Source organism: Micromonospora sp. SL4-19, from assembly GCF_047921475.1.
GTDB lineage: Bacteria > Actinomycetota > Actinomycetes > Mycobacteriales > Micromonosporaceae > Micromonospora.
The window spans coordinates 1-50,268 of the sequence record NZ_JBLROB010000038.1; the positions used below are offsets into that span (position 1 = coordinate 1).

The 50,268-nt window shown below is 73.8% G+C and carries 50 protein-coding genes; 19 read left to right on the forward strand and 31 right to left on the reverse strand.

What is annotated here, in order from left to right; genetic code table 11:
• Nucleotides 1-285 precede the first annotated feature (285 nt).
• The gene (locus tag ACNAVT_RS28430; protein ID WP_416300639.1) at nt 286-1,122 is read right to left on the reverse strand and encodes an undecaprenyl-diphosphate phosphatase; all 837 of its coding nucleotides are present in this window, start codon (nt 1,120-1,122) and stop codon (nt 286-288) included.
• A complete protein-coding gene (locus ACNAVT_RS28435) occupies nt 1,119-2,171 on the reverse strand; it encodes an LLM class F420-dependent oxidoreductase (protein WP_416300640.1) in 1,053 nt (350 codons plus the stop codon). Before ACNAVT_RS28435 ends, ACNAVT_RS28430 begins: the two co-directional genes overlap by 4 nt.
• Nucleotides 2,172-2,337: 166 nt before the next feature.
• On the opposite strand from ACNAVT_RS28435, the gene ACNAVT_RS28440 reads away from it, so the two are divergent.
• Both ACNAVT_RS28440 and ACNAVT_RS28445 read left to right on the forward strand, forming a co-directional pair.
• A complete protein-coding gene (locus ACNAVT_RS28440) occupies nt 2,338-3,309 on the forward strand; it encodes an aldo/keto reductase (RefSeq protein WP_416300641.1) in 972 nt (323 codons plus the stop codon).
• Nucleotides 3,310-3,398: 89 nt separating this feature from the next.
• Nucleotides 3,399-3,590, forward strand: a complete 192-nt coding sequence (locus tag ACNAVT_RS28445) for a DUF5703 family protein (protein ID WP_120682271.1) — start codon at nt 3,399-3,401, stop codon at nt 3,588-3,590.
• Nucleotides 3,591-3,668: 78 nt separating this feature from the next.
• Here ACNAVT_RS28445 and ACNAVT_RS28450 read toward each other — a convergent pair whose 3' ends face one another.
• Complete coding sequence (locus tag ACNAVT_RS28450) at nt 3,669-4,319, reverse strand: hypothetical protein (RefSeq protein WP_416300643.1); 651 nt, start codon at nt 4,317-4,319, stop codon at nt 3,669-3,671.
• Nucleotides 4,320-4,380: 61 nt separating this feature from the next.
• On the reverse strand, nt 4,381-5,709 hold the full coding sequence (locus ACNAVT_RS28455; protein WP_416300644.1) for a M20/M25/M40 family metallo-hydrolase: 1,329 nt from the start codon (nt 5,707-5,709) through the stop codon (nt 4,381-4,383).
• A 148-nt stretch (nt 5,710-5,857) separates the two neighbouring features.
• On the opposite strand from ACNAVT_RS28455, the gene ACNAVT_RS28460 reads away from it, so the two are divergent.
• From ACNAVT_RS28460 to ACNAVT_RS28470, 3 genes are read left to right on the forward strand one after another with little or no spacing between them, the layout of a single operon-like run.
• Nucleotides 5,858-6,475, forward strand: a complete 618-nt coding sequence (locus ACNAVT_RS28460; protein ID WP_416300645.1) for a hemerythrin domain-containing protein — start codon at nt 5,858-5,860, stop codon at nt 6,473-6,475.
• 46 nt (nt 6,476-6,521) lie between these two features.
• Entirely contained in the window at nt 6,522-7,508 is a 987-nt protein-coding gene (locus tag ACNAVT_RS28465; RefSeq protein WP_416300646.1) for a LysR family transcriptional regulator, read from the forward strand.
• A 19-nt stretch (nt 7,509-7,527) separates the two neighbouring features.
• Entirely contained in the window at nt 7,528-7,764 is a 237-nt protein-coding gene (locus ACNAVT_RS28470; protein ID WP_416300647.1) for a hypothetical protein, read from the forward strand.
• Between the two features lie 50 nt (nt 7,765-7,814).
• Here the strand turns inward: ACNAVT_RS28470 and ACNAVT_RS28475 are convergent, their stop codons facing one another.
• From ACNAVT_RS28475 to ACNAVT_RS28485, 3 genes are read right to left on the reverse strand one after another with little or no spacing between them, the layout of a single operon-like run.
• A complete protein-coding gene (locus ACNAVT_RS28475) occupies nt 7,815-8,165 on the reverse strand; it encodes a DUF3140 domain-containing protein (protein WP_416300649.1) in 351 nt (116 codons plus the stop codon).
• Complete coding sequence (locus ACNAVT_RS28480) at nt 8,165-8,338, reverse strand: hypothetical protein (RefSeq protein ID WP_416300651.1); 174 nt, start codon at nt 8,336-8,338, stop codon at nt 8,165-8,167. Before ACNAVT_RS28480 ends, ACNAVT_RS28475 begins: the two co-directional genes overlap by 1 nt.
• 37 nt (nt 8,339-8,375) lie before the next feature.
• Nucleotides 8,376-10,919 (reverse strand): ATP-dependent Clp protease ATP-binding subunit, encoded by a 2,544-nt coding sequence (locus ACNAVT_RS28485; protein WP_416300652.1) that lies wholly within the window; start codon nt 10,917-10,919, stop codon nt 8,376-8,378.
• A 143-nt stretch (nt 10,920-11,062) separates the two neighbouring features.
• Here ACNAVT_RS28485 and ACNAVT_RS28490 point away from each other — a divergent pair, with 143 nt between their 5' ends.
• The 5 genes from ACNAVT_RS28490 to ACNAVT_RS28510 all read left to right on the forward strand — a co-directional run bounded on the left by ACNAVT_RS28490 (nt 11,063) and on the right by ACNAVT_RS28510 (nt 16,142).
• On the forward strand, nt 11,063-11,446 hold the full coding sequence (locus tag ACNAVT_RS28490) for a hypothetical protein (protein WP_416300653.1): 384 nt from the start codon (nt 11,063-11,065) through the stop codon (nt 11,444-11,446).
• 212 nt (nt 11,447-11,658) lie between these two features.
• Complete coding sequence (locus ACNAVT_RS28495; protein ID WP_007076395.1) at nt 11,659-11,919, forward strand: hypothetical protein; 261 nt, start codon at nt 11,659-11,661, stop codon at nt 11,917-11,919.
• Nucleotides 11,920-11,927: 8 nt separating this feature from the next.
• A complete protein-coding gene (locus ACNAVT_RS28500) occupies nt 11,928-12,815 on the forward strand; it encodes a hypothetical protein (protein WP_416300654.1) in 888 nt (295 codons plus the stop codon).
• Nucleotides 12,808-15,480: an FtsK/SpoIIIE domain-containing protein gene (locus tag ACNAVT_RS28505; protein WP_416300656.1), complete on the forward strand. Its 2,673-nt coding sequence runs from the start codon at nt 12,808-12,810 to the stop codon at nt 15,478-15,480. Before ACNAVT_RS28500 ends, ACNAVT_RS28505 begins: the two co-directional genes overlap by 8 nt.
• Nucleotides 15,477-16,142, forward strand: coding sequence for a hypothetical protein (locus ACNAVT_RS28510; RefSeq protein ID WP_416300658.1), 666 nt, complete (start codon nt 15,477-15,479; stop codon nt 16,140-16,142). Before ACNAVT_RS28505 ends, ACNAVT_RS28510 begins: the two co-directional genes overlap by 4 nt.
• A gap of 13 nt (nt 16,143-16,155) precedes the next feature.
• Here the strand turns inward: ACNAVT_RS28510 and ACNAVT_RS28515 are convergent, their stop codons facing one another.
• Together ACNAVT_RS28515 and ACNAVT_RS28520 are read right to left on the reverse strand one after the other, a co-directional pair.
• Complete coding sequence (locus tag ACNAVT_RS28515) at nt 16,156-17,430, reverse strand: cupin domain-containing protein (protein WP_416300660.1); 1,275 nt, start codon at nt 17,428-17,430, stop codon at nt 16,156-16,158.
• A gap of 7 nt (nt 17,431-17,437) precedes the next feature.
• The gene (locus ACNAVT_RS28520; RefSeq protein WP_416300662.1) at nt 17,438-17,728 is read right to left on the reverse strand and encodes a hypothetical protein; all 291 of its coding nucleotides are present in this window, start codon (nt 17,726-17,728) and stop codon (nt 17,438-17,440) included.
• Between the two features lie 222 nt (nt 17,729-17,950).
• On the opposite strand from ACNAVT_RS28520, the gene ACNAVT_RS28525 reads away from it, so the two are divergent.
• The gene (locus ACNAVT_RS28525; RefSeq protein ID WP_416300663.1) at nt 17,951-18,694 is read left to right on the forward strand and encodes a PIG-L deacetylase family protein; all 744 of its coding nucleotides are present in this window, start codon (nt 17,951-17,953) and stop codon (nt 18,692-18,694) included.
• A 68-nt stretch (nt 18,695-18,762) separates the two neighbouring features.
• On the opposite strand, the gene ACNAVT_RS28530 is transcribed toward ACNAVT_RS28525, so the two are convergent.
• The 9 genes from ACNAVT_RS28530 to ACNAVT_RS28570 all read right to left on the reverse strand — a co-directional run bounded on the left by ACNAVT_RS28530 (nt 18,763) and on the right by ACNAVT_RS28570 (nt 24,805).
• The gene (locus ACNAVT_RS28530) at nt 18,763-19,191 is read right to left on the reverse strand and encodes a DUF2267 domain-containing protein (RefSeq protein WP_416300665.1); all 429 of its coding nucleotides are present in this window, start codon (nt 19,189-19,191) and stop codon (nt 18,763-18,765) included.
• 298 nt (nt 19,192-19,489) lie between these two features.
• On the reverse strand, nt 19,490-20,362 hold the full coding sequence (locus ACNAVT_RS28535) for a DUF72 domain-containing protein (RefSeq protein WP_416300666.1): 873 nt from the start codon (nt 20,360-20,362) through the stop codon (nt 19,490-19,492).
• 48 nt (nt 20,363-20,410) lie between these two features.
• Nucleotides 20,411-20,809, reverse strand: coding sequence for a TraR/DksA family transcriptional regulator (locus ACNAVT_RS28540; RefSeq protein ID WP_416300668.1), 399 nt, complete (start codon nt 20,807-20,809; stop codon nt 20,411-20,413).
• Between the two features lie 259 nt (nt 20,810-21,068).
• The gene (locus ACNAVT_RS28545) at nt 21,069-21,698 is read right to left on the reverse strand and encodes a uridine kinase (RefSeq protein ID WP_416300670.1); all 630 of its coding nucleotides are present in this window, start codon (nt 21,696-21,698) and stop codon (nt 21,069-21,071) included.
• 95 nt (nt 21,699-21,793) lie between these two features.
• Nucleotides 21,794-22,402: a winged helix-turn-helix domain-containing protein gene (locus tag ACNAVT_RS28550; RefSeq protein ID WP_416300672.1), complete on the reverse strand. Its 609-nt coding sequence runs from the start codon at nt 22,400-22,402 to the stop codon at nt 21,794-21,796.
• Between the two features lie 300 nt (nt 22,403-22,702).
• The gene (locus ACNAVT_RS28555) at nt 22,703-23,263 is read right to left on the reverse strand and encodes a winged helix-turn-helix domain-containing protein (RefSeq protein WP_416300674.1); all 561 of its coding nucleotides are present in this window, start codon (nt 23,261-23,263) and stop codon (nt 22,703-22,705) included.
• Nucleotides 23,264-23,314: 51 nt separating this feature from the next.
• A complete protein-coding gene (locus ACNAVT_RS28560; protein ID WP_416300675.1) occupies nt 23,315-23,806 on the reverse strand; it encodes a rhodanese-like domain-containing protein in 492 nt (163 codons plus the stop codon).
• 50 nt (nt 23,807-23,856) lie between these two features.
• Complete coding sequence (locus tag ACNAVT_RS28565; protein WP_416300677.1) at nt 23,857-24,309, reverse strand: cysteine dioxygenase; 453 nt, start codon at nt 24,307-24,309, stop codon at nt 23,857-23,859.
• 118 nt (nt 24,310-24,427) lie between these two features.
• Nucleotides 24,428-24,805, reverse strand: a complete 378-nt coding sequence (locus ACNAVT_RS28570) for a signal peptidase I (RefSeq protein ID WP_416300679.1) — start codon at nt 24,803-24,805, stop codon at nt 24,428-24,430.
• Between the two features lie 199 nt (nt 24,806-25,004).
• On the opposite strand from ACNAVT_RS28570, the gene ACNAVT_RS28575 reads away from it, so the two are divergent.
• Nucleotides 25,005-25,928 (forward strand): DUF3500 domain-containing protein, encoded by a 924-nt coding sequence (locus tag ACNAVT_RS28575; protein WP_416300711.1) that lies wholly within the window; start codon nt 25,005-25,007, stop codon nt 25,926-25,928.
• Between the two features lie 54 nt (nt 25,929-25,982).
• Here ACNAVT_RS28575 and ACNAVT_RS28580 read toward each other — a convergent pair whose 3' ends face one another.
• The 7 genes from ACNAVT_RS28580 to ACNAVT_RS28610 all read right to left on the reverse strand — a co-directional run bounded on the left by ACNAVT_RS28580 (nt 25,983) and on the right by ACNAVT_RS28610 (nt 33,821).
• Entirely contained in the window at nt 25,983-26,741 is a 759-nt protein-coding gene (locus tag ACNAVT_RS28580) for a class I SAM-dependent methyltransferase (RefSeq protein WP_416300681.1), read from the reverse strand.
• A gap of 93 nt (nt 26,742-26,834) precedes the next feature.
• A complete protein-coding gene (locus ACNAVT_RS28585; protein WP_416300682.1) occupies nt 26,835-27,659 on the reverse strand; it encodes a glutamine amidotransferase-related protein in 825 nt (274 codons plus the stop codon).
• A gap of 90 nt (nt 27,660-27,749) precedes the next feature.
• Entirely contained in the window at nt 27,750-28,253 is a 504-nt protein-coding gene (locus ACNAVT_RS28590) for a DUF2231 domain-containing protein (protein WP_416300684.1), read from the reverse strand.
• A 76-nt stretch (nt 28,254-28,329) separates the two neighbouring features.
• Nucleotides 28,330-29,070 carry a GAF and ANTAR domain-containing protein gene (locus ACNAVT_RS28595; protein ID WP_416300686.1) on the reverse strand — a complete coding sequence of 247 codons (741 nt, stop codon included), beginning with the start codon at nt 29,068-29,070 and terminating at the stop codon, nt 28,330-28,332.
• 187 nt (nt 29,071-29,257) lie between these two features.
• The gene (gene secA2 / locus ACNAVT_RS28600; RefSeq protein ID WP_416300688.1) at nt 29,258-31,552 is read right to left on the reverse strand and encodes an accessory Sec system translocase SecA2; all 2,295 of its coding nucleotides are present in this window, start codon (nt 31,550-31,552) and stop codon (nt 29,258-29,260) included.
• 141 nt (nt 31,553-31,693) lie between these two features.
• Nucleotides 31,694-32,782, reverse strand: a complete 1,089-nt coding sequence (locus ACNAVT_RS28605; RefSeq protein WP_416300689.1) for a zinc-binding dehydrogenase — start codon at nt 32,780-32,782, stop codon at nt 31,694-31,696.
• Nucleotides 32,775-33,821, reverse strand: a complete 1,047-nt coding sequence (locus ACNAVT_RS28610) for a Gfo/Idh/MocA family protein (protein WP_416300691.1) — start codon at nt 33,819-33,821, stop codon at nt 32,775-32,777. The genes ACNAVT_RS28605 and ACNAVT_RS28610 overlap by 8 nt, the downstream gene beginning before the upstream one ends.
• A 223-nt stretch (nt 33,822-34,044) precedes the next feature.
• Between ACNAVT_RS28610 and ACNAVT_RS28615 the strand changes: the two genes are divergently transcribed.
• The 4 genes from ACNAVT_RS28615 (at nt 34,045) to ctaD (ending at nt 38,950) form a co-directional block, all read left to right on the forward strand.
• Nucleotides 34,045-35,025, forward strand: a complete 981-nt coding sequence (locus ACNAVT_RS28615) for a glucosyl-3-phosphoglycerate synthase (protein WP_416300712.1) — start codon at nt 34,045-34,047, stop codon at nt 35,023-35,025.
• A gap of 25 nt (nt 35,026-35,050) precedes the next feature.
• Nucleotides 35,051-36,205 carry a glycosyltransferase gene (locus tag ACNAVT_RS28620; protein WP_416300693.1) on the forward strand — a complete coding sequence of 385 codons (1,155 nt, stop codon included), beginning with the start codon at nt 35,051-35,053 and terminating at the stop codon, nt 36,203-36,205.
• Nucleotides 36,206-36,313: 108 nt separating this feature from the next.
• Nucleotides 36,314-36,778, forward strand: coding sequence for a DUF4383 domain-containing protein (locus ACNAVT_RS28625; protein WP_416300695.1), 465 nt, complete (start codon nt 36,314-36,316; stop codon nt 36,776-36,778).
• Nucleotides 36,779-36,943: 165 nt separating this feature from the next.
• Nucleotides 36,944-38,950, forward strand: a complete 2,007-nt coding sequence (ctaD, locus tag ACNAVT_RS28630; RefSeq protein WP_416300696.1) for a cytochrome c oxidase subunit I — start codon at nt 36,944-36,946, stop codon at nt 38,948-38,950.
• Between the two features lie 59 nt (nt 38,951-39,009).
• On the opposite strand, the gene ACNAVT_RS28635 is transcribed toward ctaD, so the two are convergent.
• The 4 genes from ACNAVT_RS28635 to ACNAVT_RS28650 form a co-directional block, all read right to left on the reverse strand.
• On the reverse strand, nt 39,010-40,149 hold the full coding sequence (locus ACNAVT_RS28635) for a SigB/SigF/SigG family RNA polymerase sigma factor (RefSeq protein ID WP_416300698.1): 1,140 nt from the start codon (nt 40,147-40,149) through the stop codon (nt 39,010-39,012).
• Between the two features lie 268 nt (nt 40,150-40,417).
• Nucleotides 40,418-41,830 (reverse strand): hypothetical protein, encoded by a 1,413-nt coding sequence (locus ACNAVT_RS28640; protein WP_416300700.1) that lies wholly within the window; start codon nt 41,828-41,830, stop codon nt 40,418-40,420.
• A gap of 343 nt (nt 41,831-42,173) precedes the next feature.
• Entirely contained in the window at nt 42,174-43,934 is a 1,761-nt protein-coding gene (locus ACNAVT_RS28645) for a thiamine pyrophosphate-binding protein (protein WP_416300702.1), read from the reverse strand.
• Complete coding sequence (locus ACNAVT_RS28650; protein WP_416300704.1) at nt 43,927-45,051, reverse strand: Vms1/Ankzf1 family peptidyl-tRNA hydrolase; 1,125 nt, start codon at nt 45,049-45,051, stop codon at nt 43,927-43,929. Before ACNAVT_RS28650 ends, ACNAVT_RS28645 begins: the two co-directional genes overlap by 8 nt.
• Before the next feature lie 141 nt (nt 45,052-45,192).
• Between ACNAVT_RS28650 and ACNAVT_RS28655 the strand changes: the two genes are divergently transcribed.
• Nucleotides 45,193-45,738, forward strand: a complete 546-nt coding sequence (locus ACNAVT_RS28655) for a hypothetical protein (protein WP_416300714.1) — start codon at nt 45,193-45,195, stop codon at nt 45,736-45,738.
• 36 nt (nt 45,739-45,774) lie between these two features.
• On the opposite strand, the gene ACNAVT_RS28660 is transcribed toward ACNAVT_RS28655, so the two are convergent.
• Nucleotides 45,775-46,104, reverse strand: a complete 330-nt coding sequence (locus ACNAVT_RS28660; RefSeq protein WP_416300716.1) for a DUF3817 domain-containing protein — start codon at nt 46,102-46,104, stop codon at nt 45,775-45,777.
• Between the two features lie 193 nt (nt 46,105-46,297).
• Between ACNAVT_RS28660 and ACNAVT_RS28665 the strand changes: the two genes are divergently transcribed.
• On the forward strand, nt 46,298-47,776 hold the full coding sequence (locus ACNAVT_RS28665; RefSeq protein ID WP_416300706.1) for a glutamate--cysteine ligase: 1,479 nt from the start codon (nt 46,298-46,300) through the stop codon (nt 47,774-47,776).
• A gap of 47 nt (nt 47,777-47,823) precedes the next feature.
• Here ACNAVT_RS28665 and treZ read toward each other — a convergent pair whose 3' ends face one another.
• Nucleotides 47,824-49,554 (reverse strand): malto-oligosyltrehalose trehalohydrolase, encoded by a 1,731-nt coding sequence (gene treZ / locus ACNAVT_RS28670; protein WP_416300708.1) that lies wholly within the window; start codon nt 49,552-49,554, stop codon nt 47,824-47,826.
• Nucleotides 49,555-49,950: 396 nt separating this feature from the next.
• On the opposite strand from treZ, the gene ACNAVT_RS28675 reads away from it, so the two are divergent.
• Nucleotides 49,951-50,268, forward strand: a 318-nt coding sequence (locus ACNAVT_RS28675) for a glycogen/starch synthase (protein WP_416300709.1), incomplete at its 3' end; no start/stop codon positions are given.

Consider the following 50,268-nt stretch of genomic DNA (forward strand, 5'->3'; position numbering starts at 1 on the left):
AACAGATCCGAACAGCATGAGCAACGCCGCTGGCCGGCACCCCGCAACGTGGGGTGCCGGCCAGCGGCAATCTGCGGCCCTTGGACAGCTGCCGTCAAGAGTGAACGGAACTGTCCAAGATCCAGGCGTGCCCGGGGGTAGCCGCAAGGCACGCACGGCGGAAGACCACGGCGGGGCTGGGGGCGAGCGTGACCGGCGTAGGGATCAAGCCTGACCGCCCGGAGCCGGGCACGCTCGCCCCCAGCCCCCAAGCGCAACAAAACCCCAAGCGCAACAAAACCCCAACTACGTCGCCTCGATCACGCCGGTGAGGAGCAGGCAGAGGACCAGCGAACCGAGCGCCACCCGGTACAGGACGAAGAGGTACAGGGTGTGGTGGGCGACGTAGCGCAGCAGCCAGGCGATCGCCGCGTAGCCGATGCCGAAGGCGATCACCGTCGCGACGACCATCTGGGCCACGCTCGGCGCTGCGGTCCCCGGCGCGGACGGCTCGAAGACGTCCGGGAGGCTGAACACCCCGGAGATCACCACCGCCGGGATCGCCAGCAGGAACGAGTACCGTGCCGCCGTCTCCCGGGTGAGGTTGAGCAGCAGGCCGGCAGTCAGCGTGCCGCCGGAGCGCGACACGCCGGGGATCAGCGCCATGGCCTGGGCGAAGCCCATGACGACGCCGTCGCGCATCCGGAAGTTCTCCAGCGTGCGGGTCTGTCGCCCCAGGTACTCGGCGAAGGCCAGCACCAACGCGAAGATGATCAGCGTGGCGGAAACCAGGTACAGGTTCCGCCCGGCGGTTCGGATCTGGTCCTTGAACAGCAGCCCGAAGATGCCGATCGGGATCGTGCCGATGATGACGTACCAGCCCATGCGGTAGTCGAGGCTGGACCGGACCGAGCGGTCGACCAGGCCGACCACCCAGGTACGGACGATCCGCCAGATGTCCTTGGCGAAGTAGATGAGCACCGCAGCCTCGGTGCCCAACTGGGTCACCGCGGTGAACGACGCGCCCGCGTCCCGGCCGAAGAAGATCGCCGAGGTGATCCGCAGGTGCCCGGAGGAGGAGACGGGCAGGAATTCCGTGAGGCCCTGGACGATGCCCAGGACGATCGCTTCAACCCAGGTCACTCGCCGACTCCAGACAGCTCAAGGGCCTCGGCGACGGTACGCAGGGTCTGCACGCCGCTCTCCCGGTCCGCCGCGAACAGGGTCACCGACAGGGTGGTCACGCCGGCGGCCGCGTACTCCCGCATCCGATCGGCGATGCGCTCCTTCGGGCCGAGCAGCGAGGTGCGGTCGATGAACTCCATCGGCACCGCGGCGGCGGCGTCGCGCTGCCGCTTGGCCAGATAGAGGTCCTGCACCTCGCGGGCGGCGTCGCCGTAGCCCATCCGGGTGGCCAGTTGGTTGTAGAAGTTCTGCTGCCGGCTGCCCATGCCGCCGACGTAGAGGGCGGCGTACCAGCTGACCAGCTCGGCACAGCCGGCGATGTCGTCGCCGACCACCACCGGGACGGACGGGACGACGTCGAAGCCGGCCATGTCCTTGCCGACCCGGGCCCGGCCGGCCCGCACCGAAGCGAGCTGCTCCTCGGCGAACTCGGGCGCGTAGAAGACGGCGAGCCAGCCGTCGGCGATCTCGCCGGCCAGTTCGAGGTTCTTCGGGCCGACGGCGGCCAGGTAGATCGGGATGTGTTCGCGCGGCGGATGGAAGCCCAGCCGCAGCGCCTTGCCCGGTCCGTCCGGCAACGGCAGCGTGTAGTGCTCCCCGTCGTACGCGACCTCCTTGCGGGCGATCGCCAGCTTCACGATGTCGACGTACTCCCGGGTGCGGGCCAGCGGCTTGGCGAAGCGGACGCCGTGCCAGCCCTCGGAGACCTGCGGGCCGGACACGCCCAGGCCGAGCCGGAACCGCCCGCCGGAGAGCGCGTCGATGGTCGCCGCGGTCATCGCGGTCATGGCCGGGGTACGGGCGGGGATCTGCATCACCGCGCTGCCCACGTCGATCCGCTCGGTCTGGCCGGCCATCCAGGCCAGCATGCTCGGTGAGTCGGAGCCGTAGGCCTCCGCCGCCCACACCACCGAGTAGCCGAGCCGGTCCGCCTCCTGGGCCAGGGCCAGGTGGTCGGCCGGCGCGCTCCACGCCGTCTGGTATCCGAGACTGAGCCCGAGTCGCACTGGTCCTCCCACCATCCGCTCCACAGGTCGCATCAGGTTACGCAATACGGATGGCCGAACCGATCACCGGCTCACCCGAATGCCGCGCACCCGACCGGAAGGTCGGGCGGGAAACTGACTCTGGGCGAGGATATCCGTGACGCGAGGTTCGAAATAAGGTTCACCCATGCAACAGCGACCGCTCGGCCGAAGCGGGCTGGCGGTTTCGCGGCTCGCGCTCGGCACCATGACCTGGGGACGGGACACCGATGCCGACGACGCGGCCGCCCAGCTGAAGAGCTACCTCGACGCGGGCGGCAACCTCGTCGACACGGCCGACGTGTACGCCGACGGCGACGCCGAGTCGGTGATCGGCTCGCTGCTGGGCACCCTGGTCTCCCGGGACGACCTGCTCATCGCCACCAAGGCGGGGCTGCGGCCGGGCAGCGGCCGCCGCCGGGACGGCTCCCGCGGGCACCTGCTGCGGACCCTCGAGGCGTCGCTGCGCCGGCTCGGCACCGACCATGTCGACCTCTGGCAGGTGCACGGTTACGACCCGGACACCCCCCTCGAGGAGACCCTCGGCGCGCTGGACCACGCGGTGTCCAGCGGCAAGGCCCGGTACGTGGGGGTGTCGAACTTCTCCGGCTGGCAGACCGCCCGGGCCGCGGCCTGGCAGGCCGCCTGGCCGGGGCGCGCCCCGGTGGTCGCCGCGCAGGTGGAGTACTCGCTGCTGGAGCGGGGCGTGGAGCGCGAGGTGCTGCCCGCCTGCGAGGCGCTGGGGCTGGGGGTGCTGCCCTGGTCACCGCTGGGCCGCGGGGTGCTCACCGGCAAGTACCGGCATGGCCGCCCGGCGGACTCCCGGGCCGCCTCACCGCACTTCGACCGCTTCGTGGCCACCTACCTGGAGCCGCGCTGCTCGAGCATCGTGGAGGCGGTCGCCACCGCGGCCGGCGGCCTGGGCGTGTCGCCGCTCGAGGTGGCGCTGGCCTGGATCCGGGACCGGCCCGGGGTGACCGCGCCGATTCTCGGCGCCCGCACCGTGGGGCAGCTCCTCGGCGCTCTCCAGGTGGAGCGGATGACCCTGCCCGAGGAGATCGTCACCGCCCTGGACGACGTCTCGGGGGTGCCGGTCGGCTACCCGGAGCGGGACGGCTGAGCCCGACCGGCCGGATGCCGGGCGACCCGTGCCCGACACGGCCCGCCAGGGGGTGGCGGTGGGCCACCGAGCTGGGCAGCATAGACGTCATGGACTACGAATACGCGCCGCTGCGGTTGCCATCGAACGTCGACCGGTTGACCGCCGCGGCGCAGCTGGCGATCCAGGCGGAGTTCTCCGGTTGGGAGTTGGCCCGGGTGCGGCTGTTCCGGGACGGGACGCGGCAGGTGATGCTGCGCCGCCGCCGGGTCAACCAGCCGCAGCCGGGCCTGTCGTACTGAGGCGGCGCGAGCCGTCGCCGGGCGCACGCCTCCCGGGGCCCGTACCGCGCGGTCGGGCCCCGGAGGCGTCACGGCCGGTCAGTGGGCGTGGTCGTGCTCCTCGTCCAGCTCGAGGAACGGGTGCTCGTCGAGCCGGCCCACGAGGCGGTCGTCGGCGGCCGGCTGGAACGGGCCGATCGGGTCGTCGTCGTCGAACGACTCCAGGTCGACCGGGGTGCCGACCTCGCTGACCATGACCACCCCGTCGAGCGGCTCCAGCTCGGGCACGTCCAGCGCGCTGAGTGAGCCGTCACCGCTCTGCAGCAGCTCCAGCACGGCCTCGCCCACCCCCTCGACCGGGGCCGGCTCGTCCTCCTCGGGGGTGCCCTCGCGACGGGCCGCCTCGGCCGCCCGGATCAGGGCGGACACGCTCGGGACCCGATAGTCCCGCCGTTGCCGCACCGAGATGACCCGCGGGTGCGGGTCGGTGGCCTCGATGCCCTCCACGCCGAAGCGCTCGTCGGCCTCGTTCGGGTCGATCGACTCCACGTCCCACGGGGTCACCTCACCGAACGCGTCGAGCAGCTGCTCGTCGTACGCGAACGAGGCGTTGTTCAGGGCGACGTACGCCCGCCAGACGTCGTCGTCGTCGATCCGGCCCTGGGCGGCGCGGACTGCGGCCAGGTGGGCGCGGGCCGCGTCGATCACCCGCTCGAGGGCGGCGTCCAGCTCACCGTGCTGGTCGGTCATGTGTGGCAGTCCCTTCGCGATGGGGGGAAAATCCGCGCCGACGGTGACGCGACGGACACGGTTAGCAGTTGCGGAGAAACCGGTCGAGAACCCGCACGCCGAACTGTAGTCCGTCCACCGGGACCCGCTCGTCGATGCCGTGGAACAGCCCGGAGAAATTGAGGTCGGCGGGGAGCCGCAGCGGTGCGAAGCCGAAGCAACGGATGCCGAGCTGCGAGAACGCCTTGGCGTCGGTGCCGCCGGAGAGCATGTATGGCACCGGGCGGGCGCCGGGGTCCTCGGCCCGCAGCGCGGCGGACATGGCGTCGACCAGGTCGCCGTCGAAGGTGGTCTCCAGGGCGGGCTGGCGCTGGATGTACTCGATGGCGATGTCCGGGCCGACCAGCTCGCGCAGCTGCCGCTCCAGCAGCTCCGACTGACCGGGCAGGCTGCGGCAGTCGATGGTGGCGGTGGCCCGACCGGGAATGACGTTGTCCTTGTAGCCGGCGTCGAGCCGGGTCGGGTTGGCGGTGTTGCGGATGGTCGCGCCGATGATGTTGGCGATCGGGCCGAGCTTGGCGATCGCGGTCTCCGGGTCCTCCGGGTCGATCTCGATGCCGAGGACGTCGGAGATCTCCTCCAGGAACGCCCGTACGGTGTCGGTGACGACCACCGGGAAGCGGTGGCGGCCGATCCGGGCGACAGCCTCGGCGAGCGCGGTGACGGCGTTGTCGTCGTGCACCATCGAGCCGTGGCCGGGGCGACCCTTGGCGTGCAGGCGCAGCCAGTCGATGCCCTTCTCGGCGGTCTCGATCAGATAGAGCCGCTGCTGCTCGTCGACCGAGTACGAGAAGCCGCCGACCTCGCCGATCGCCTCGGTGCAGCCGTCGAAGAGGTCGCGGTGCCGCTGGGCGAGAAAGTGCGCCCCGTAGTCGCTGCCGGCCTCCTCGTCGGCGGTGAAGGCGAGCACGATGTCCCGCGACGGGCGTGCCCCGGCCCGCTGCCAGCCGCGGACCACGGCGAGCACCATCGCGTCGAAGTCCTTCATGTCGATCGCACCGCGGCCCCACAGGTAGCCGTCGCGGATCTCGCCGGAGAACGGGTGCACCGACCACTCGTCGGGATCCGCGGGCACCACGTCGAGGTGGCCGTGCACCAGCAGGGCGTCCCGGCCCGGGTCGGTGCCGGGGATCCGGGCGACCAGGTTGGCCCGGCCCGGCGCGGACTCGTGGATCTCCGCCTCGACCCCGACCTCGGCGAGCTTCTCCGCGACATACTCCGCCGCGCGCCGCTCCCCGACGCTGGTGTCGTTGTCCCCGGTGTTGGTGGTGTCGATGCGCAGCAGGTCGCGGCAGAGGTCCACGACCTCGTCGGTGGGGTCCGGTCGGGCGGAGGCGGCGTCGCTCGTCATCGGTTCTTCATACCAGCCGGCCCCGGCGGCTGGCCCGCCCCGTCCCCCGCGCGGTTTCGCGGATCTCGCGTCCGGGTACCGCCGCTGGCGTCCCCGCACCGCCCACCGGGCCGCCGGGCCCCGCCGGCCACCAGTCGAGGAGGGCATCGTGACCGTCCCCCTGCCGCCGCTGCCGCCCACCGCCGACGACGCGTACCGGCCGGGTGGCCGGAGCCTGGCCGAGATCGTGGACCGGGAGCACCGGGCGCTGCTCGGCCTGGCCGAGCGGGTCACCGGCCCGGAGTTGCCGTACGAACGCCGCCGGGAGCTGCTCGACGTGCTGATCGCGGCGGTGTCCCGGCATCTCTCCGCCGAGGAACAGTATCTCTTCCCCGCCGCCCGGGCCGCCGTGCCGGACAGCACCGAGCTGGTGGACCGGGAGCTCGCGGCGGACGTCGCGCTGCTCACCGCCCTGAGGGGACTGTCCGGGCCGGAGGACCCGGCGCTGGCGGACGTGGCCGAGCGGGTACGCCGTCACGTCGGCCGGGTCGCCGCGCTGGTCGCACCGCTGCGCCAGGTGGCCACCGACGCCGAGCTGATCCGGCTGGGCAACCGGTGGGAGATCGCCGAGGAGGCGGCACCGACCCGGCCCCACCCGGGCACCCCGGCCACCCCGCCGTGGAACAAGCTCGTCGAGCCGGTGGTGGGCGTGCTGGACAAGGTCCGCGACGTGGTGACCGGCCGGCGTACCCACCTCTCCGATCTGGAACGGCCCCGGAAGCACTGAGCCCCGACCCCTTCCGCATAGCCGTTCGTGGTCCTACCGTCACCGTATGAATCTGGAGCTGCGGCACCTGCGCGTGATCTGTGCGATCGCGGAGACGGGAAGCGTCACCAGAGCCGCCTCGACGCTCGGCCTGGCCCAGCCGGCGCTGACCGCACAGCTCCAGCGCATCGAGCGGGCCCTCGGCGGTCCACTGTTCGAACGGGACCGCCGCGGAGCCCGCCCCACCGCGCTGGGCGAGCTGGTGCTGGACCGGGCCCGGGTGCTGCTGCCGGCGATGAAGGGCCTTCAGGACGAGGCGGCCCGGCTTGCCGGGGCGGGGGACCCGCTGACCCGCTACCGGTTCGGCGGCGTGAACAGCCCGATCCTCGGCCGGCTGGTGCACCGGCTCGCCGCCGAACAGCCGGAGGTGAGGATCACCACGTACGCGTCCTGGTCGGTGGACGAACTGGCCCAGTTGGTGGCCGGTGGCCGACTCGACTTCGCCGTCATCGGGGTGTGCGGGGACGCCGGCCCGCCGCCGGGGTTCGGGCTGAGCTGGCGGGAGGTGGCCGTCGACCCGATCTTCGTGCTGTTGCCGCAGACCCACCCGATGGCGAGCCGGGACGAGGTGTGCCTGGCGGACCTGCGGCGCGAGCAGTGGGTGGCGGCTCCCGGGGACGGCTGCTTCGGCGACTGCTTCGCCGCCGCCTGCGCCCGCGCCGGCTTCACCCCGCGCAAGCTGTACGAGGCGGACGTGCGCGCCTGCGTGGATCTGGTCGACGCGGGCGTGGGGGTGGCGCTCTGCCAGGCCACCTTCCGGCCACCCGCCGGACTGGTGACCCGCCGGCTGGCCGGGGCGCCGCTGCGCTGGCGGCTGCTGCTGGGCTGGCGCCCTGACGCGCCGGCCGCCCGGGTCGCCGAGGCGGTACTGGAGATGGCGGTGGCCGCGTACACCGACGCGCTGGCGCCGCATCCGGACTACCTGGCCTGGCTGCTGCGGCATCCCGATTTCGGGGCGCAGCCAACGGTGGCCGGCGGGGTGCGAACCGCCTGAGCGCGGGTAACAGGGCGATATGACTGACCTTTACCCTGCCGCTGACCAGCGGGAGCTGCTGCGCCAGGCGGCCGCCATGTGCACCGCCGCCGCCGAGGACGTCGAGGCCTTCCTGCGCCGCATGCCCGAGGTGCCGGAGCCGGCGGACATCACCGAATACGCCAACCTGCTCAGCCGGGAGGAGCGCGCCCGCGCCGACCGGGCGGCCACCGCGGACGCCGCCGGCCTGCAACTGCCCAGCATGGAACCCGAATGACCGACCGGACGGCACCCGGGACGCGTCCCGGGTGCCGTCGCATCGCTGGATCAACGTTCGATCAACACGTCGTGCCCGAGGTCGAGCAGCGAGTGCCGCCACTCGTCGTCGGCGTTGCCCCGGCTCGGCTTCGCCGCCGACAGCTCCCGGATCCGGTCGATGGCGTCCTGCATCACCTCGATGTCCTCCGGGGTGAGGTCCACCTTGCGCTTGGTCAGCACAGCGAGGATCTGCCGGCCCGGCTCGGGCAGGTCCAGGTCCGGGTTCGGCCCGAACGCCTCCTCCCCTGACCCGCGGGTGAGCAGCCACTGGCGCAGCTTCTCGGACGGGACGTTCACCTCGGCGTGGAAGTCGTCCCAGATAACCTCGACCTCGGGGTCGAGTCGCGCCTCGCGTACCATCACGCCTCCTCTCCCGGCGGCGGCCCGGACGGCGTCGGGGCGCCGCCGCCCTTGTCGGTCTGCTGCTTGATGCCCTCCGGCGGCACCTTGACCCGGGACGGGTTGGCCGTCGGGGGCGTGACGATGGGTTCGCTGCGCTCGGCGTCCTCCCGGGTCTCCTCGGGTTCGGTCATGTCCGCCCTCCGGTCAGTCGGGATGGAACCTCGCCGCTCATCGTGGATGGGACGTCGCCGCGGCCTGGTAGCCGCGCTCGCCGGCGGCCACCTCGAAGGAGAGCTGCCCGTCCTGCGCGTCGACGGTGACCCGCTGTCCGGGTGAGACCCGGTCCTCCAGCAGCATCCGGGAGAGCCGGTTGTCGACCTCCCGCTGGATCACCCGGCGCAGCGGTCGGGCGCCGAACTCGGGCTGGTAGCCGTGCTCGGCGAGCCAGTCGACGCCGGCGGTGGTGAAGTCGACCTGGATGTCCTGGGCGTGCAGCCGGCGGCGGGTCTCCTCCAGCAGCAACTCGGTGATCTGGCGCAGCTGCTGGGCCTCGAGGCGCTGGAAGATGATGATCTCGTCGATGCGGTTGAGGAACTCCGGCCGGAAGTTCTCCTGGAGCCGGCGCATCAGCCGCTCCCGCAGCTCGGTGGCCTCCTGCTGGCCGGGCTCCCCGGTGGCGAAGCCGACGGTGCGCTGAGTGCCGGTGATCAGCTCCGAGCCCAGGTTGCTCGTCATGATCAGCACGGTGTTCTTGAAGTTCACGGTCCGGCCCTGGCTGTCGGTGAGCCGGCCGTCGTCGAGCACCTGGAGCAGGATGTTGAACACGTCCGGGTGCGCCTTCTCGATCTCGTCGAGCAGCACCACCGCGTACGGGCGGCGGCGGACCGCCTCGGTGAGCTGGCCGGCCTCCTCGTAGCCGACGTACCCGGGAGGGGCGCCGACCAGCCGGCTGACCGTGTGCCGCTCCTGGAACTCGCTCATGTCCACCCGGACCATCCGGTCCGCCTCGCCGAAGAGCGCCTCGGCCAGGGCCCGGGCCAGCTCGGTCTTGCCGACCCCGGTGGGGCCGAGGAAGAGGAAGCTGCCCATCGGCCGGTTCGGATCGGCCAGGCCGGTACGCGAGCGGCGGACCGCCTCGGCGACCACGGTGACCGCGTCGTCCTGGCCGATGACCTTCTCGTGCAGCTGCCCCTCCAGGCGCAGCAGCCGGTCCCGCTCCTCCTCGGTGAGCTGGTTGACCGGGATGCCGGTGGCCCGGGAGACCACCTCGGCGATCTCCGTCGGCCCGACCGTCGGCACGTTCGCCGGCTCGCCCTCCCCCTTCGCGCGGCCGACCTGGTCCTCCAGTTCGGACACCCGGTCGCGCAGCTCGGAGGCGCGCTCGTACTGCTCGTCGGCGACCGCCTGATCCTTGTTGCGGCGTACCTCGTCGAGCTGCCGCTCCAGCTCCCGCACGTCCTCGGCGGGTGTCCGGGTACGCAGCCGGACTCGGGCGCCGGCCTGGTCGATCAGGTCGATCGCCTTGTCCGGCAGGTACCGGTCGGTGATGTACCGGTCGGCCAGCTCGGCGGCGGCGACGAGGGCCTCGTCGGTGAACCGCACCTGGTGGTGCGCCTCGTAGCGGTCCCGCAGGCCGCGCAGGATGGCGACGGTGTTCTCGACGTTGGGCTCCGGCACGAAGACCGGCTGGAACCGGCGGGCCAGCGCGGCGTCCTTCTCGATGGTGCGCCGGTACTCGTCCAGCGTGGTCGCGCCGATCACCCGCAACTCGCCGCGGGCCAGCGCGGGCTTGAGCATGTTGGACGCGTCCATGCCGCCCTCGCTGCCGGCGCCGCCCGCGCCGACGAGGGTGTGGATCTCGTCCAGGAAGATGATCAGCTCCTCGCGGTGCGCCCGGATCTCGTCGATCACCTTCTTCAGCCGTTCCTCGAAGTCGCCGCGGTAGCGGGTGCCGGCGACCAGGCCGGCGAGGTCGAGCTGGATCACCCGCTTGCCGATCAGGGTCTGCGGCACGTCCCCGTCGCAGATCCGCTCCGCCAGCCCCTCCACGATCGCGGTCTTGCCGACGCCCGCCTCACCGATGAGCACCGGGTTGTTCTTGGTCCGGCGGGAGAGGATCTCCACCGCCTGCTCGATCTCGTCCGCCCGCCCGATCACCGGGTCGATCTGGTCGTTGCGGGCCAGCTCGGTGAGGTCCTGGCCGTACTGATCGAGGGTGGGGGTGCCGCGATCGGGCCGCGGGGTACCGCCACGTTCCGCGCTGGCCGCCTGCAGCGACTCCGGCTGGATCCGGCCGGCGGCGAGCATCCGGCCGGCCGGCGACTCCGGGTTCAACGGCAGGGCCATCAGGATGTGCTCGGGGCCGATGTAGTTGGCGCCCATTGCCCGGGACAACTGGTGGGCGTCGAGCAGCGCCCGCTTGGCCGCCGGGGTCAGCGACAGGTTCGGCGGCACCTCGCCCCCGGGCGCTCCCTCGCCGCGCCCGCCGAGGGCGTTGACCAGAGCGTCCGGGTCGGCGCCGGCACGGCGTACCAGGTCGCGCAGCGGCTCGCGTTGCAGCGCCGCCCAGAGCAGGTGGTCGGTGTCCAGGTCGTTGCTGTGCTTCTGGGCCGCCCGGCGCGCCGCGTCGGCCAGCATCTCCCGCGCGTCGGCGGTCATCAGACGGGTGATGTCGACCCGATGCGCCGGCCGGCGTCCCCCCTCGCCCCGGCCGAAGTACCGGGCCAGGAACTCGTCCCACGGGTCGGAGCCGAAGTCACCGGGTCCCATCATCTCTGTCCTCCGCTGCTCGGGCGGGCACGGTCGCCGAGGCGACATGGCGCGGCACGGTCGGCGGTGGCTACCCGGCGGCCGGCGGGACAAACGCGAGCGGGTCGAGAGTCGGGCGGCAGCCGGCTCGGTGGCAGGCTGGGGGCATGGACACCCGGCCACTGCTGATCGTCGACGGCGCGAACGTGGTGGGCTCGCGGCCGGACGGCTGGTGGCGGGACCGGGCCGGCGCGGCGGCCCGGCTTCGCGACGCGCTGCTGCCGCTGGCCGACCAGGGCGTACCGCCGGAACTGCCGCCGCCGGTGGAGGTGGTGCTGGTGGTGGAGGGGGCGGCACGGAACGTGCCGGCGGTGCCGGGGGTCGGGGTGGTCGCCGCGCCCGGCTCCGGCGACGACACCATGGTCGAGCTGGTCGCGGCGGCGCCGGACCGTCGCCGGATCGTCGTCACCGCCGACCGGGAGCTGCGGGCCCGGGTGGGCGCGCTGGGCGCCGAGGTGCACGGCCCGCGCTGGCTGCCCCGGGACGGCTGAGCGGCGCCGCCCGACCGGGCGGGCGTCACCGGGTGACCCGTGCACGGGACCGGGTTGCCCGCCGGCGGGACCGGCCCACCCCGGCGCCGGAGGTCTTCGCGCACGTCAGGGTGGCAATCGGACAGCAGGGCAGGAACACCGCGAGGGTGGATGTTCTCCCACCCGACGGGATGGGTTGTAATGGAGATCTCCCTTGCCCCCAGGAGGTCCGCGTGGCGAGCGTCGCCGAGCTGAAGGCTGCCATCGATGTCGCCCTGCAGCAGATAGGTGACGGGCAGACAGCCGTGCAGGCGGCCGGCGAGAAGCTGGCCGAGGCGCAGCAGACCCTGGCCGGGGCGCTGGAGGGCAGCGGGCACGAGACGGTCGAGGCGGCCCAGGCATCGCTGACCCAGGCCAGCCAGGAGCTGGAGGAGTGCCTCGCCGCCACCCTGGTCGCGGTCGAGCAGGCGCAGCTCTACGTGTCCACCCTCTAGGTCCGGCCGTGTCCATCGTCGAGGACATCGGCGCGCAGGTGCGTGCCGTGACCGAGGAGCTGCCGCTCGCCCAGCTCGCCGTGGCCCTGGAGAAGTTCGGCCAGGCCGCCGAGCGGCTGCGCTGGGTGCGACAGGAGTCGGCGGACCCGATGGGGGTGCCGGAGCTGTCCGCGGCGACCGAACACGCCGAGACCGCCGGGTACGCGCTGCGGGTGGCTCAGGAGCAGCTGTCCGCGTACCTGACCGCGATCGGGTTGACCGCCGACGGAGCGCCCGCCCCGCCGGCCGAACAGCGGTGGCCGCGGCACGACGCGCCGCGCGAGGTGGCGGCGCCCGCCCCGGTCGCCGTACCCGAGCAGGGCGCCTCCCCGACCATGCGGCGCTGGTGGTCGGTGCGGGTGGCGGAGCTGACCGGCGGCCGGGAGGGCACATCGGACGAGCCGGACGAGCGGGTCGGCGACGCCCGGGAGCTGCTGCGCCGGGTGGTGACCGGAGTCCGCTCGGGCGACCGGGACCGGCTGCACCGTGAGCTGCGCCGCGCGCACGCCGACGTCGGGCTGGGGCTGGCCGCGGTCGCCCCGCCGCTGCTGCGCGACCTCGCCGGGGAGCTGCTCGGGCGCCCGCCGCGCGCCGACGACCTGGGCAGGCTACGCCGGGAGCTGGACGGGCGGGTCCGCGACCTGCTGCCCGGGCTGCCCCCGGCCGTGCTGGACACCCTGCTCACCCGGGTCTGTCGGATGCCCCCGCCGCGCCGCGCCGCCGACCAGGAGCAACCGCACGCGGCCGACCCGGCGGTCACCGCCGGGGTGCTCACCGGGGTGCTGCTGGACCGGCTCGGCCGAGACCTGCCGAAGGACGCCGACGACCGGGAGCCGTCGCGGGGTGCGCATGGCTGACGTCCGCGCCCAACTGGTGTCGCGGGTCCGGGGGATGCTCTCCGAGGCCCTCGGCGCGACCCGGAACAGCCTGGCCGCCGCCGACGCCGACCTGGCCGCCGGCCGGGACCGGCTGGCCCGGGTGCGGCGGGCCGCGGCGGCCGTACCGGATCGGGTGGGCGCCGCCCGCGACCGACGGCTCGCCGAGATCGACGCCCGGCACACCGCCCGAATCGCTGAGCTGGCCGGGCGGGCCGCCGAGGTGGCCCGCCGGGAGGCGCCCGGCGCGGCGTCCGCGCCCTGGGACCGGTGGCGGGTCACGCCCGTCGGCCGGGCCGAGGCGCCCGGCGCGGTCCGGGTCGGTACGGTACGCATTCCCGGCGCCGAGCCGGTGCCGGCGCTGGTGCCGCTGCTGGACGCCGGCCACGGGCACCTCTCCGGCGGCGACCGGGAGGGCATCGCCGCGGTGGTGCCGGCCCTGCTGCTGCGCTCGGTGGGGCGTGCCGACCCGGGCGCGGTCCGGCTGTTCGGGTACGACCCGGAGCACCTGGGCGGCGGCCTGGCCGGGTTCGCCCCGCTCGGCACCGCCGGACTGCTCACCTTCGTCGGCCCCGGCGGACTGGGCCGCTTGCTGGACGATCTGGTGGAGCAGATCCGCCGGATCAACGAGACCGTGCTGGCCGGCGAGTACGCGTCGCTGCGCGAGCTGGCCGCGGCCACCGGCCGCCGGCCGGAGCCGTGGCGGGTGGCGGTGCTGCTCGGCGGCGACGAGCTGTCCCGGCACGAGCGCAGCCAGCTGGACCGGGTGGTGCGAACCGGGGCGGCCTGCGGCGTGCACCTGGTGGTGCGCGGCATCGAGCTGCCCGACGACCCGACGGTGACCCGGATCGTGGTGGAGCCGGACGACGCCCGGATCGCCGGGCTGCCGGTCGTGCTCGACGAGCCGCCCCCGGCCGGGCTGGTCACCGAGACCTGCCGGGAGGTGGCCTCCCGGGTCAGCGCCGGTCCCCCACCGGCGCCCTTCACCGACCTGCTCCCACCGCCGGAGGACTACTGGCAGGAGGACTCGGCGCACGGGCTGACCGCGCCGATCGGCGAGGGCCGGCACGGGCGACCGGTGCTGCTGACCCTCGGCGACTATCCGCCGCACGCGCTGATCGGCGGTCCGTCCGGCACCGGCAAGACCAACCTGATCTTCGCCTGGATCGGCGCGCTCGCCGCCCGCTACTCCCCCGCCGAGCTGGAGTTCTATCTGCTGGACTTCAAGGAGGGGGTGTCCTTCGCCCGGTTCGCCCAGGGCCGGCGGGACCCGAGCTGGCTGCCGCACATGCGGCTGGTCGGGATCAACGTCAACACCGACCGGGAGTTCGGGCTGGCGTTGCTGCGCTTCCTCGCCGAGGAGCTGCGCCGCCGCGCGGACGCGGCCAAGAAGCACGAGGTCACCAAGCTCGCCGAGCTGCGCGCGGTGGACCCCACCGGGCACTGGCCGCGGATCGTGGCCGTGGTGGACGAGTTCCAGGCGCTGCTCGCGGGCCGGGACGTGGTCGCCCGGGAGGCCGCCGACCTGCTGGAGGACCTGGCCCGGCGGGGCCGCTCGCAGGGCATCCACCTGGTGCTCGCCTCGCAGGACGTCCGCGGCATCGAGGCGCTGTGGGGGCGGCCGGCGCTGGTCGCCCAGTTCACCCTGCGCATCGCGCTGCCGAAGGCGCTGCGCATCCTGGCCGAACGCAACGACGCGGCGCAGTCGCTGCCCCGGCACCACGCGGTGGTCAACGCCGAGTCGGGACTGGCCGAGGGGAACCAGGTGGCGCGGATCCCCTCGGCCAGCGACTGGGAGACGTGGAGCGAGCTGCAACACCGGTTGTGGCGGATACGCCCGCAGGACGCCTCCCCGGCCCGGCTCTTCGACGGCGACGCGATCCCGAAGCTGGCCGACGCGCCGGACCTTCGCGCGCTGACCGCCCCCGAGCAGGGCGTGCCGCGCAGCCCGGTGGCCCTGCTCGGGGAGATCATCGACGTGCAGGCCCGGTCGGCGGCGCTGCGGCTGCCCCGGGCCCCCGGACGGAACCTGGCAGTGCTCGGCACCCGGGTCGACGAGGCGTGCGCGGTGCTCGACGCCGCCGCCCGGTCGCTGGCCCGACAGCACCGCCCCGGGACCGCCCGATTCTCCATCGCCTGCCTCGACCCGGACGCCGACCCGGCCGCCCGCGCCCTCTACGAGGACCTGGCCGACGACGCCGCCTGGTACGACGAGGAGACCGTGCCTGAGCTGATGGCCGAGGTGGGCGACGCGCTCGGCGCCCCGGGCACCCCGAACAGCCCGCACTACCTGCTGCTGTACGCGGTCGACGCGGCGGCCGGGCAGCTCGCCGGGAAGGCGGGCCGGCGGACCGGGCTGGAGCAGCTGCGCCGGATCCTGCACGACGGGCCGGAACGGCGTACGCACGTGCTGGCCTGGTGGCGGGGGGTGGCCCGGATGCGGGCCGACCTGGGCGGTCCGGCGGCGCGTACCGACCAGATCGGGGCCTGGGTGGCGCTCGACGTGCAGGGCGCGGAGCTGGGCTCCTCGCTGTACCCGGGCACCGGCGGGCCCGACTGGTACCCGCGGCCGTGGCGGGGCCTCTATTTCGACCGGGCGGCCCACCGTACCGGACAGGTGATCATCCCTTATGGTCCGTCGCGATGAACGAACCGGTCGCCAGTGAGACGTACGCCGCCCAGATCCGTCGGCTCGCCGAGCTGACCGCCCGGGTGGCCGCCCAGCGCGCCGAGGCGCACACCTGGTACGCCCAGCAGTGCGCCGCCGCCGACAGGGCGGTGGCCGAGGCCGCCGAGCAGGTCCGACGGGCCGAGGCGGAGGTGGCCGAGGCGCGGGAGCTGGTGGAGCGGGTGGACGCCGAGGCCACCCACCTGTGGGGGGAGCTCCGGGCCCGGGTGGGCCCCAGCGCGCGGCGGCTGGGTGATCCGCCCGGGCCGGCTCGGGACGCCTCCGGTGACCCGGTGCCCCTGCTGCACGGGGTACGGCAACTGCTGGACCGCACCCGCCAGCCGGGCGAGCTGCCCGGCTCGGCGAACCCGCTGCTGGTCTGCTGCGGTGTCGGCGGGTCGGTCGTGGCCTACGCCCTGGGGGCGGGCGCGCGGGCGCTGGGCGCCGGTTCCGGCGGGGACCTGGCGGTCGGGATGCCGGTGTTGGCGCTGGTGGTGACGCTGCTCGGCCCGCTGGTCGGGCTGGCCGCGGCGCGACTGCTGGCCGACCGCAGGCACGCCGCGCTGTCCCCCCGCCCGATCGCCCTGGTGGTCGCCGCCGGCCTGGCGGCCACCGTCCTCCTCCTGGCCCTCCCCCGCTGACCCCCGGCCCGGTTCAGGCGGGGGTGAGGACGGCTTCCTTCAGGAGGCGGCGGGCCAGGACCAGTCGGTCGGCGTCGTCGTCGAGGCCGGGCAGGTCGCCGACCCGGGTCACCTCGCCGGTGAGCACGGTGCGCAGCGCCGGCTCGCAGGTGCCGGGCAGGGTGATGGTGCGGTCGAACAGGCGCAGCACCACACTGCCGTCGTCGCCGGTCGTGGTGAGCTGCCAGCGCAGGCCCTCCCGCACGGCGACCCGGCTGTCCGCGTTCAGCGCGGCCAGCGCGGCGGCCTGGGCCAGGGGGCGGATGGGTGCCGGCCGGCCGGCCGGCCAGGCCCGGTCCCGCAACCGGGCGGCCACCGCGCTCGGGTCGGCCCGCAGCAGCCAGTCGCGCAGCGCCTCCACCGTCTCGGTCAGCTCCGGCTCGACGGCGTCGGGGTCGGCCACGTCGACGCCGAAGGGCAGCCCGGCGCGCAGCCGGGGGTCCTCGGCGGCGAGGGTCAGCAGCTCCTCGACCAGGGCGTACCGGGTCAACGCCCGGATGCCCACGGTCAGGTGCAGCGAGCTGGACTCCTGTGCCCGGGCGCTGTGCAGCCAGCCGCGGGGCAGGTAGAGCGCATCGCCCGGGGCGAGCACCACGTCCAGCGCGGGCCGGCCCTCGGCGGTGGCGGAGACCTCGTCGGCCCGCCCGCCCCAGGGCTGCTTCTCCAGCGGGTCGGGCAGCACGGGCGGGTGGATCCGCCAGTGCTTGCGGCCGTCGACCTGGAGCACGAAGACGTCGTGCGTGTCGTAGTGGGTGGCGAAACCCTGGCTCCCGGCCGGGGTCAGGTAGGCGTTGACCTGCACCGGCTGGGCGAGGGCGGCGCCCAGGTCACGGGCGAGGTCGACCAGCGCCGGCCAGATCCGGTGCAGACCCTGGAGGACCAGGGTCGCACCGTCGGCGTACAGCCGGAGGACCTTCTCGTCGAGGACCTGGTCGTCTATCTCGGCGCCGGCGCCGCCGCCACCGGTGTAGCTCGCCGCCGGCACCAGCTCGCCGCCCTTGGCCACCCGCAGGAACGGAGTACGCAGGCCGCGGCGGCTGAGCAGTTCGTCGGCGTCGGCGGGGCTGAACAGCTCGGTGAAGCCGTCCCGGTTGGGTAGCTCGGCCGCCCGGGACAGCAGCGGACTGCGCCCCCAGTGGTCGGCGGCGAACTTGGCCGGGTCCACGGCCACGCAGCGGGCCAGGGCCGCGGTCGCGTCAGACGCAACCGCCGGGCGGCAGTCGCCGCCCGGCGGGTCGATACGCGTCATGGCGTGGTCAGCCGGCGCTGCCGTCGGCGCCACCGTCACGCTGACCCGGGGTCGCGCCACCGTCGGCCGGACCCTCGGCACCACCGTCCGCGCCACCGTCCTGCTTGCCCGGGGTGGCGCCACCGTCGGCCGGACCCTCGGCGCCCCGGTCGGCACCGCGGTCGGCCCCGCGCTCCGCGCCGCGGTCCGCGCCGCCGTCCGCGCCCCCGTCCTGATGGCCCGGGGTCGCGCCACCGTCGGCCGGACCCTCGAGCCCGCCGCCGCCCGTGGTCTGCATGTCGTCGTCGTTGAGTGCCATGGTGCTCCCTCGGGTGTGCGGCCCCGTCGTCCGCGGGGTTCCTCGTGCAGCGGGTGGTACCCCACGCGCGATCTTCTCTAACACACCGTAGACGCCGGAGCCCGGCGAGACGGACACTTCGCCCGGCCCGGCCGCCCGTCAGCACGTCACCCGGCCACGGGTCGGTGGGCACCGCCGTTCGGTGCCAGGATGGCGGGGACGGGTCGCGGGAGGGAGGTGGCCGTGGGGCAGCCGGAACCATTGACGCCGCTGGCCGAGGACTGGCAGCGGGCGCTCGCCGTGGTGGCCCACCCGGACGACCTGGAGTTCGGCGCGGCCGCCGCGGTGGCCCGCTGGACCGGGCAGGGCCGGGAGGTCGCCTACTGCCTGCTCACCAGCGGCGAGGCGGGCATCGACGGGATGCCGCCGGAGCGCAGCCGGGTGCTGCGGGAGGAGGAGCAGCGCGCCTCGGCGGCGGTGGTCGGGGTGCGCGAGGTGGACTTCCTCGGCCTCCCCGACGGGCTGCTGGAGTACGGCGTCGCGCTGCGCCGGGAGGTCGCCGCAGTGGTCCGCCGGCACCGCCCCGACATCGTCATCACCAACAACTTCCGGGACACCTGGGACGGGGCGTACGCGCTCAACCAGGCCGACCACATCGCCTGCGGCCGGGCGGTGCTGGACGCGGTCCGCGACGCCGGCAACCGGTGGATCTTCCCGGAGCAGCTGGTGGACGGCGTCGAGCCGTGGAACGGGGTACGCGAGGTGTGGGCGGCCGCCTCGCCGCGGGCCCGGCACGGGGTGGACGTGACGGCCACCTTCGACCGGGGCGTGGCATCGCTGCGGGCGCACGGGGCGTACCTGAGCGGTCTCGGCGACGGCGGCTTCGACGCGGAGGAGTTCCTCGAAGGGCTGGCCCGGCCGGCCGGCACCCGCCTGGGCGTCCGGTACGGCGCCGCCTTCGAGGTCTTCCGCCTGAACTCCTGGTGAACGGTCCGTCGAGCGCACGCCGACGGCCCGCCCCACCGGTCAGGCGGAGCGGGCCGGAACGGCGTCGGTCACGGAATCATCCGGCTGATGTCCTGCGGCATGGACGACTTCACGTCCTGCCACTCGCCCTGGTTGACGTGCCGGCGCAAGGTGTCGAGCACGACCTGCACCACCCGCTGCGGCCCGCCCTCCACGTCGTACGGGAAACCCTGGCGGACCTCGTAGAGGAAGTCGTCGCGGTTCAACTTGATCGGCACGTTCTCCGGCTGCCAGCCCTCGAAGTAGATGCCGCGCAGCAGCACCGGCAACTGCTGGGCGAACTCGGCGCTCTCCTGCACCGGCATCCGGTCCCGCAGCAGGTGCAGCACCGTGCGCAGCGCCGCGTAGGACTGGTTCCGGTGCTCCTTCGGCCAGCCGTACGCCTGCTCGATCTCCTTGAGGATCACGTTCGTCTTGTCCAGCGAGGACTCGAACGCGGAAATCATCTGCTCAGCCATCTGCCCACCCCCGTGCGTCGGTTTCCCAGCGTCGGTCGTCGGTACGTCGCGGCGGGCCACTGGGCCCCCGCCACAGCCGGGTCGGGCTGAACCGACCGGGCCGTGCACCCCGCCGGGGCGGGTCGGACCTCCCGACCACGTGCAGCACCCCGCCGCGGCGTCGATCCGCTACGACCCGCACCGTCATGGCCCACCTCCTGTCGGCCTCGCGGTCGCGTCGGTCGACGGACCGCACACACCGTCCAGGCTGGTCGTGAACCGGGTGAGCCGGCCTCACCCCGATCGGGTGATTACGCCGTCAGTCTTCGCCGAGCAGGGCCTGCAACCGCTGGCCGTTGCGCTGGGCGTAGTCGCGGTAGCAGTTGTTCATCAGCACGTGGGTCTGCTCGGCCTCGCCGGCCAGCTCGCGCAGCCGGGGCGCCCAGTCCCGCAGCTCCCGTTCGGAGTAGTCGTAGCCGAACTTCTCGTGGATGTCCTTGCTGGTCCACTTGTCGCTGTGGCCGTGGAAGCGGACCACCGCGAGGTCCGCGGTGGCCGCCAGCACCGGGGGCACCGACGACCTGTGGCCCTGCGGCATGTCGACGCAGACGAACGGCAGCCGGTGCGTACGGAGAAAGCCGAGCGTCTCCTCGGCGTTGTCGCCGGCGAACCAGGAGGCGTGCCGGAACTCGAAGACCGGGCGCAGTGGGGCGCACCGCCTCGCCACCTCGAGCAGGTACTGCTTGTTGTCCCGCTTGAGGGTGAACCAGGGCGGGAACTGGAACAGGATCGCGCCCAGCTTGCCCGCCTCGACCAGCGGGTCGAGGGCGGACAGGAACCGGGTCCAGACCTCCTCGTACGCCTGCGGCGGCAGGTCGTCCGGGTAGAGGTTCTTCTTCTCGGTGTCCGGTCGCAGGTCCTTGTAGAGCGACGCGAGCCGGGTCGGGTGGCCGGTCAGCAGGCTGAACGCCTTGACGTTGAAGGTGAAGCCGGGCGGGGTGCGCTCCGCCCAGAGCCGCGCCGTCCGCTCGGCGGGCGGCGAGTAGTAGGTGGCGTCCACCTCGACCAGCGGGAACTGCCGGGCGTAGTACGCCAGCCGCTTCTCCGGGGTGTCCGCGGTCTGGGGGTACCAGCCGGAGTCGAGCAGCGTCCGGTCGGTCCACGACGCGGTGCCCACCTTCATCTCACCCATACGGCGAGTCCACCGGGTACGGGACCGACCGGCAACCCGGGCCGCCGCTCAGGCCGCCCGCCGCTCCCGGTTCTGCTTGCAGGTCACACAGGACGTGGCGGACGGGAAGATCTCCAGCCGTTCCACCGGAATCGGCGCGGAGCAGCCCTCGCAGAAGCCGTACGTGCCCTCGTCCAGTCGGGTGAGCGCGTGCTCGAACTGAGCGCGTCGGTCCAGGATGCTGCGCAGCAGGGACTGGGCGGTGTCCCGCTCGGCGGTCTTGGTGCCGCTGTCGGCCTGGTCGTCGCCGGCGGTGTCACCGATCTCGACCAGCCGGAGCACCTGGCTCTGCAGCACCGCCTGCTCGTACTCCGCGGTCAGCTCGTCGTACCGCGACCGCAGGGACTGCCGGATCTGGTCGACCTCCGCCTGGGAGCGGCCCGTGGCTGTCGTGTCTCGGACGAGCATCGCTGCCTGCCTTTCCTGGGGCCTGATAGCGGTCCGGGGCGGTTCCGCCCCGGACCGGATTCCGATGAATGCACGGGCGCGCTCACCCGTGCGCTGTGAGCCGGGCGATTACCCGGCGCCGCCGAGGATCAAACCGGGGATTTCGGGGTTCTTCCATCGCGTTCGTGCACAGTTGCGCCGCCAGGTCCGTGCCGGGGTGTCCGGCGGCAAGCCGTTCGCCCACGACGAAGCCGGGAAGCGGACGGTGTCCGGATCGGGGTCAGGCGGCCTCGACCAGCGCCGGGTGCCGCGGGTCGTCGGCGCGGACCACCACGTCGGCGAAGGAGGCGGGGGCCACCTCGTCGGCGTACCGGGCGAAGGCGGGCAGGGTCCAACGCAGCCCGGGGTCGGTCCGCCGGTCCAGCGCGGCCGGGGAGAGCTCCACGTGCACGGTGACGTCGAACGGCAGCCCGCCGCCGAGCAGCAGCGACCCGCTGACCAGCACCACCCCGCCGGACGGCAGCTCGACGTACGCCGCCCGGCTGGCCCGGTCGGTGGCGGCGTCCCAGAGCGACGGCAGCAGCCGCCCCGAGCCGTCGGGCCCGGCCGGGTCGAGCACCTCCCGGCGCAGCCCGGGCTCGTCGAGCCAGCCCTCGTAGTACGCGTCCGGGTTGGTCCGGCCGTGCTCGAGGCGGACCGAGGCGGGCCGGAGGAAGCCGGCGGCGCGTACGTGCAGCACCGGACGCCCCGAGGCGCGCAGCGGGTCGACCAGGGCGGCGGCGAGCGCGTCCGGGTCGGCGGCCGGCGGGCCGTCGACGGCCACCCGCAGTCGGCCGGGTACGGCGGTGCCGGCGAGCCGGTCGGCCAACTCGGTGACGAGTCGTTGGGGCGTGATCGGACGGACGCGCACCCGACCATCGTGCCCGGCCGCCGGGCCGGCGGCCACGCCGATCGGTCGGGTGATCCGGGCTCCTCCGGGACGGGCGCCGGCGGGCCGGTACCGGGTTAACCGGTGCGGTCGATGGTGACGCAGGCGTCGTCGGCGAGCCGGTAGCCGACACCGTAGACGGTGGTGACCAGCGGGACGTCCACCCCGACCTTGCCGCGCAGCCGGCGCACGTGCACGTCGACCGTGCGGACACCGGCGTGCTCGTAGCCCCAGACGGCGTTGAGCAGTTGCAGCCGGGTGAACACCCGACGGGGATGGGCGACCAGGTGCAGCAACAGGTCGAACTCCAGCCGGGTGAGCGGCAGCGGCTCACCGTCGCGCAGCACGGACCGGGACGCGGCCAGGATGTGCAGGGTCGGGATGGCCGGCGCGAGCGGCCGGGCCGGGGATCGCCCGGCCGGCACCGGGTCGGGCCGCCGCTCCGCCGGAACGCTCCCCCCTGAGATCACGGCGTCGCCGCGTTCCAGCAGCTCGTGGGCGGCCTCCAGCAGCCGCCGGGCGGCCGGGCTCAGTGACTCCTCCCCGACCAGCGGGATGTCGAGGGTCACGGTGAGCACGGGTGTGACGGTGCTGGCGGGGCGACGCTGGCCACCGGGGGGCCGACCGGGAACCGCGGGTTGGGACGTATGCCATCCGGCGCGCGGCGAGGCGGGGCTGACCGACATGCTCCTCCTTGGCTGGTCCGGGTGTTCCCCACGGCCCGGGGCGCCGCTTCATCGATGCTTCCCGGCGCCTGTGCTAGGGTCAAGAGGCGGCCGCGTTGCGTGAACGTGACAATTGGCCAACACATCGGAGCCGAATGCTCGCTCTGCGTACGAGGCCAGATGATTACAGCAGAGCGGCGAGATGACCCGTTACGGGGGGTCCCCGCCCGGTTCACAGTAGGCGGTGGCGCGCGTCGGCTGCCGCCAACGTGAGCGCGGCGCACCCGGGCCGGGTACGCCGCGCGACGACCCGCCGTCCGCTCAGTGCGCGCGATCGAGCACGATCCGCGCGTTGTCGGCGAGCCGGTAGCCGACGCCACGGACGGTGGTCACCAACGGTGCGCCGGCGCCGAGCTTGGCCCGCAACCGGCGCACGTGGACATCCACGGTGCGGGCCCCGGCGTGTTCGTACCCCCAGACGTGGGCGAGCAGCTGCAGCCGGGTGAACACCCGCCGGGGACGTTCGGCGAGGAAGACCAGCAGGTCGTACTCGATCCGGGTCAGCGGGACCACCTCGTCGCCCCGGCGGACCACCCGGCTGCCGGCCAGGATGCGTACCACGTCAGGCTCCTCGGCCGGCGCGACCCGCGCGGCCGGGCGCAGGTCGGTCGCGGCCTGAGCGGCCTCATGTTCCGCGGGCCGCAGCACCCCCGCGCCGGATGCGGCGAGTTCGTCGAGCAGGTCGATCAACCGGGCCAGGCCGGGCGTCGGCGCGGCGGTGCCCAGGTCGAGGGTGATGGTCAGGGTCGGCGCAGTGCGGGGCCTGGGCGGCCGGATCCGGCCGGGCCGGTGCGGGCGCGGGGAGGTGGCGACGACGGACATGGAGCCTCCTGGGCGGGCGGTCGCACCCGGCACGCCGGTGCGGCGGGGCGATCAGCGGGGCACCCGGCCGGCGGTTACCGGGGGCGCGGCGGACGAGGGGCGGTGCGGCGGGGTGGGGCCGAGGGTGGGCAGCCCGGCGATGCGCCAGGCGGCGAACCCGCCGACCACGTCGGTGGCCCGGTGCAGGCCGAGGTCCTGGAGCGCGGCGGCGGCCAGCGAGGAGGTGTAGCCCTCCTGGCAGAGGATCACCACCGGCAGGTCGTAGTCGACGGCCTGGGGCAGCCGGGCCGGGCAGCGCGGGTCGAACCGCCACTCGAGGACGTTGCGTTCCACGGCCAGGGCGCCCGGAACGGTGCCGTGCGCGGCGCGCTGACCGGCCGGGCGGATGTCCACCAGCAGCGCCCCGCCGCGGCAGGCGAGGTGGGCCTGCTCGGGATCGAGGCGGCGCAGCCGGGCGCGGGCGGCGGCGAGGATCTCGTCGACACCCCGCGAGCCGGGCGGCGGGACCGGACAGCTCTCGGTGCGGGTCGGGGTCTGCGGCATCGTCATGTCCTTCGTTCAGATGGATGTCGGCGGTCGGGAGGCGGGTCGGCTCACCAGGCAGTCCCGGCCTTGGCCACGTCGGCGACCCGGAGCCGTCCGGCGACGAGGCGATAGTGGGTCATCCGGCGGAGCGCGGGCCGGTAGACGTGCACGCTGACCGCCGGCCGGTCGCCGCGGTTGGTGACGGCGTGCACGTGGCGGGCCCCGAAGCGCCGGCCGGCGCCGGCAGCGAGCCGGTGCGGGCGCAGCCGAGCGCCGCTGACCGTCTCCTCGGTGAGGGTGCCGGCGACGACCAGGAAGGCTCCGGCGGAGCCGCCGTGGTCGTGCAGGTCGGTGCCCTGCCCGGGCAGCCAGCTCAGCGCCCACACCTCGTGGTCGTGGTCGACGGCCAGGCGCGCGTACCACCGCTCGGCCGGATCGAAGCGGAGCCGGACCGGCCAGCCGGCGGGGTCGGCCCAGCCGGCGGCGACAGCGAGCAGGTCGGACGGGTCGGTGCGGGTCATCGGCGGGTCGTCCTCACGGGTGCGAAGCGGCGCATGCCCCTCACCATAGAAGGTAAACCCTATAGGTTTAGTAGGTAATACCGAATGCTGGGACGCCCGGTCATGGGGGCGCCCGCCGTCAGCGCCGCACGGGTGGGGCCACCCGGTAGCCGGGCACCGAGGGCCAGCGGACGGTGAGCACCACCGACTCCCGCTCGGCGTACCAGGAATGGTCCACGCCCCGGCCCCACACCACGTAGTCCCCGGGTTCGCGCAGCACCACCGTCCGGTCCCGCAGCTCGATCCGGAACGCGCCGCTGATCAGCACCAACAGGGCGGTCCGTCGCTCGCCCGTGGCCCACTGCGAGCGGGTCTCCCCCGCCGGGTGCACGCCCCACTTCACCTCGACCTCGGTGCTGTACCGGACGTCCCCGGACGGCTTGAAGTGGCCGAGCAGCCAGCCGGCGTCGGTCGCCCCGTCCACGCCGGCGTTGCCGACGTACACCTGATCGTTCATCCATTCCTCCCGTGCCGGGTCGGCAAGCTACCAGGCGGGGGCCGTGGATGATCGCACCAGTCGACGGGCGCCGCCGTACCGCGGACGCACGCTGCCGGGCCCGAGCGACCAGGCCCGGCGGGCCGACACCCGGGCAGGTCCGGCGCGGGTGCCGGCCGAGCGGTATACAGAGGCGGTGGAGGATCCCGTACCCGAGCAGATGCGCGCGGCGGCCGGTGCCCTGCTGGCGGCGCTCGACGACCCGGCCCGGCAACGTGCCCGGCACGATTTCGACGACGACCCGGCCCGGCGATGGCTGGAGTACCGACCCCGGCCCCGGCCCGGGGTGAGCCTCGCCGACCTGGACCTCACCGCGCGCAAGGCCGCCCACCGCCTGCTCGCCACCGCGCTCAGCCCCGCCGCGTACGCCCAGGCGATGGCGGTCGTCGCGCTGGAGGAGGTGCTCGACCGGGCGGAGGGCTGGCGGCGCGGCCGGCACAGCGGCGACTACTGGGTGGCCGTCTTCGGCGACCCGGGCCGGGACGACCGGTGGGGATGGCGGTTCGAGGGGCACCACCTGTCGGTGAGCATGACCGTCGTCGACGACCAGGTCTCCCCCGCCCCGCTGTTCCTCGGCGCCAACCCGGCCACCGTCCGGCACGCCGGCCGCCCGGTCTCCCGACCGCTCGGCCCCGAGGAGGACCTGGCCCGCGAGCTGCTCGACGCGCTCGGATCCGCGGGACGGGCCGCGGCGATCGTCGCCGACGAGGCGCCGGCCGACATCATCAGCGCCACCCGGCCGGCCGCCCCCGGCCGGCTCGACCCGCTCGGCGTCCCCCGCGACCGGCTCGGCCCGACCGGCCGGGCGCTGCTCGACCAGCTCGTCGCGCTCTACCTGGACCGGCTCCCGCCGGAGCTGGCCGCCCGCGAGGCGGGCCGGCTCGACGGCGGGGAGCTGCACTTCGCCTGGGCCGGCCCGACCCGTCCCGGGCAGCGGCACTACTACCGGATCCAGGGCGACGACCTGCTGATCGAGTACGACAACACCACCGAGGACGGCAACCACGCGCACACGGTGCTGCGCCGTCCGGCCAGCGACTTCGGCGCCGACGTGCTCGCCGCCCACCACGCCGCCGCCCACTGACCGCCCTGGCCCAACTCCGCGCCCCGCCCGCGCCACCTTCATGCGGGCGGGGCGTCAGGGGTGGCGGGCTTCGATGAGGAAGCGCTGGGCGTGGGCGACGAAGGGGCCCTCGGCGCGGATGCGGTCGTGCAGGCGGCGCAGCTCGGGGCGGTAGCGGTCGACGGTGAAGCCGGGGACCGTCCAGATCACCTTGCGCAGGAAGTAGACCACCGCGGCGATGTCGTGGAAGACCGCCCGCAGGGTGGCCGTACGCAGGTCCACCACGGTCAGCCCGGCGGCCTCCGCAGCCGCGACCGCCTGCTCCGGGTGGCGCGCGGTCGGCGCCGGGAGTGGGCCGAGGAACGCCTCGCTCAACTCGCGGACCGTGCCGGCGCCGATCTGCTGGGAGAGGTAGCTCCCGCCGGGGCGCAGCACCCGGGCGATCTCGTCCCACCAGGTCTGCACCGGGTGCCGGCTCACCACCAGGTCGAACGAGCCGTCGCGGAACGGCAGCGACGGCTCCTCCGCCACCCGCACGACGCTCGCGCCGACGCGGCGCAGCGTACGCCGGGCGACCGCGACGTTCGGCGGCCAGGCCTCGGTGGCGACCAGCAACGGTGGCGGGCTCGGCACCTCGGCCAGCACCTCTCCCCCGCCGGTGTCGACGTCCAACGCGGCGTCGACGGTGGCCATCCGGGCACCGACCAGGCGGGCGTACCCCCAGGGCGGACGCTCCTCGCTGGCCCGTCCGGCGAGCCAGGAGAAGTCCCAGCCCTCGACCGGCACCGCCGCGCCCTCGGCGATCAGGTCTTCGAAATCCTCGTTCCCGCTCATCCGGCGAGCCTGCTCCCACCCAGCAGGCCGCAGCAAGGTGATTTGGGCCCGCCGATCGGCACCGGCACCGCTGGTCACCGGGCATCGGTGGAGCTATCGGCCAGCCCGCAGGCCGGTCCGGGCCATGGCGGCAGTGGCCCAGGCCTGGATGATCGGGTGGGGGTCGGCCCGCTCGGCGAGTTCAGGCTGGAAGAGCGTGCCGAGGAAGAACGGGTGCGCCGGGAGTTCGGCGACCCGTGTCAAACCGTCGTCGTCGAAGCCGGTGAACCGCATCCCGTGCCCGGTCAGCACCCGCATCGTCTCCGGGTTCAGGCCGTAGGAGCAGTGGTAGCGCTCGACGGTCCGGCTCGCGCCCAGGGCCCGCTCGAAGAGCGAGCCGCTGGTGGCGCGGACTCGGCATTCGTTGCCGCCAACGCTGCAGGAGAGTGGAACCAGGACGTCCTCTTCCGTCAGGCCGGCAACCTGCATCGCAAACTCGATGACGGCCAACTGAAGGCCGCCGCAGGTTCCCAGGAGGGGGATACCGCCTCGGCGGGCGGCACCTGCGGCAGCGATCACGCCTGCCTCGGTCTCGTACGGGCTGCCGACGAGCCAGACCCCGTCGTAGTCGTCGAGGCCGCCGTGGGCCTGGGCCGTCGGGATCCAGGTCGCGTCGATCGTCAGGCCGCCGGTCACGGTCAAACTCGCGATCGCGCGGACCACCGGTGCATGCCCGGCATTGTCGAGATGCCGGTCGCCCACGAGGGCGAGTCGGGTGACGAGGCTCATTCTCGGCATCATCGTCCACGTCGTCCGGTCGCGCCATGACCGTTCACGGCCGGCGCGGCCTCGGCCGCTGCGCCGTCGGCCCTGGAACAGTTCCCGGGCGTCAGCCGCTGCCGGGAAAGGTGCTGGCGGAGGCGTGGAGCGCGGCGACACACGCGGCCACCGCGGGGTGGAGACCCGCGCCCTGCCGGTAGGTGACGCGCGTGCGGCGCCGGATTGCCAACGGATCCAACCGGAACCGCGTCAGGTCGGCGGGCGGATGATCTCCACGGTGGAGCCGGGGAGGTCGGCGAGCGCCTCCAGGCCGCTCGCCTCGGCGGCGCGGCCGCGGTCGAACTGGCGCATCAGCCGGGCGCCGAGGCGCACCCCGACCGCGCCGACGGCCAGCGCGAGCAGCTCGGTGACGAGCTCGCCACCGGTCGCGCCGCGCTGCGGCGCCTGCGCCCGGATCAGGCAGATGAGCAGGAACAGTGCGGCCATCGCGGCGTTGACCAGGTTGAAGGTGATCGCGGTACGGCGGATCCGGCCGGAGCCCACGTCCCACAGGTCGACCATCCCGGCGACGGTGGTGAGCGCGGCGGCGACCAGGGCGGCGACGGCGGTCCAGTAGCCCACCTCGCCGAGGAACGCCGGGCCGCCGGCGATGTCGGCCAGGTCGAAGACGGCGGCACTGACGAAGAGTCCGAACGGGAACGTCACCAGCATCGGTTGGACGGGCTGCCCCTGCACCCGCAGTCGGCTCTCCATCGGTTCCTCCCCAGGTCGGTGCGGCTCACCAGTCCAGGGTGCTACCCGAGGCCCACCGGGCCGAAACGACTGTCGCTCAGTTGTCCCGAGGGCGGGAGACGGTGAGCACCAGGCGCTCGGCCACCTCGCGCAGCGGTATGTCCAACGAGGAGGCGGCGGCGCGGAGCACGTCCAGGGCCTCCGGCGCCGGGCAGCCGCGCTGGGTCATGATCACGCCGACGGCCTGCCCGACGACCCCCTCCTCCAGCAACGCCGAGTCGAGCTGACCGGCCTGGGCGACCTGTCGCTCCCGGTCCCGGACGGCGGCGAGCAGCAGCCCGGCGTGCTCGGCGAGCAGCATCGCGGTGAGCTGGTGCCGGGTGGTGAGCGCATGGGCGGACTCGGCGTACAGGTTGATCGCGCCGATCACCTGCTCGTCCACGTCGACCGGCGCGGAGATCACCCCCCGCACACCGAGGCCCCGGGCCCGGTCGGCCCATGCCGGCCAGGGCGCCTCCTGATCGAGGTCGGGCGCGGTGATCATCTCGCGGCGCCGGATCGCCGCCATCGCCGGCGTGTCGGGGCCGAGCCGGAGGTCGTCCAGCTCGGCCCGGTCGGCGTCGGAGGCGGCCACCCCGGCGGGCTCACCGGCCCGCAGCGCGGTGAAGCCGCAGCAGTCGACCCCGGGCACGGCGTCCCGCGCGATGCGGACCAGCCGGGTCAACGCCTCGTCGAAGTCGGTGGCCGCGATGAGGCCGGCGGTCAGCTCGCGCAGCAGCGCGGCGGTCTCCAGCACCCCGAGCGTGTCGAACGTCGGCTCCTGCGTGTCCAGGTTCACCGGGCCACGGCCCCTGCCACCTCCGCGTAGGACCGCGCGGTGCCCCCGTCCGGCGCCATTGCCTGTGCCATCGCTTCCCTCTCCCTGAGTCGAAAGCCCCGGCCTACTACCCTCGCAAACCAGGTTCGAAACGACGCAAAGGGGTCCCTTCCGGCGCGTACGCGGGAAGGGACCCCTCGTGGTCGGGTCAGCGCGACCCGGAGATCAGCCGGCGACCCACCGACGCGATCAACCGGTCCAGCTCCGAGCCGAACGGGTTGTCGTGCACCAGGTACGTCCAGGTGGCGCTCGGCCTGACCAGCTTCGCGGCGTCCGGCTCCCAGCCCTCGTCGAACTCGGTCTCCTCGAAGGTGGCGATGGTCCGCGTCTCGATCTCCGGGACGAGCGCGTTGAACGCCGGGACGGCACTGCGGTGGAACTCGTCCAGCGGGTCGAGGCGGCCCAGCGCCCGCAGGTGCACACCCTCACGCACCTCGGAGAGCTCGGCCAGGTGCTCGGCCCAGAGCCGGTCCAGGTGATAGAGGGCGATCGACCGGGCCACCTCGGCGAGCAGGTCCTCGTCCATGTCGCCGGCCTTCTCCGGCACCCGCTCCAGCAGCATCAGCGCGGCGATGTCGCTGGTCAGGAGCCGCTCCCGGCGCTCGGCGAGGGCCTTGCGCTGCTGCTCGGTCACCACGCTGTAGCGCCAGGTGTTGCGGTGGATCTCGTGGTTGACGCCCTCGGCGACCCGCTGGGCGTGCTCCACCGCGTAGTCGACCTGAGGGTCGGCGACCAGGCCGTCGGCGTTCATCCGGGGGGACGCCGGCACGGTGTCGCCGGCGTGCCGGACGACCAGGTCGTCCTCCAGGCTGACGAAGAAGACCGAGCCGCCGGGGTCGCCCTGCCGGCCGGCCCGGCCGCGAAGCTGGTCGTCGACCCGGCGGCTGTCGTGCCGGCCGCTGCCCATCAGGTAGAGGCCGCCGAGGTCGGCCACCCGTTCCCGGTCGGCCTGGTCGCTGCCGCCGAGGCGGATGTCGACACCCCGGCCGGCCATCTGGGTGGAGACGGTCACCGAGCCGTAGGCGCCGGCCTCGGCGATGATCGCCGCCTCCTCGTCGTCGTTCTTGGCGTTGAGGACCACGCAGGAGACCCCCGCCGCCCGCAGCCCCGCCGCCAGGCCCTCGGACTCCTTGACGTCCAGGGTGCCGACCAGCACCGGGCGACCCGCCTCGTGGCAGCGCTTGATCTCGTCGATCAGCGCCTCCTCCTTCTCGGCGCGGGTGGCGTAGATCCGGTCCGGCTCGTCCTCGCGGATGCACGGGGTGTTCGGCGGGATCACCGCCACCTCGAGGCCGAAGAACTCCCGGAGCTGGTCGCCGACGAGCACCGCGGTGGCGGTCATCCCGCAGACGTTCGGGTAGAGCGCGATGTACGCCTGCACCGTGATGGTGCCCAGCACCTCGCCCTCGGCCGTCGCGTCCAGGCCCTCCTTCGCCTCGACCGCGGCCTGCAGCCCGTCCGGCCAGCGCCGACGCTGGGCCACCCGGCCACGCATCTCGTCGATCAGCTCGACCGACTTCTCCCGGACGATGTAGTCGACGTCCCGGTGCAGCAGGGCGTGGGCGTGCAGCGCCACGTTGACCGCGGAGAGCTGCCCGACGTGCTCCTCGTCGTACAGGTCGATCCCGCCGAGCTTGGCCTCGACGGTGGCCAGGCCGGCCGAGGTGAAGGCGACGCTGCGGCCGTCCTCGGCGACGGTGTAGTGCTTGCCCTTACGCAGGCCGCGCACCAGCGCGGCGGCCGCGTGCACCGGGTCCTGCTCGCCGGGCACCGCGCCGGCGAGCACCATCGGCACCCGGGCCTCGTCGATGAGGATCGAGTCGGCCTCGTCGACGATCGCGGTCTTCAGCACCGGCTGGACCCGGTCGGCGAGGTCGGTGACGAGCTGGTCGCGCAGGAAGTCGAAGCCGGCCTCGCTGACCGACACGTAGGTGACGTCGCAGGCGTAGGCGGCGCGCCGCTCCTCCGGCGTGGAGGCCTCGTTGACCCAGCCGACGGAGAGCCCGAGCAGGGCGTAGACCGGCCCCATCCACTCGGCGTCGCGGCGGGCCAGGTAGTCGTTGACGGTGAGCACGTGGACCGGTCCGTTGCCGAGCCGGACGTGGCCGTACGCGGCGATGGTCGCGGTGAGCGTCTTGCCCTCACCGGTGGCCATCTCGGCGACCTTGCCGGAGAGCAGCGCCATCGCGCCCAGCAGCTGGACGTCGTAGGGCCGCTGGTCGAGGCCGCGACGGGCCGCCTCGCGGCCGATCGCGCAGATCTCCTCGTATCCCTCGGCCTGCCCGGCGGCCTCGGTCAGCTCGGCGTCGGAGAGCTTCTCCAGCTCCGCCTCGCGGGCCTCGACGGCCGGCAGCAGCCTCTCCAGCGGGGCCAGGTCGACCGTCGTCCCCGGGCGCTCGAGGAACCGCCGGAACCTGCTCTTCAACCGTTGCGACACACCCATGAGCGGCAACGGTACGCGAACCGGAGCCGATTGTGACCCCCGACCGGCCCCGGCGCCGACGGGTGTCCAACTTCGGGGCCGTTTCCGCAGTTCACAGGGGGTCTGTCCGGTGACCGCCCGGTGGCTCACCCGCCGGTCGGGTCAGCCGGTGAAGATCACCTGGAGCTCCTGCCGGCGGCGCTGCGCCAGCTCGGCCAGCAGCGCCGGCGCCTCAGCCAGCGGCACCATCGCGGAGACGAGGTGCTTGCGGACCAGGTCACCGTACTGCCGCAGCAGCTCGATCGTCTCGGCGGAGAGCCGCTCCCGGTCCCAGGTGGGGGCGAGCCCGCGGGGCACCCGCCCGATCTGGGCGCAGCGCAGCGACAGCCCGTTGTGATGGAACTCCTCGCCGAACCGGACCTCGTCCGCGCCGGCCTGGTAGAAGGCCAGGTCGATGACGGTGCCCTGGGGACGCAGCAGCCGCAGCGCGAGCTGGAGCGCCCAGGCCTGGCCGCGGCACTGGAAGACCACGTCGGCGCCCCGGTCGCCGGCGGCGTGGTTCCATCGGGTCTTCAGCACCGCCGCCGGGTCGTCCGCCTCCGGGTCCAGGGTTTCCAGGCCGAGCGCCTCGGCCACCTCCCGTCGCGCCGGGGTGGGATCGAGGACCACCACGGTGGCGGCGCCGTGCCGCCGGGCGAGGAGCGCGGTGAGCAGGGCGACCGCCCCACTGCCGACCACCGCCACCCGCCGGCCGCGCACGCCGTCGCCGAGCGAGCGTACGTCGGCGCCGCACAGGTCGGCGGCGGCGTGCAGCAGGCCGTTGGCGCAGATCGGGCCCATGTGCGCGACATAGACGCCGAGCAGCGGGTCGAGGTCGTCGGGCAGCGGCACGAAGCGCTCGGCGAGCGGGTCGGCCACGTACCCGCTGCGGTGGCCGTAGGCCATCGCCGCCACCGTGCCCACGTCGACGGCCGGGGTTCGGCTCTCCACCACCCGCCCGACCTGCATGTAGCCGAGCCGGGTCACCGGGTACGGCGTGCTCGCCGCGCCCGGCTGGAACAGCCCGAGATCGGCGTTCCAGGTGACGTTGAGATACGGGTTGGTGCCCTTGACGTAACTCAGCTCGGTGCCGGCGGAGACCCCGCTGTAGCGGGTCTCCACCCGGAAGGTGCCCTCGCGCAGCTCGGCCGCCTCCTGCTCGACCAGCTCGACCACGCCCGGTCCGGTGACCGCCACCACCCGGTCACGCATCGATGGTCACCCCCGGCAGGGTCGCCTCGGCCGGCGCCGCGTCGGCCACCGGCCTGGTGAGCCGCGCCGCCGGCCCGGTGGGCAGCGCCACGCCGCACCCGGTCCGCGCGGACTCGGCCACCGCGACGGCCAGCCGCTGGGTGCGCAACGCCTCGGCGTACGGGACCCGCACGTCGTCGCCGATTCCGCGGACCGCGTCGACGAAGGCCCGGTCGACGGCCACCCGGGCGCCGTCCGGGTCCGCGGGCAGGTGCCGCTCGCCGTCGGCGTCGCGGATCAGCAGGCCGTCCTCGGCCAGCGACAGCGCCAGCCCGTCGGCGAGGAGCTCCACGCCGGCCCGATGCTTCCAGGTGAGCACGCAGGCCGCGGCGAGGGTGCCGACCGCGCCGGAGGCGAAGCGCAGGGTCGCCGCGGTGACCGAGTCGATGTCGGCGCCCTCCGCCGGCGGCGGGGTGCCGTCGGCGTACGCGGTCACCTCGGTCGCCTCGCCGGCCAGCAGCCGCACCAGGTCCAGCACGTGCGCGGCCTGTTCGACGACCGGGCCGCCGGAGCGGTCGCGCCGGGCCCACCAGGGCACCGGCGGCACCTTGTCCAGCCAGGCCCCGTTGACCATCCGCACCGGGCGGTCGGCCAGCAGTTCCCGGGCCTGCTGCACCACGTGCAGGTAACGCCAGTGGTGGCCGACCGCGGTGAGCAGCCCCCGCCGCTCGACCAGCACGGCGATCCGCTCGGCGGTCTCCAGGTCCGCCGCCACCGGCTTCTCCACGAACATCGGCACGCCGGCCTCGACCACCATCTCCTCGACCGGACCGTGCGCGAACGGCGGTACGCACACGTACACGGCGTCCGGACCGGCGGCGAGCAGGTCCGCCACGTCGACGAAGGCCCGGCCGCCGTGCGCCCCGGCCAGCGCGCGTGCCGCCTCCGCGGCGACGTCGGTCACCCCGAGAAGCTCCACGTCCTCGAAGCCCGTCAACACCCGGACGTGGCGTTGCGCCACCCCGCCGGCCCCCACCAGTCCCACCCGGCACGTGCGCATTCCTCGACCCTCCGCCGCGTTACCGAAGACTGCGTGAGCTGTCCCCGGGCGGACGCGCAATCAAACGTTCACCGACGGGGAACCCCTCGGTGCGCGTCTCGTGCTCCGGCTGTTAGGCATGATCGGGTTAGCGCGGGGTGGGTAACGGGAAGTCGCCTCCGCGTTTCGCCTTGACCCTGGGGGTGTGCCAGTGCCGGATACCGAAACAACCGTCTCACCGGTGGTGGAGGCCTGGGCCACGTACCGCACGACCTCGGCCGAGGACTGGCCGGTACGGCGACTGCTGTGCGCCAAGGGCGAGAGCCGGGTCAGCGTGGTGCTGCCGGCACGCAACGAGGAGGCGACCGTCGGCGCGATCGTGTCGACGATCCGGGAGCACCTGATGGACCGGGTCCCGCTGGTGGACGAGCTGATCGTGGTGGACTCCCGCTCCACCGACCGGACCGGCCAGGTGGCCCGGGCCGCCGGCGCCGAGGTGGTCAGCCAGGACGCGATGACCGACGGGCTGCCCCGGCTCACCGGGAAGGGCGACGCGCTCTGGGCCGGGCTGGCGGCGGCCGAGGGCGACGTGGTCGCGTTCGTCGACGCCGACCTGCGCGAGTTCCGGCCGCACTTCGTGACCGGGCTGGTCGGCCCGCTGCTGACCGACCCGTCGGTCGACTTCGTCAAGGGCTTCTACCACCGACCGCTGGTCGGGTCGACCGGTGTGGAGACCGACGGCGGCGGACGGGTGACCGAGTTGATGGCCCGGCCACTGCTCAACCTCTTCTGGCCCGAGCTGGCCGGGTTCGTGCAGCCGCTCGCCGGCGAGTACGCCGGCCGCCGCGAGGTGCTGGAGCAGGTACCGTTCGTCTCCGGGTACGGCGTGGAGACGGCGATGCTCATCGACCTGCTGGAGCTGGTCGGGCTGGACGCGCTCGCCCAGGTCGACCTCGGCGAGCGCAAGCACCGCCACCAGGACACCGCGGCGCTGGGCCGGATGTCCGCGCAGATCATGCTCACCGCCTGGTCCCGGTTGCAGCGGCGGGGCTGGGCGAGTCCAGGCATCGCGCCGATGGCCCTGCTGACCCAGTTCCGGCGCGGTGGCTCGGAGGCGCTGCCCAACCTGGACCGGGAGATCGTGGTCAGCGACGTCTCGATCGAGGAGCGGCCGCCGCTGGCGCAGCTGCGGCACCGGGTGCCCCGGCGACGGGTCGCGGCATGAGCCTCGGGGGAAGGAACAGCGGACCATGACGCTGACCGTCCTGATGAACGCGGGCCCCTGGTTGTCCGTACCGCCGCCCGGCTACGGCGGGATCGAGAACGTGGTCGCCACCCTGGTGCCGGAGCTGCGCAAGCTCGGCGTACGGGTGGTGCTCGCGTCGGTGGAGACCAGCGCCCTGCCGGTCGACGAGAAGATCTGGGTCTTCCCCGACGGGCAGTTCCACGCCCTCCAGCGGCCCTACAACCAGGTCTGCGGGGTGTCCCAGGCGCACCTGAACGGGGTGGTGCGCGCGCTGCACGCCCGCGACGACATCGACCTCGTGCACGACCACGTGGAGGCGGTCGGGCTGGCCACCATGGCCGCGATGGGGCCGGATGGCCCGCCGGTTCTGCACACCCTGCACTGGGATCTGGCCAAGCACCCCGAGCTGTACGGCAACCTCGACGGCGGCGACCGGGTACGGGTCAACGGTGTCTCCGCCGCGCAGCTGGCCCGGGCGCCCCGCGCCCTTCAGGAGCACTCGGTCGGGCACGTGCACCTCTCCACCCCGCTCGCGGTCGACGCCGACCGGCGACCCGGTGTGGAGAAGGGCGACTACCTGGTGACCCTGGGCCGGATCAACCCGGGCAAGGGGCAGGACCTGGGTGCCCGGCTGGCGCGGCAGGCCGGCTTCCGGCTGGTGCTCGCCGGCCCGGTCGGCCCGTACCACCGGCCGGAGGACCTGGCCGCGGCGGGCGACGAGGCCCGACAGAACCCCGACGTGCGGTTCTTCCATGACAACGTCGCCCCGTACGTGGACGGCGACGTGGTCCGCTGGGTCGGCACGGTCGCCGGCCGGGATCGGGACGACCTGCTCGCCGGGGCGCGGGCCGCCCTCTTCCCGCTGCGCTGGGAGGAGCCCGGCGGCACCGCCGTCGTCGAGTCGCTCTCCCTCGGCACCCCGGTGGTGGCCACCAGCCGCGGCTGCCTGCCGGAGCTGATCGAGCACGGCCGCACCGGGCTGCTCACGGCCGACGAGGAGGAGCTGGGCGACCTGGTCATGGCAGCCGACCTGCTTGACCCGGACGAGTGCCGGCGCGAGGCGGTCGCCCGGTTCACCCCGGCCGTGATGGCCCAGGCGTACGTGGACCTCTACCACCGGGTCCGCCAGCTCACCGCACGACGGTTTCAGCTCGCCTGAGCAGTACCGGCGCCGGCCCGACCGCGATCCGCGCGCCGGGCCGGTTGCGCGTTTGCCGCCGGTGGTCGTGGGAAAGCCGTCCGGTCTGTGTCAGGTGAGGAGGCCGGCATGACGAACGCGATGGCGCACTCCCGGGGGCGACGCAACCCGGCCGAGGGCCGCGCTCTGGTCAGCCGGACCGCCGCGACCTTCGGCGTGCTCTTCCTGGTCGCCGGGGTGCTCGGCTTCATCCCCGGGGTCACCACCAACTTCCACGACCTGTACTTCGCCGGGCACGACTCGACCGCGAAGCTGTTCGGCGCGTTCCAGGTCTCCGTGCTGCACAACATCGTGCACCTGCTCTTCGGCGTCGCCGGCCTGGCGATGTCCGCGACGAGTTCCGGAGCGCGCAGCTATCTGGTCGGCGGCGGGGCGATCTACCTCGTGCTCTGGCTCTACGGGCTGGCGGTCGTGCACCGCACCACGGCGAACTTCATCCCGGTCAACGCCGCCGACAACTGGCTGCACCTCGGGCTCGGCATCGGGATGATCGTCCTCGGGTTGCTCACCACCCGTGCCATGCATCGACGCTGACCAGCGCCGGGTGCACGGCGGGGGCGGGGCAACGCCCGGTGCCGGCAAAGTCGTCTTGGCGATGCTACCGGCGAACTGACCGAAATTTCCGCTCTCGCCTGGTTTCATGGGCAGAGGGCCGGGTAGGCGTGCCCGTCCTTTTTGTCATATGACGGGGTGAGAGCTATGCCCAATCGGGTAGTCACGGAGCCGGCACGAGATCGGGGGCCCGCGATCCTCGCGCCGGCCGAGTTCGGCGGTTATCCCGGTCCGGTCCGGGCGCCGATCCCCGGCGACTCGCTGTGGCGGTTGCTACGCACCACGGACCACAAGCAGATCGGCCTGCTCTATCTGTCCACGTCCTTCGTGTTCTTCCTGGCCGCCGGGATCGAGGCGATGCTGATCCGGGGCGAACTGGCCCGACCGGGGCTGCAGTTCCTCTCCCCGGAGCAGTACAACCAGCTCTTCACCACCCACGGTTTCGCGATGCTGCTGCTCTTCGCCACGCCCGCGGCACTGGGGATGGCGAACTACCTCGTCCCGATCCAGATCGGCGCTCCGGACGTCTCGTTCCCCCGGCTGAACGCCTTCGGCTACTGGCTGTTCCTCTTCGGCGGCCTGATGCTGTACGGCAGCTTCCTCACGCCGGGCGGGTCAGCCGACTTCGGGTGGTTCGCCTACCCGCCGTTGAGCAACGTCCAGCACTCCCCCGGCGTCGGGCCCAACATGGTGGTGGTCGGGCTGGTCATCAGCGGTCTGGGCACCATCCTCACCGCCGTCAACCTGATCGCCACCATCATCACCCTGCGCGCGCCCGGGATGACCATGTTCCGGATGCCGATCTTCACCTGGAACATCCTGCTCACCAGCGTCCTGATCATTCTCGTGTTCCCGCTGCTGGCGGCCGCGCTGCTGGCGCTCGCCGCGGACCGGCTGATCGGTGCCCACGTCTACGACGCGACCACCGGTGGGCCCATGCTGTGGCAGCACCTCTTCTGGTTCTTCGGCCATCCCGAGGTCTACATCATCGCGATCCCGTTCTTCGGGATCATCACCGAGATCATTCCGGTCTTCTCCCGCAAGCCGATCTTCGGCTACACCGGTCTGGTGCTCGCCACCATCTCGATCACCGTGCTGTCGATGACCGTCTGGGCGCACCACATGTTCGGCACCGGGCAGGTACTGCTGCCGTTCTTCAGCGTCCTCAGCTTCCTGATCGCGGTGCCGACCGGCGTCAAGTTCTTCAACTGGATCGGCACGATGTGGAAGGGCCAGATCACCTTTGAGACGCCGATGCTCTTCGCCGTCGGCTTCCTGGTCACCTTCCTGTTCGGCGGGCTGACCGGGGTGCTGCTGGCCAGCCCGCCGGTCGACTTCCACGTGACCGACACCTACTTCGTGGTGGCCCACTTCCACTACGTGCTCTTCGGCACGGTGGTCTTCGCGTTCTTCGGCGGGATCTACTTCTGGTTCCCGAAGATGACCGGACGGCTGCTCGACGAGCGGCTGGGCAAGATGCATTTCTGGACCATGTTCCTCGGCTTCCACACCACGTTCCTGGTCCAGCACTGGCTGGGCAACGAGGGCATGCCCCGCCGCTACGTCGACTACCTGCCCAGCGACGGCTTCACCATCCTGAACACGGTCTCGTCGATCGGTTCGTTCGTCCTGGGCTTCTCCACGCTCTTCTTCATGTACAACGTCTGGAAGTCCTGGCGGTACGGCGCGCGGGTCACCGTCAACGACCCCTGGGGCTTCGGCAACTCGCTGGAGTGGGCGACCACCTGCCCACCCCCGCTGCGCAACTTCGACCGGATGCCGCGGATCCGCTCCGAGCGGCCGGCGTTCGACGCCAAGTACGGCCCCCTCGTCTCCGACCTCGGCCGCGACCTGCCGCAGCGCACCACCAGGCCGCCGCAGCACCTGGCCGAGGAACTGCACCACGTGCCGCGCGTCCCGGAGTCGCCGGCCGCCGAGGGCGCGCACGGCGCCCACGAGGCCGTCGAGTTCCAACCCGCGCCGCAGTCCGGCGCGCGGCCGGTCGACGTTCCGGAGCCGGAGGAGGTCCGCCGGCCCAGCTTCGAGGAGACCGAGGAGCCCGAGGGCACCACCATCCTGGGTGCGGAGCGGGAACCGCAGGAGAACGACCGGTGGCGGCACCCCCGCGGACACGAGGACAGCCCGGAGCAGTGACCGGGCCACCGTGAGGAGGGCCGGCGCCCGACGGCGCCGGCCCTCCTCACGCGTACGGGTCAGTCGCCGGCGGGTAGGCCCGCGGCGGCGAGCGAGCGGCGGACCGCGGGCTGCACCCGGGTCAGCCGCAACGGCACCCCGGTGCGGACCGCCGCGTCCCGGCCGGCCATCAGCGCGGCGATCCCGCCGGCGTCGAAGCCGCCCGCGCCGACCAGGTCGACGACCACCTCGCGGGGCTGCCCGGTCACCGCCTCCAGCATCGCCCTGCGGAGCTGGTCGGCACCGTCCCGGTCGACCTCCCCGCCGACCTCGACGACCACCCGGTCCCCGTTCTGCCGGACCGAGATCCTCACTTTCGCCGGCTCGGCCTCGGCCTCGGCCGTGCCGTTCTGCCAGGGCGGCGGCGCGTCGGCGAGCATCGCCTGCCGCAGCCAGGTCAACGCCCGGGACAGCAGCCGGGAGACGTGCATCTGGGAGATGCCGAACCGGGCCGCGATCTCCGCCTGGGTCTGGTTGCCGTAGAAGCGCATGGCCAGGATCCGGCGCTCCCGCCAGGGCAGCCGGTGCAGCAGGCCGCTGACGGTGACCCGGTCGTCGACCGACTCCAGGGCGTTGTCCGACTCGCCGACCAGGTCACCGAACTCGGCGGAACTCTCCCCGCCGACCGGGGCGTTGAGCGAGGCCGGGCTGTAGCCGGCGGCCGACTCCAGCGCGGCGAGGATCTCCTCCTCCGGCGTCTCCAGCCGCATGGCCAACTCGGCGACCGTGGGCGCCCGGGACAGCTCGCTGGTCAGCGCCGCGGTCGCCTGCCCCACCTCCAGGATCAGGTCGCGCAGCCGGCGCGGCACGTGCACTCCCCAGGTGCGGTCCCGGAAGTGCCGCTTGATCTCCCCGACGATGGTGATCGCCGCGTACGCGGTGAAGGAGCCGCGTTCCGGGTCGTACCGGTCGACGGCGTTGACCAGGCCGAGCCGGGCCACCTGCTCCAGGTCCTCGAGCGGCTCCCCGCGGCCCCGGTAGCGGCGGGCCAGCCGGCCGGCGAAGGGCAGCGCGAAGCGGACGAGATCGTCCCGTGCTTCGTGCCGCCGCTCGGGCGGCAGCCCTTGGATCCGTGCCGCGTACGCCAGGGCCGCCGCGTCGAGGTCCTCCAGGCCCCGTTCGGTGGGTGGTGGTGTGGGTGTGGTGGTCTGTCCGAACATCCGCGCCTCCCTCAGGAAGGTCCCCCGCCCGGATGGGGAAGACCGGTCGTGCGCGTGGTCGGGCCACGCACCGGGCCGGAAGTGGGTTACGTGACGGAACGCCAGGAGCGGCGGCAGCCCGCCACACGGCGTCGTGGGCCGTCTTCGCAGCGACCGGTGTTCCCGCTCCGTAGGTACTCAATCACGGACCGCAGGATCGCGAGGATGTTTCGCCGGGGTTGGTGCCGGGGCCCGCGGACGGGGTCGACGCGGGCCGGCCGGCTGTCGGTCAGGAGACCAGCAGCCCCTGGTGGGCGCCGGCCTCCCGCAGCGCCACGAGGGCCTCGGCCATCCCCAGCGGCGGCGGGACCGGCAGGTCGTACGGCTGGTTGCGCAGCACCTCGGTGGCCCGCCGGGTCGGTACCGAGGCGACCGGATAGCCGCGCGCGGCCCCCCGGTCCAGCGCCCGGCGACGACGCCCGAAGCCCGCCACGGCGAGCCACTGCGGCAGTCCCGCCAGCGCGGGCGACCGGGCCCCGGGCGGCTCCGGCAGCACGTCCACCGAGGTGAACGGCTCGCTGCCGGCGAGCCACCACTCCACCCCCTCCACCCGGCGCCGGGTCGCGTTCTCGCACCAGTACGGCACCAGCCCGGCCCGGACCACCTGCCACGGATCGAGCAGCCGGCCGCACTCGACCACCAGGCGGTCGCCGGTCTTGCCCGCCCGGCGCAGCCAGCGCCGGTACAGGTCAGCGGTGGCGGCACTCAGCGCGTCGGGCTGCGGGACGAGCACCCGGTGCAGCGGATGGCCGTGCCCGCCGGCCCAGCCCCGGACGCTGTGTTCGAAACCGGACTCCACCCCGTTCTCGGCGTACGCCGCCGGGCAGGAGACGTCCGGCGTCTCCCAGTGCGCCCCGTCGCCGCCGGCGCAGCGGAGCACCTGGCGCAGCGCGGGAGCGTCCGGGTGGAAGTCGACCGGCTCGAGCCCGCTGGCCGGAGAGCCGACCTGGAAGCTGTGCCCCCGCCCCTCGTCCAGCACCGGCCAGGTACGGGCATCGTGCAGCAGCAGCACCGGCGCGCCGGGCTCCAGGCGGTCGGCCAGGAACCGGGCGTACGCCTCCGGCAGGCAGCGCCAGCGCACCGCGAGGGCAACCGTGGCGCCGGCCGACACGCCCCGGCTGGCCGGGCAGTGCACCTGCCGGACGTGCACGTCCCGGTTGCCGGCGAGCAGTCGGCCGGCGAGGGCGGCACCGTGGTCGAGCGCGGCCCGGGGCCGATCCACCGCACCCCGGGTCCAGTGCACCGTCATCTCGAACGCGGCGGGAAGCCACGGCACGCCCAGGGCCACCGCCAGGTGCACCGCCGCGCCGTGCGGCGAGCCGAGCACCACTCCGGGCCAGCGGCTGGCCGGGAACTGGTCGACGATCCAGCCCGCCACCCGCTCGGCGTTCACCTCGGCGACCTGCTGCGGGGTCAGCGCGAACCGGCCGGCGGCCCGTGCGGCCGCGGCCCGCCGCACCGGCTCGGGCGCGCCGGTGAACCGGGAGAGCGGGGTGGCGTGGCCGAGGTCGGCGCAGTCGTCGCCGCGCAGCGCCCGGGCCGTCGCCGCCACCAGGAGCCGGGCGGTGCTGCCCGCCGCCACGACCCGGTCTCCGGCCAGTCCGGCACGGCCGGCCGTCGGCCCCACGGACACCTTCCGCACCGGCCCCACCTTGCCTCGTTCGCTCACCACGCGGCCCGGCTTCCCGTCCCTATCGGGTCTAAACGGGCATCACCCCACGGGTCGCACCAATCCTCGGGTGTCCGGCGGCAGGGCCAGAGACACCCACCGCACCCAGGCGCCACCAGGCCGCCGCGGCCCGCCACCGAGGGACGCAACCGGAGTGCGGGACGGGTTTCGGCCGTACCGGGACGGGCCCGGCACGGCCGGTGCGTGACGACGAGAGAGCACACCGGCGGCCAATCGCCGGCGGGGGAACGGTCCTGGCCTTCTCGTGGGCGCGGCCGGGTGGCCGGGCCGGGTGGAGCTGCCGTGGGCGACTCGGCTACGCGAGGTCCTCCGCCTCCACGGTGATCCGGGTGTCCATCATCCGCTCCCGGACCCGGCGGGCGGCGTCCCCGTCGGCGACGAGGCCGCGCAGGTCGGCCAGCGCCGGCTCCGGCGGGTTCAGCGGCACCGCCGGGTCGACCACGGCCTCCAGCACGCCGGGCCGGTCCGCGGCGAGGACCTCGTCCCAGGCGGGACCGACCAGCTCGGGACGGTCAACCCGGACGCCGTGCAGGCCGAGCAGCCGCGCCCAGCCGGCGTAGGGCACGTCGGGGCGGCGCTCGGCGTATCCGCCGGGCTGCCGCCCGCCGCCCGTCCCGGAGTGGTCGCGATTGTTGAGCACCAGCACGACCAGCCGGGGGTCCCGCCACTGCCGCCAGTGGTGCGCCACGGTGATCAGCTCGGCCAGGCCGTTGAGCTGCATCGCCCCGTCGCCGAGCAGCGCGAGCACCGGCTCGTCGGGGCGGGCGAGCTTGGCGGCCACCGCGTACGGCAGGGCGCATCCCATCACGCCGAGCGTGCCGCACAGCTGGGCCCGTACGCCCGGGGGAAGCTCCAGGTGCCGGGCGTACCAGTAGATGATTGAGCCGACATCGACGGCGACCGCACCCCGGGGTGGCAACCGGGCGGAGAGCTCGTGCAGCACGTGCTGCGGGTTGATCGGCTCGGCCGGCGCGGCGGCCCGCGCGGCGGCCTCCTCGCGCCACCGGTCCACCGAGCTCTCGACGACGCCCCGCCACGCCTGGTTGGGCCGGTCCGGCACTCGCGCCAGCAGCGCCCGCAACGTCTCGGCCGCGTCGCCGACCAGCGGTACGTCGACCGGGTACCGGGTGCCGATCCGCCGGCCGTCGATGTCGACCTGGATGGTCCGTACCTGGCCGGGCAGCGGGAACCAGTCGGTCCACGGGTCGTTCGTGCCGATCAGCAGCAGGGTGTCGCAGCCCCCCATCAGCTGGGCCGCGGCGGTGGTGCCGACCTCGCCGAGCACGCCGGTGTGGAAGGGTAGCCGCTCGTCCAGCACCGGCTTGCCGAGCAGCGAGGCGGCCACGCCCGCGCCCAGCCGGTCGGCCAGCGCCACGATCTCGCCGGCTGCGCCGTGCCCGCCCTGGCCGACCAGGATCGCCACCCGCTGCCCGGTGGCGAGCAGCGAGGCGGCGGCGTCGAGGTCGCCGTCGTGCGGCAGCACCCGGGCCAACGGCTCGCCCGGGACGGCCGACAGCACGCCGGCGGTCTGCGGTTGCAGGTCCGGCACGGTGGCCACCTGCAACGCGTGCGGCAGCACCACACAGGTCGGGCTCCGCGTCGCGGCCGCGGTACGGAAGGCCTGGTCCAGCAGGGCCGGCACCTGCTCGGGCACCCGGCCGTACCGGACGAACTGGTTGCAGACGTCGCCGAAGAGCCGACTCAGCCCGATCTCCTCGTACGCGCCGCCGAGCGGCCCGGTGACGTCCTCGCCGACGATCGCCACCACCGGCTTGCTGTCCAGCTTGGCGTCGTAGAGGCCGTTGAGCAGGTGCACCGCGCTCGGCCCCTGGGTGGCGAGACAGACCCCGATCTCGCCGGTGAACTTGGCATGGCCGGTGGCCATGAACGCCGCAGTCTCCTCGTGCCGGGCCGGGATGAACTGCGGGTCTCCGCCGGCGGCGTCCAGCGCGGCCACCACGGGGGCGATCGCCGCCCCCGGGTAGCCGAAGACCCGGGGGACGTGCCAGGCGCGCAGCCGCTCGACGACCAGGTCCGCCACCGTGCGGTCAGGCATTACCCCGCCCGGGGGTGCTCGCGTCGACGTAGCGCAGCACCGCACCGACTCCGTCGGTGAGTTCGGGCGCCTCCTCCGGCGCGAGCACGGTGAGTTCGGCGTCGGTGCCGACCAGCGCACGCAGCAGCGCGGCGTCGGCGCGGACCCGTTGCGGGTCGGCCACCGACATCGCCTCGAGCTGCCGCGGGTCGGTGGCGATCTCGGTCGGCTCGGGGCCGACCCAGAGTTCGCCGTCGGCGGAGGCGTCGTCCACGATCAGCATGGTGTCCACCTGGTTGCGTTGCAGGGCGGAGACCACCGCGTCCAGGCCCGCCCCGACGTCCTCCTGCATGCCGAACCGGTCCAGTGCGGCGGCGATCCGCTGGTCGACGACCTCGGCGATGGTCTGCACCGTGAGATCGTCCATCGCGGCCGGGTCGGCACCGCCGGTCCGGGCGCCGGCGTCGGTCCGCACCAGGACGTCCTGCCAGCGCTCCGGCAACTGGGCGGCGATCATGCCGGTGGCCCGGATGTCCCCGGCCACCACCACCACGTCCGCGCCCACCTTGTCGGCCAGCTCGGCGGTGGCCGCGGCGGCGTCGCCGGCGTTGTGGTGCCAGGCCTCCATCGCGGCGCGCTGGTAGCGGGACTGCGACCAGCCGCCCGGCCGCACCCGGCGCAGCTGGTAGCTCTCCCGCCCCTTGACGTGTGCCCGCCGGGGTACCCCGCCGGCGCTGACCGCGACGGCGTCCGCCCCCGTACGGTCGGCCAGCACCCGGACCCAGGCGACCTGCTCGCCGCGCTGGGCGACCAGCGGCATGGTGTGGGGCACGGCGGACCAGCTGGCCAGGTCCCGCAGCGGCGGTGCGGACAGGTACTCGGTCAGCACCACCCGGCCGCGGGTGGCGAAGAGGGCCAGACCGTAGTCGCCGGGCATCGGGGCGTGTCGGCGGATGACCTCCTCGACCGCCTCGATGGTCACCAGGTCGGCGCCCTGCTCCAGCAGGTGGCCCTTGAGGGACCGCCAGCGCAGGTCGACCGCGGGACGGGAATCGTGGGTGTCCCGGGAGGCGTCCAGGTACACCGAACACCACGGCCCGGGACGGTCGTAGAGCGGGCGCAGGAAGGACAGCTGCATGCTCGACCCCTTTCCAGCTCGGCCGCACGCATACCCGCGCCGCCGGGGATGTCACCTGGCCCGGCGGCCGCGTGACCGGGATTCATTCACGCCATTCAATAGTCATAATCGATACGATCGGTGAACATTCGCGGACTCTCGGTGGTGACCATGGACATCGACCTCCATACCCGGCGCGTCGCCCACCCGACGGAACGGATCGCCACCGGCCGGCTGGTGCGGCTCATGACGAGCTACGCGCGCGAGGTGAAGGTGGGCCAGCCGGTGCTCGTCGCGGTGCTGACCGCGGCGGGGGTGGCGGGGCTGCTGTCACGGACGGTGCGAGCGCCGCGCAGCAGCGGCGGCCGCACGCGGCGCAGCTTCAAGGAGCTGAAGAAGGGCCCCGAGTTCCTGGTCACCCCGGTGCGGCTGCGCGACGCCGCCGACCGGCTGCTGGAGGTGGAGCTGCACGGCCACCTGCCGCAGAGCGCGCTGCACCCCGGCGACCATGTCCAGCTCACCGTGCGCCCCCAGCCCGACGCCGACCTGCCGCCGCGGATCGAGCGGGTCGTCAACCTCACCACCGGACAGCAGCTGACCCCGCGTACCGCCACGGTCTGGTCGCACCTTGGCCCGCCACTGCTGCTCCAGGCGGCGCTCGGCGCGCTGCTGCTGCTGGGCGTCGCCGCCTGCTCGGCGCTCAGCTGAACCTCCGACCCGCGGGGGCGGCAGCCGGCCGCGGCCTCAGCCCACCGGCGTGAGCGGGCGCTCCACGCCCACCGGCTCACCGAGCAGCCCGCGCCGGCGGGCCCAGCGCTCGAACAGCACCGTGGCGAACGGCGGCACCGCGCAGACCAGCGCGACCGCCGTGCGCAGCAGGGACCAGTGGCGCTGCCGGGCCACCACGAGGACGAGGATCCCGTACACCACGAAGAGTGCCCCGTGGATCGGCCCGAACACGTGCACGCCGATCTCGTTGCGTGGCGGACCGTACTTGACCACCATGTCGGCCAGCAGGGCCGCCCAGGAGCAGGCCTCGGCGATCGCCGCCGCAACGAACAGCCGGATCGTCATCTCGCGCACAACCACTCCCCCGTCGGTCGCGGCAATGCTAGCCAGCCCGGGCCGGCCGGACCGCGAAACCGTGCGCCGGACGCGACAGGGATCACCGTAGCCGCCCGTGGGTAGGTAAAGGTTCCAGCGGGTCTTCCGCACCCCGCCGTCCCGTGCGAGGTTAGGGGGAACCAACGGTGACAAGGTGGTGACCATGGGCGAGGACGTCGGCACGCGCACCTTCAGCCGCGAGGACCGGGCCCGCTACCGGGACAAGGTCCGGCGCTGCCTCGACGTCTTCGCCGAGATGCTGCGCGAGTCCCGCTTCGACGTGGAACGGCCGATGACGGGGCTGGAGATCGAGCTCAACCTGGTCGACGACGACTCCCAGCCGGCGATGCGCAACGCGGACGTGCTGGCGGCGATCGCCGATCCCAGCTTCCAGACCGAGCTGGGCCAGTTCAACGTGGAGATCAACGTAACCCCGCGGCGGCTCGCCGGCGCCGGCACCGCGCAGTTCGAGGAACACGTACGGGCCAGCCTCAACGCCGCCGAGGAGAAGGCCCGCACGGTCGGCGCACACATGGTGATGATCGGTATCCTGCCCACCCTTCGGCCCGACCACCTGACCGCCGCCAGCCTCTCGGCGAGCCCCCGCTACACGCTGCTCAACGAACAGATCTTCGCCGCCCGCGGCGAGGACCTGCGGATCGCGATCAGCGGGGTGGAGCGGCTGGCCACCACCGCGGACACCATCACCCCCGAGGCCGCCTGCACGAGCACCCAGTTCCACCTGCAGGTCAGCCCGGCCCAGTTCGCCGACTACTGGAACGCGGCCCAGGCGATCGCCGGCATCCAGGTCGCCCTCGGCGCGAACTCACCGCTCTTCTTCGGCCGTGAGCTGTGGCGGGAGACCCGGGTGCCGCTGTTCCAGCAGGCCACCGACACCCGCGCCGAGGAGATCAAGGCCCAGGGGGTACGCCCCCGGGTCTGGTTCGGGGAACGCTGGATCACCAGCGTCTTCGACCTGTTCGAGGAGAACGTGCGCTACTTCCCCGCGCTGCTGCCGGTCTGCGATCCGGAGGACCCGGCCGAGGCGCTGGCCAGCGGCGGCGTGCCCAAGCTCGCCGAGCTGCGCCTGCACAACGGCACCGTCTACCGCTGGAACCGCCCGGTCTACGACGTGCTGAGGGGACGCCCGCACCTGCGGGTGGAGAACCGGGTGCTGCCGGCCGGGCCGACCGTGCTGGACACCATCGCCAACGGCGCCTTCTACTTCGGGCTGGTCCGCGCGCTGGCCGAGTCGGACCGGCCCCTATGGTCGCAGATGTCGTTCAGCGCCGCCGAGGAGAATTTCACCAACTGCGCCCGGCACGGCATCGACGCCCAGGTGTTCTGGCCCGGCCTGGGCTACCTGCCGGTCACCGAGCTGGTGCTGCGCCGGCTGCTGCCGCTGGCGCACGACGGCCTGGACCGGTGGGACCTCGACCCGGGCGAGCGGGACCGGCTGCTCGGCATCGTCGAGCAGCGCTGCCTCACCGGCCGCAACGGCGCGACCTGGCAGGTGGAGACGCTGCACCGGCTGGAGTCGACCGACCACCTGGACCGGCCGCAGGCGCTGCGCGAGGTGGTTCGCCACTACGTGGACCTGATGCACAGCAACCGCCCGGTCCACGAGTGGCCGCTGCCCTGAGGGCTCAGCCGGGGTCGCGGTCCCAGGGGCGCGGCCTCGTGCACGGGTCAGAGCGCGACGACCGCCGCCGACTCTGCCGGCAGCTCGATCCCGTCGCGCATCACGGTCACGCCGGTTCCGGTGGCGAGCAGGACGCGGCGCACCACGCCCGGCAGGTTGATCCGTTGCGGCTTGCCGGCCAGATTCGCCACCACGAGGCACCCGCCCCGGCGCATCAGCAGGAAGTGGTCGCCGTGCCGGACCTCGACGTGGCCCAGCCACGGGTCGGACAGGTCGGGGCGGCTCTTACGCAGGGCGATCAGCCGCCGGTAGAAGTCGTACATCTCCCGGTGCTCGGGCTTGTCCAGCTCGGCCCAGTCGAGCCGGGACCGGACGAAGGTCTGCCGGTCCTGCGGGTCGGGCACCTCGCCCGCCGGCCAGCCGTGCGCGGCGAACTCCCGGCGCCCGACGGCCACCGCGGCGGTCAGCTCCGGCTCGCGATGGCTGGTGAAGAACTGCCACGGAGTGCTCGCCGCCCACTCCTCACCCATGAAGAGCATCGGGGTGAACGGCGCGGTCATCAGCAGGGTGGCGCCGACGCGCAGCAGCCCGGTGGAGAGCGTCGCGGAGCTCCGGTCGCCGGTGGCCCGGTTGCCGATCTGGTCGTGGTTCTGCAGGTACGCCACGAACCGGTGCCCCGGGGTGCGCTGCCGGTCGACCGGCCGGCCGTGGCTGCGGTTGCGGAAGCCGGACCAGGTGCCGGCGTGGAAGTAGGCGCCGGTCAGCACGTCGGTCAGGCCCTCCAGCGAGCCGAAGTCGCCGTAGTGGCCCTGCCGTTCCCCGGTGAGCAGGGTGTGCAACGCGCGGTGGGCGTCGTCGTTCCACTGCGCGTGCAGGCCGTACCCGCCGGCCTCGCGCGGGGTGATCAGCCGCGGGTCGTTGAGGTCGGACTCGGCGATCAGGGACAGCGGCCGGCCCAGGTGGGCGGAGAGCGTCTCGACCTCGACCGCCAACTCTTCCAGCAGGTGGGTGGCCCGGGAGTCCGGCATGGCGTGCACGGCGTCCAGCCGCAGCCCGTCGACATGGTAGTCGCGCAGCCACATCAGCACGCTGTCGATGATGTAGCGGCGTACCCCGTCGGAGTGCGGCCCGTCCAGGTTGACGGCGCGCCCCCGGGTGTCGCTCCGCTCGCCGAGGTACGGCCCGAACGCCGGCGCGTAGGCCCCGGCGGGGCCGAAATGGTTGTAGACGACGTCGAGGATCACCCCCAGTCCCTTCGCGTGGGCGGCGTCGACCAACCGCTTGAGCCCGTCCGGCCCGCCGTAGGGCTGGTGCGGGGCGTACCAGCAGCCCCCGTCGTAGCCCCAGCTGCGCTCCCCGCTGAAGGCGTTGACCGGCAGCAGTTCGATCAGGTCCACGCCCAGGTCGACCAGGTGGTCGAGGCGGCCGATGGCCGCGTCGAAGGTGCCCTCCGGGGTGAAGGTGCCGATGTGCAGCTCGTAGAGGACGCCGCCGGGCAACTGCCGGCCGGTCCAGCCCTGGTCGGTCCAGCCGAACGCGGCGTGGTCGTAGCGCCGGCTCGGCCCGTGCACTCCGGCCGGCTGCCAGGCCGACCGCGGGTCCGGCAACGCCCGCTCGTCGTCGTCGAGCAGGAACGCGTAGTCGGTGCCCGGTCCGGCGCCGGGCACCTCGACCCGCCACCACCCGCCCGGTCCGGGACGCATGTCGTGGTCGGCGACGCCGGGCAGGCGCAGCCGGACCCGGGCGGCTTCGGGCGCCCACACCGTGAACTCGGTCATGCGCAGCCTCCACGGGGTCGGCGGGAGCCAGCAAGGCGACGGGATCGGGTGCTCAGCAGATGACGCATTCGCAGCTCAGAGCCACTGTAGACCCGACCGGTGAACGTGTCCGTAACACGATGAACAGAAATCGCCCAGGATGGTGCCCGGCCGGACGACGGGCCGGCCCACCCGTTCGGACCATCGCCGGAATCCACCCGCCTGATGCCGCCGGAAACCTCGGGTGTTGTCGGTCACGATCGCCCGTATTGAGGTGCGGGTTCGCGCCGGATGGCCTTTCCTGGTATCGGGACACGCGCGCCCCCGCGCGTCCACCGCGGCCCTTCGGCCACCCTCACCGCACTCCCCGCCGCCATTGACGCCGGCGCGTAGGAACACGCATGGACGGAGATTGATGTGACCATCCTGCGGGTCGGCGCGCAGCCCGCCACCCCGACGGACCGGACCCACCGCCCCACCCTCACCGCCCGCCCGACCATCGCGCAGCAGCCCGGCACGCCCTCCCGGCCGCGGCGCATCCTGATGCTGTCGTGGGAGTACCCGCCGGTGCTCGTCGGCGGCCTCGGCCGCCACGTGCACGCCCTCTCCGTCGCCCTGGCCACCGCCGGCCACGAAGTCACCGTCATCACCCGCCACACCGACGGCGCACCCCTCGAGGAGTACGCCGACGGCGTCCGGATCGTCCGCGCCGCCGAGGACCCGGTCCGGTTCCCG

What these genes read in the sequence shown, in the direction of transcription:
- ACNAVT_RS28510 (WP_416300658.1), top strand. Translation starts at nt 15,477, where the DNA reads ATGAACGAACCGGTCGCCAGTGAGACGTACGCCGCCCAGATCCGTCGG.
- ACNAVT_RS28465 (WP_416300646.1), top strand. Translation starts at nt 6,522, where the DNA reads ATGAATCTGGAGCTGCGGCACCTGCGCGTGATCTGTGCGATCGCGGAG.
- ACNAVT_RS28555 (WP_416300674.1), bottom strand. Translation starts at nt 23,263, where the DNA reads ATGTCCGTCGTCGCCACCTCCCCGCGCCCGCACCGGCCCGGCCGGATC.
- ACNAVT_RS28445 (WP_120682271.1), top strand. Translation starts at nt 3,399, where the DNA reads ATGGACTACGAATACGCGCCGCTGCGGTTGCCATCGAACGTCGACCGG.
- ACNAVT_RS28550 (WP_416300672.1), bottom strand. Translation starts at nt 22,402, where the DNA reads ATGTCGGTCAGCCCCGCCTCGCCGCGCGCCGGATGGCATACGTCCCAA.
- ACNAVT_RS28560 (WP_416300675.1), bottom strand. Translation starts at nt 23,806, where the DNA reads ATGCCGCAGACCCCGACCCGCACCGAGAGCTGTCCGGTCCCGCCGCCC.
- ACNAVT_RS28440 (WP_416300641.1), top strand. Translation starts at nt 2,338, where the DNA reads ATGCAACAGCGACCGCTCGGCCGAAGCGGGCTGGCGGTTTCGCGGCTC.
- ACNAVT_RS28625 (WP_416300695.1), top strand. Translation starts at nt 36,314, where the DNA reads ATGACGAACGCGATGGCGCACTCCCGGGGGCGACGCAACCCGGCCGAG.
- ACNAVT_RS28470 (WP_416300647.1), top strand. Translation starts at nt 7,528, where the DNA reads ATGACTGACCTTTACCCTGCCGCTGACCAGCGGGAGCTGCTGCGCCAG.
- ACNAVT_RS28605 (WP_416300689.1), bottom strand. Translation starts at nt 32,782, where the DNA reads ATGCGTGACCGGGTGGTGGCGGTCACCGGACCGGGCGTGGTCGAGCTG.
- ACNAVT_RS28490 (WP_416300653.1), top strand. Translation starts at nt 11,063, where the DNA reads ATGGACACCCGGCCACTGCTGATCGTCGACGGCGCGAACGTGGTGGGC.
- ACNAVT_RS28565 (WP_416300677.1), bottom strand. Translation starts at nt 24,309, where the DNA reads ATGACCCGCACCGACCCGTCCGACCTGCTCGCTGTCGCCGCCGGCTGG.
- ACNAVT_RS28645 (WP_416300702.1), bottom strand. Translation starts at nt 43,934, where the DNA reads ATGCCTGACCGCACGGTGGCGGACCTGGTCGTCGAGCGGCTGCGCGCC.
- ACNAVT_RS28450 (WP_416300643.1), bottom strand. Translation starts at nt 4,319, where the DNA reads ATGACCGACCAGCACGGTGAGCTGGACGCCGCCCTCGAGCGGGTGATC.
- ACNAVT_RS28485 (WP_416300652.1), bottom strand. Translation starts at nt 10,919, where the DNA reads ATGATGGGACCCGGTGACTTCGGCTCCGACCCGTGGGACGAGTTCCTG.
- ACNAVT_RS28635 (WP_416300698.1), bottom strand. Translation starts at nt 40,149, where the DNA reads ATGTTCGGACAGACCACCACACCCACACCACCACCCACCGAACGGGGC.
- ACNAVT_RS28665 (WP_416300706.1), top strand. Translation starts at nt 46,298, where the DNA reads ATGGGCGAGGACGTCGGCACGCGCACCTTCAGCCGCGAGGACCGGGCC.
- ACNAVT_RS28530 (WP_416300665.1), bottom strand. Translation starts at nt 19,191, where the DNA reads ATGGCTGAGCAGATGATTTCCGCGTTCGAGTCCTCGCTGGACAAGACG.
- treZ (WP_416300708.1), bottom strand. Translation starts at nt 49,554, where the DNA reads ATGACCGAGTTCACGGTGTGGGCGCCCGAAGCCGCCCGGGTCCGGCTG.
- ACNAVT_RS28650 (WP_416300704.1), bottom strand. Translation starts at nt 45,051, where the DNA reads ATGCAGCTGTCCTTCCTGCGCCCGCTCTACGACCGTCCCGGGCCGTGG.
- ACNAVT_RS28575 (WP_416300711.1), top strand. Translation starts at nt 25,005, where the DNA reads ATGCGCGCGGCGGCCGGTGCCCTGCTGGCGGCGCTCGACGACCCGGCC.
- ACNAVT_RS28620 (WP_416300693.1), top strand. Translation starts at nt 35,051, where the DNA reads ATGACGCTGACCGTCCTGATGAACGCGGGCCCCTGGTTGTCCGTACCG.
- ACNAVT_RS28540 (WP_416300668.1), bottom strand. Translation starts at nt 20,809, where the DNA reads ATGCTCGTCCGAGACACGACAGCCACGGGCCGCTCCCAGGCGGAGGTC.
- ACNAVT_RS28475 (WP_416300649.1), bottom strand. Translation starts at nt 8,165, where the DNA reads ATGGTACGCGAGGCGCGACTCGACCCCGAGGTCGAGGTTATCTGGGAC.
- ACNAVT_RS28515 (WP_416300660.1), bottom strand. Translation starts at nt 17,430, where the DNA reads ATGACGCGTATCGACCCGCCGGGCGGCGACTGCCGCCCGGCGGTTGCG.
- ACNAVT_RS28535 (WP_416300666.1), bottom strand. Translation starts at nt 20,362, where the DNA reads ATGGGTGAGATGAAGGTGGGCACCGCGTCGTGGACCGACCGGACGCTG.
- ACNAVT_RS28660 (WP_416300716.1), bottom strand. Translation starts at nt 46,104, where the DNA reads ATGACGATCCGGCTGTTCGTTGCGGCGGCGATCGCCGAGGCCTGCTCC.
- ACNAVT_RS28610 (WP_416300691.1), bottom strand. Translation starts at nt 33,821, where the DNA reads ATGCGCACGTGCCGGGTGGGACTGGTGGGGGCCGGCGGGGTGGCGCAA.
- ACNAVT_RS28580 (WP_416300681.1), bottom strand. Translation starts at nt 26,741, where the DNA reads ATGAGCGGGAACGAGGATTTCGAAGACCTGATCGCCGAGGGCGCGGCG.
- ACNAVT_RS28570 (WP_416300679.1), bottom strand. Translation starts at nt 24,805, where the DNA reads ATGAACGATCAGGTGTACGTCGGCAACGCCGGCGTGGACGGGGCGACC.
- ACNAVT_RS28455 (WP_416300644.1), bottom strand. Translation starts at nt 5,709, where the DNA reads ATGACGAGCGACGCCGCCTCCGCCCGACCGGACCCCACCGACGAGGTC.
- ACNAVT_RS28505 (WP_416300656.1), top strand. Translation starts at nt 12,808, where the DNA reads ATGGCTGACGTCCGCGCCCAACTGGTGTCGCGGGTCCGGGGGATGCTC.
- ACNAVT_RS28520 (WP_416300662.1), bottom strand. Translation starts at nt 17,728, where the DNA reads ATGGCACTCAACGACGACGACATGCAGACCACGGGCGGCGGCGGGCTC.
- secA2 (WP_416300688.1), bottom strand. Translation starts at nt 31,552, where the DNA reads ATGGGTGTGTCGCAACGGTTGAAGAGCAGGTTCCGGCGGTTCCTCGAG.
- ctaD (WP_416300696.1), top strand. Translation starts at nt 36,944, where the DNA reads ATGCCCAATCGGGTAGTCACGGAGCCGGCACGAGATCGGGGGCCCGCG.
- ACNAVT_RS28590 (WP_416300684.1), bottom strand. Translation starts at nt 28,253, where the DNA reads ATGGAGAGCCGACTGCGGGTGCAGGGGCAGCCCGTCCAACCGATGCTG.
- ACNAVT_RS28480 (WP_416300651.1), bottom strand. Translation starts at nt 8,338, where the DNA reads ATGACCGAACCCGAGGAGACCCGGGAGGACGCCGAGCGCAGCGAACCC.